The organism is Nocardioides plantarum (genome assembly GCF_006346395.1).
GTDB classification, from domain to species: domain Bacteria; phylum Actinomycetota; class Actinomycetes; order Propionibacteriales; family Nocardioidaceae; genus Nocardioides; species Nocardioides plantarum.
This window is the reverse complement of the sequence record NZ_VDMS01000006.1, coordinates 54,892-112,086: the sequence shown is the minus strand read 5'-3', so window position 1 is coordinate 112,086 and position 57,195 is coordinate 54,892. Positions and strand designations below refer to the sequence as shown.

52 protein-coding genes, 1 tRNA gene, 1 pseudogene and 1 other annotated feature (2 of these 55 cut by a window edge) are annotated in these 57,195 nt (G+C 68.9%); of the genes and pseudogenes, 23 read left to right on the top strand and 31 right to left on the bottom strand.

Going from position 1 to position 57,195, the window contains the following annotated elements:
* The 5 genes in view from FJQ56_RS21765 to FJQ56_RS21745 are tightly spaced (at most 13 nt apart) and all read right to left on the bottom strand, a layout consistent with a single transcriptional unit that may run on beyond the window.
* Positions 1-510 carry the 5' end (the start) of a LacI family DNA-binding transcriptional regulator gene (locus FJQ56_RS21765; RefSeq protein ID WP_140011779.1) on the bottom strand. 522 nt of this gene lie to the left of the window's left edge, so only the first 510 of its 1,032 coding nucleotides appear in the window; it begins with the start codon at positions 508-510; its stop codon lies off the left edge, out of view.
* A gap of 13 nt (positions 511-523) precedes the next feature.
* Positions 524-2,002 carry a glycoside hydrolase family 1 protein gene (locus FJQ56_RS21760; RefSeq protein ID WP_140011757.1) on the bottom strand — a complete coding sequence of 493 codons (1,479 nt, stop codon included), beginning with the start codon at positions 2,000-2,002 and terminating at the stop codon, positions 524-526.
* A complete protein-coding gene (locus tag FJQ56_RS21755) occupies positions 1,999-2,823 on the bottom strand; it encodes a carbohydrate ABC transporter permease (RefSeq protein WP_246084308.1) in 825 nt (274 codons plus the stop codon). The genes FJQ56_RS21760 and FJQ56_RS21755 overlap by 4 nt, the downstream gene beginning before the upstream one ends.
* On the bottom strand, positions 2,820-3,866 hold the full coding sequence (locus FJQ56_RS21750; protein WP_140011755.1) for a carbohydrate ABC transporter permease: 1,047 nt from the start codon (positions 3,864-3,866) through the stop codon (positions 2,820-2,822). The genes FJQ56_RS21755 and FJQ56_RS21750 overlap by 4 nt, the downstream gene beginning before the upstream one ends.
* Positions 3,863-5,167: an ABC transporter substrate-binding protein gene (locus FJQ56_RS21745; protein WP_170215499.1), complete on the bottom strand. Its 1,305-nt coding sequence runs from the start codon at positions 5,165-5,167 to the stop codon at positions 3,863-3,865. Before FJQ56_RS21745 ends, FJQ56_RS21750 begins: the two co-directional genes overlap by 4 nt.
* A gap of 212 nt (positions 5,168-5,379) precedes the next feature.
* On the opposite strand from FJQ56_RS21745, the gene FJQ56_RS21740 reads away from it, so the two are divergent.
* The 7 genes from FJQ56_RS21740 (at position 5,380) to FJQ56_RS21710 (ending at position 17,896) form a co-directional block, all read left to right on the top strand.
* Entirely contained in the window at positions 5,380-7,842 is a 2,463-nt protein-coding gene (locus FJQ56_RS21740) for a glycoside hydrolase family 3 C-terminal domain-containing protein (protein WP_140011753.1), read from the top strand.
* 636 nt (positions 7,843-8,478) lie between these two features.
* Positions 8,479-10,371, top strand: a complete 1,893-nt coding sequence (locus FJQ56_RS21735; RefSeq protein ID WP_140011752.1) for a DUF4209 domain-containing protein — start codon at positions 8,479-8,481, stop codon at positions 10,369-10,371.
* 185 nt (positions 10,372-10,556) lie between these two features.
* Positions 10,557-14,105, top strand: a complete 3,549-nt coding sequence (locus tag FJQ56_RS21730; protein ID WP_140011751.1) for an ATP-binding protein — start codon at positions 10,557-10,559, stop codon at positions 14,103-14,105.
* A 112-nt stretch (positions 14,106-14,217) separates the two neighbouring features.
* Complete coding sequence (locus FJQ56_RS21725; protein ID WP_140011750.1) at positions 14,218-14,523, top strand: transposase; 306 nt, start codon at positions 14,218-14,220, stop codon at positions 14,521-14,523.
* Positions 14,523-15,374, top strand: coding sequence for an IS3 family transposase (locus FJQ56_RS21720; RefSeq protein WP_140011749.1), 852 nt, complete (start codon positions 14,523-14,525; stop codon positions 15,372-15,374). The genes FJQ56_RS21725 and FJQ56_RS21720 overlap by 1 nt, the downstream gene beginning before the upstream one ends.
* Positions 15,375-15,942: 568 nt before the next feature.
* Positions 15,943-16,539: an SLATT domain-containing protein gene (locus FJQ56_RS21715; protein WP_170215498.1), complete on the top strand. Its 597-nt coding sequence runs from the start codon at positions 15,943-15,945 to the stop codon at positions 16,537-16,539.
* A gap of 58 nt (positions 16,540-16,597) precedes the next feature.
* Positions 16,598-17,896, top strand: a complete 1,299-nt coding sequence (locus tag FJQ56_RS21710) for an RNA-directed DNA polymerase (RefSeq protein WP_140011747.1) — start codon at positions 16,598-16,600, stop codon at positions 17,894-17,896.
* 411 nt (positions 17,897-18,307) lie between these two features.
* Here the strand turns inward: FJQ56_RS21710 and FJQ56_RS21705 are convergent, their stop codons facing one another.
* Both FJQ56_RS21705 and FJQ56_RS21700 read right to left on the bottom strand, forming a co-directional pair.
* Positions 18,308-18,574: a hypothetical protein gene (locus tag FJQ56_RS21705; RefSeq protein WP_140011746.1), complete on the bottom strand. Its 267-nt coding sequence runs from the start codon at positions 18,572-18,574 to the stop codon at positions 18,308-18,310.
* 340 nt (positions 18,575-18,914) lie between these two features.
* Positions 18,915-19,520 (bottom strand): NERD domain-containing protein, encoded by a 606-nt coding sequence (locus FJQ56_RS21700; RefSeq protein ID WP_140011745.1) that lies wholly within the window; start codon positions 19,518-19,520, stop codon positions 18,915-18,917.
* A gap of 260 nt (positions 19,521-19,780) precedes the next feature.
* On the opposite strand from FJQ56_RS21700, the gene FJQ56_RS21695 reads away from it, so the two are divergent.
* Complete coding sequence (locus tag FJQ56_RS21695; protein ID WP_140011744.1) at positions 19,781-20,146, top strand: DUF5997 family protein; 366 nt, start codon at positions 19,781-19,783, stop codon at positions 20,144-20,146.
* Positions 20,147-20,225: 79 nt separating this feature from the next.
* Here the strand turns inward: FJQ56_RS21695 and FJQ56_RS21690 are convergent, their stop codons facing one another.
* The 5 genes from FJQ56_RS21690 to FJQ56_RS21670 all read right to left on the bottom strand — a co-directional run bounded on the left by FJQ56_RS21690 (position 20,226) and on the right by FJQ56_RS21670 (position 24,854).
* Positions 20,226-21,116, bottom strand: a complete 891-nt coding sequence (locus tag FJQ56_RS21690; RefSeq protein WP_140011743.1) for a hypothetical protein — start codon at positions 21,114-21,116, stop codon at positions 20,226-20,228.
* A gap of 277 nt (positions 21,117-21,393) precedes the next feature.
* Positions 21,394-21,606, bottom strand: a complete 213-nt coding sequence (locus tag FJQ56_RS21685; protein WP_140011742.1) for a hypothetical protein — start codon at positions 21,604-21,606, stop codon at positions 21,394-21,396.
* Between the two features lie 164 nt (positions 21,607-21,770).
* The gene (locus FJQ56_RS21680) at positions 21,771-22,847 is read right to left on the bottom strand and encodes a tetratricopeptide repeat protein (RefSeq protein WP_140011741.1); all 1,077 of its coding nucleotides are present in this window, start codon (positions 22,845-22,847) and stop codon (positions 21,771-21,773) included.
* Positions 22,844-24,055 (bottom strand): ATP-binding protein, encoded by a 1,212-nt coding sequence (locus tag FJQ56_RS21675; protein ID WP_211351343.1) that lies wholly within the window; start codon positions 24,053-24,055, stop codon positions 22,844-22,846. Before FJQ56_RS21675 ends, FJQ56_RS21680 begins: the two co-directional genes overlap by 4 nt.
* A 127-nt stretch (positions 24,056-24,182) precedes the next feature.
* Positions 24,183-24,854, bottom strand: a complete 672-nt coding sequence (locus FJQ56_RS21670; RefSeq protein WP_140011739.1) for a hypothetical protein — start codon at positions 24,852-24,854, stop codon at positions 24,183-24,185.
* A gap of 209 nt (positions 24,855-25,063) precedes the next feature.
* Here FJQ56_RS21670 and FJQ56_RS21665 point away from each other — a divergent pair, with 209 nt between their 5' ends.
* Complete coding sequence (locus FJQ56_RS21665) at positions 25,064-25,468, top strand: hypothetical protein (RefSeq protein WP_140011738.1); 405 nt, start codon at positions 25,064-25,066, stop codon at positions 25,466-25,468.
* 260 nt (positions 25,469-25,728) lie between these two features.
* Here the strand turns inward: FJQ56_RS21665 and FJQ56_RS21660 are convergent, their stop codons facing one another.
* A complete protein-coding gene (locus FJQ56_RS21660; RefSeq protein WP_140011737.1) occupies positions 25,729-25,962 on the bottom strand; it encodes a hypothetical protein in 234 nt (77 codons plus the stop codon).
* A 143-nt stretch (positions 25,963-26,105) separates the two neighbouring features.
* On the opposite strand from FJQ56_RS21660, the gene FJQ56_RS21655 reads away from it, so the two are divergent.
* Together FJQ56_RS21655 and FJQ56_RS21650 are read left to right on the top strand one after the other, a co-directional pair.
* Complete coding sequence (locus FJQ56_RS21655) at positions 26,106-26,714, top strand: NYN domain-containing protein (RefSeq protein WP_140011736.1); 609 nt, start codon at positions 26,106-26,108, stop codon at positions 26,712-26,714.
* Between the two features lie 640 nt (positions 26,715-27,354).
* A pseudogene (locus tag FJQ56_RS21650) lies at positions 27,355-28,633 on the top strand (IS3 family transposase).
* Positions 27,633-27,776, top strand: a sequence feature (AL1L pseudoknot). (Overlaps the previous pseudogene by 144 nt.)
* 20 nt (positions 28,634-28,653) lie before the next feature.
* Here the strand turns inward: FJQ56_RS21650 and FJQ56_RS21645 are convergent.
* The 5 genes from FJQ56_RS21645 to FJQ56_RS21625 all read right to left on the bottom strand — a co-directional run bounded on the left by FJQ56_RS21645 (position 28,654) and on the right by FJQ56_RS21625 (position 31,901).
* On the bottom strand, positions 28,654-29,811 hold the full coding sequence (locus tag FJQ56_RS21645) for a DUF6461 domain-containing protein (RefSeq protein WP_140011735.1): 1,158 nt from the start codon (positions 29,809-29,811) through the stop codon (positions 28,654-28,656).
* A 73-nt stretch (positions 29,812-29,884) separates the two neighbouring features.
* Positions 29,885-30,124, bottom strand: a complete 240-nt coding sequence (locus FJQ56_RS21640) for a hypothetical protein (protein ID WP_140011734.1) — start codon at positions 30,122-30,124, stop codon at positions 29,885-29,887.
* A gap of 68 nt (positions 30,125-30,192) precedes the next feature.
* The gene (locus tag FJQ56_RS21635; protein WP_140011733.1) at positions 30,193-30,426 is read right to left on the bottom strand and encodes a helix-turn-helix domain-containing protein; all 234 of its coding nucleotides are present in this window, start codon (positions 30,424-30,426) and stop codon (positions 30,193-30,195) included.
* Between the two features lie 6 nt (positions 30,427-30,432).
* Positions 30,433-31,161, bottom strand: coding sequence for a DUF2975 domain-containing protein (locus tag FJQ56_RS21630; protein WP_140011732.1), 729 nt, complete (start codon positions 31,159-31,161; stop codon positions 30,433-30,435).
* Positions 31,162-31,586: 425 nt separating this feature from the next.
* Entirely contained in the window at positions 31,587-31,901 is a 315-nt protein-coding gene (locus tag FJQ56_RS21625) for a DNA gyrase subunit A (protein WP_140011731.1), read from the bottom strand.
* A gap of 1,483 nt (positions 31,902-33,384) precedes the next feature.
* Between FJQ56_RS21625 and FJQ56_RS21620 the strand changes: the two genes are divergently transcribed.
* From FJQ56_RS21620 to FJQ56_RS21610, 3 genes are all read left to right on the top strand, one after another.
* A complete protein-coding gene (locus tag FJQ56_RS21620; RefSeq protein WP_140011730.1) occupies positions 33,385-33,624 on the top strand; it encodes a hypothetical protein in 240 nt (79 codons plus the stop codon).
* A gap of 144 nt (positions 33,625-33,768) precedes the next feature.
* Positions 33,769-34,011, top strand: a complete 243-nt coding sequence (locus tag FJQ56_RS21615; protein WP_140011729.1) for a hypothetical protein — start codon at positions 33,769-33,771, stop codon at positions 34,009-34,011.
* A gap of 156 nt (positions 34,012-34,167) precedes the next feature.
* Positions 34,168-34,512 carry a hypothetical protein gene (locus tag FJQ56_RS21610; RefSeq protein ID WP_140011728.1) on the top strand — a complete coding sequence of 115 codons (345 nt, stop codon included), beginning with the start codon at positions 34,168-34,170 and terminating at the stop codon, positions 34,510-34,512.
* A 9-nt stretch (positions 34,513-34,521) separates the two neighbouring features.
* Here the strand turns inward: FJQ56_RS21610 and FJQ56_RS21605 are convergent, their stop codons facing one another.
* The 4 genes from FJQ56_RS21605 to FJQ56_RS21590 all read right to left on the bottom strand — a co-directional run bounded on the left by FJQ56_RS21605 (position 34,522) and on the right by FJQ56_RS21590 (position 38,439).
* The gene (locus FJQ56_RS21605) at positions 34,522-35,583 is read right to left on the bottom strand and encodes an ABC transporter permease (RefSeq protein ID WP_140011727.1); all 1,062 of its coding nucleotides are present in this window, start codon (positions 35,581-35,583) and stop codon (positions 34,522-34,524) included.
* On the bottom strand, positions 35,580-36,479 hold the full coding sequence (locus FJQ56_RS21600; protein WP_211351341.1) for an ABC transporter ATP-binding protein: 900 nt from the start codon (positions 36,477-36,479) through the stop codon (positions 35,580-35,582). The genes FJQ56_RS21605 and FJQ56_RS21600 overlap by 4 nt, the downstream gene beginning before the upstream one ends.
* 156 nt (positions 36,480-36,635) lie before the next feature.
* Entirely contained in the window at positions 36,636-37,649 is a 1,014-nt protein-coding gene (locus FJQ56_RS21595) for a hypothetical protein (protein WP_140011726.1), read from the bottom strand.
* Positions 37,650-37,845: 196 nt separating this feature from the next.
* On the bottom strand, positions 37,846-38,439 hold the full coding sequence (locus FJQ56_RS21590; RefSeq protein ID WP_140011725.1) for a helix-turn-helix domain-containing protein: 594 nt from the start codon (positions 38,437-38,439) through the stop codon (positions 37,846-37,848).
* 109 nt (positions 38,440-38,548) lie between these two features.
* Between FJQ56_RS21590 and FJQ56_RS21585 the strand changes: the two genes are divergently transcribed.
* The 4 genes from FJQ56_RS21585 to FJQ56_RS22985 all read left to right on the top strand — a co-directional run bounded on the left by FJQ56_RS21585 (position 38,549) and on the right by FJQ56_RS22985 (position 42,721).
* Positions 38,549-39,259 (top strand): class I SAM-dependent methyltransferase, encoded by a 711-nt coding sequence (locus tag FJQ56_RS21585; protein WP_140011724.1) that lies wholly within the window; start codon positions 38,549-38,551, stop codon positions 39,257-39,259.
* 94 nt (positions 39,260-39,353) lie between these two features.
* A complete protein-coding gene (locus tag FJQ56_RS21580; protein WP_246084307.1) occupies positions 39,354-40,916 on the top strand; it encodes an MFS transporter in 1,563 nt (520 codons plus the stop codon).
* Between the two features lie 67 nt (positions 40,917-40,983).
* A complete protein-coding gene (locus FJQ56_RS21575; protein ID WP_140011723.1) occupies positions 40,984-41,499 on the top strand; it encodes a hypothetical protein in 516 nt (171 codons plus the stop codon).
* A gap of 169 nt (positions 41,500-41,668) precedes the next feature.
* On the top strand, positions 41,669-42,721 hold the full coding sequence (locus FJQ56_RS22985) for a collagen-like domain-containing protein (protein ID WP_140011722.1): 1,053 nt from the start codon (positions 41,669-41,671) through the stop codon (positions 42,719-42,721).
* 58 nt (positions 42,722-42,779) lie between these two features.
* On the opposite strand, the gene FJQ56_RS21565 is transcribed toward FJQ56_RS22985, so the two are convergent.
* Positions 42,780-43,673, bottom strand: coding sequence for a sulfite exporter TauE/SafE family protein (locus FJQ56_RS21565; RefSeq protein ID WP_140011721.1), 894 nt, complete (start codon positions 43,671-43,673; stop codon positions 42,780-42,782).
* Between the two features lie 161 nt (positions 43,674-43,834).
* Positions 43,835-45,271: an APC family permease gene (locus tag FJQ56_RS21560; RefSeq protein WP_211351340.1), complete on the bottom strand. Its 1,437-nt coding sequence runs from the start codon at positions 45,269-45,271 to the stop codon at positions 43,835-43,837.
* Positions 45,272-45,384: 113 nt separating this feature from the next.
* On the opposite strand from FJQ56_RS21560, the gene FJQ56_RS21555 reads away from it, so the two are divergent.
* Entirely contained in the window at positions 45,385-47,115 is a 1,731-nt protein-coding gene (locus tag FJQ56_RS21555; protein ID WP_140011720.1) for a DEAD/DEAH box helicase, read from the top strand.
* A gap of 224 nt (positions 47,116-47,339) precedes the next feature.
* Positions 47,340-50,375 (top strand): hypothetical protein, encoded by a 3,036-nt coding sequence (locus tag FJQ56_RS21550; RefSeq protein WP_140011719.1) that lies wholly within the window; start codon positions 47,340-47,342, stop codon positions 50,373-50,375.
* 130 nt (positions 50,376-50,505) lie between these two features.
* On the opposite strand, the gene FJQ56_RS21545 is transcribed toward FJQ56_RS21550, so the two are convergent.
* Positions 50,506-51,723 (bottom strand): TerD family protein, encoded by a 1,218-nt coding sequence (locus FJQ56_RS21545; protein ID WP_140011718.1) that lies wholly within the window; start codon positions 51,721-51,723, stop codon positions 50,506-50,508.
* Between the two features lie 79 nt (positions 51,724-51,802).
* Between FJQ56_RS21545 and FJQ56_RS21540 the strand changes: the two genes are divergently transcribed.
* Positions 51,803-51,876 (top strand) — tRNA-Gly (locus FJQ56_RS21540).
* Between the two features lie 73 nt (positions 51,877-51,949).
* On the top strand, positions 51,950-52,663 hold the full coding sequence (locus tag FJQ56_RS21535; protein WP_140011717.1) for a GNAT family N-acetyltransferase: 714 nt from the start codon (positions 51,950-51,952) through the stop codon (positions 52,661-52,663).
* Positions 52,664-52,721: 58 nt separating this feature from the next.
* On the opposite strand, the gene FJQ56_RS21530 is transcribed toward FJQ56_RS21535, so the two are convergent.
* The gene (locus tag FJQ56_RS21530) at positions 52,722-53,264 is read right to left on the bottom strand and encodes a 4'-phosphopantetheinyl transferase family protein (protein ID WP_170215497.1); all 543 of its coding nucleotides are present in this window, start codon (positions 53,262-53,264) and stop codon (positions 52,722-52,724) included.
* A 19-nt stretch (positions 53,265-53,283) separates the two neighbouring features.
* Positions 53,284-54,552: a threonine ammonia-lyase IlvA gene (ilvA, locus tag FJQ56_RS21525; RefSeq protein ID WP_211351338.1), complete on the bottom strand. Its 1,269-nt coding sequence runs from the start codon at positions 54,550-54,552 to the stop codon at positions 53,284-53,286.
* Positions 54,553-54,652: 100 nt separating this feature from the next.
* Between ilvA and FJQ56_RS21520 the strand changes: the two genes are divergently transcribed.
* Entirely contained in the window at positions 54,653-55,303 is a 651-nt protein-coding gene (locus FJQ56_RS21520; protein ID WP_140011715.1) for an AMIN-like domain-containing (lipo)protein, read from the top strand.
* 36 nt (positions 55,304-55,339) lie between these two features.
* Here the strand turns inward: FJQ56_RS21520 and FJQ56_RS21515 are convergent, their stop codons facing one another.
* The 4 genes in view from FJQ56_RS21515 to FJQ56_RS21500 are tightly spaced (each overlapping or abutting the next) and all read right to left on the bottom strand, a layout consistent with a single transcriptional unit that may run on beyond the window.
* Complete coding sequence (locus FJQ56_RS21515) at positions 55,340-55,735, bottom strand: response regulator (protein ID WP_170215496.1); 396 nt, start codon at positions 55,733-55,735, stop codon at positions 55,340-55,342.
* On the bottom strand, positions 55,732-56,334 hold the full coding sequence (locus tag FJQ56_RS21510) for a hypothetical protein (protein WP_140011714.1): 603 nt from the start codon (positions 56,332-56,334) through the stop codon (positions 55,732-55,734). Before FJQ56_RS21510 ends, FJQ56_RS21515 begins: the two co-directional genes overlap by 4 nt.
* Positions 56,331-56,846: a pyruvoyl-dependent arginine decarboxylase gene (locus tag FJQ56_RS21505; protein WP_211351336.1), complete on the bottom strand. Its 516-nt coding sequence runs from the start codon at positions 56,844-56,846 to the stop codon at positions 56,331-56,333. Before FJQ56_RS21505 ends, FJQ56_RS21510 begins: the two co-directional genes overlap by 4 nt.
* On the bottom strand, positions 56,843-57,195 hold the final stretch of the coding sequence (locus tag FJQ56_RS21500) for an ATP-binding protein (protein ID WP_140011713.1). Its footprint extends 2,233 nt past the window's final position; the window shows 353 of its 2,586 coding nt (coding positions 2,234-2,586); its start codon lies beyond the right edge, outside the window; the stop codon is at positions 56,843-56,845. Before FJQ56_RS21500 ends, FJQ56_RS21505 begins: the two co-directional genes overlap by 4 nt.

The window sequence follows — 57,195 nt, the reverse complement described above, 5'->3', positions numbered from 1 at the left end:
GTAGGCGACCTTGGCGGCGCTGGTCCACGGGCGACCGACGAACACGCACGGCAGGCCCATCGCGGCGAGGTGGTCGCTGAGGTGGTCGTTGCGGTGGTGGGACACCACGATGGCCCCGTCGATGTGGCGGTTGCGGAGGTAGCGGAGCATCCGCTGCTCCTCCTCGCCGGGCCCGGTGAGGAGCAGCACCAGCTGGAGGTCGCGCGCTCCGAGGACCCGGCTGACGCCGCGCAGGGTGCGGGCGAAGAACGGGTCGGAGAAGACCCGGTCGTCGGGCTCGGGCACGACGAGCGCGACCGAGTCGGTACGCCGCGTCACCAGGCTGCGGGCGGCGAGGTTGGGTGCGTAGCCCAGGGACTGGACGGCGGCGTCGACCGCGGTGCGGGCCTTCAGGCTCACCTTGTCGCCGCCGTTGATGGCCCGCGACGCGGTCGCCCGCGAGACGCCGGCCAGCCGGGCCACCTCGTCGAGGGTGGGCAACGACGGCGATCGGGCGCTGTCCTCGTCCATCACGCCGGTCACGCTAGACCTCCCCGACGTGACCCGAGGCCGCGACGCGGGAGTACCAGTCGGCGCTGAGCTTGCGGGTGCGCTCCTGGGTGTCGAAGTCGACGTGGACGATGCCGAACCGCTGGCCGTAGCCGTAGGACCACTCGAAGTTGTCGAGCAGCGACCACGCGAAGTAGCCGCGGACGTCGACGCCCTGCTCGATAGCGGCGTGCAGGGCGCGCAGGTGGGCCTCGACGTAGTCGCGCCGCTCGTGGTCGTCGACGCGGCCGTCGACGACCTCGTCGGCGTAGGCGGCGCCGTTCTCGGTGATCCAGACCGGGGGCAGGTCGTAGTCGTCGTGCAACCGGGTCAACAGGCGGGTGAAGCCCTCGGGCTGCACCTCCCAGCCGATGCCGGTGCGCGGCAGGCCGCGGCTGACCTCGTGGATGTCGTCGCCGCCGGGGAACGGCGACCCGCTGGGCAGGTCGGGGTGGACCACGCCGCCGTCGTCGGGCGCCGGGTGCGGGTGCCCGGAGTGGGCGCCGCCGTTGTAGTAGTTGACGCCCAGCACGTCGAGCCGGCTGCTCACCGCGGCGAGGTCGCCGTCGTGGACGACGTCGGTCCACGGCTGTCCGGCGAAGGTCATCGCCGCGGTGTCGGCCAGCACGTCCTCGGGGTAGTGCCCTCGCAGCAGGGGGTCGAGGAAGACCCGGTTGAAGAGCCCGTCGACGCGGCGCGCGGCGTCACGGTCGACGGGGTCGTCGGCGTCGTGGGGGTCGGCGACGGTGAGGTTGAGCGTGATGCCGAGGTCGGCGGTGGCGCCGTCGGCGCGCAGGGCCTGGACCGCGAGCCCGTGCGCGAGCATCAGGTGGTGGGCGGCCACGAGCCCGGCGGCGCCCTCGCGTCGCCCGGGGGCGTGGCGCCCGGAGGTGTAGCCGAGGAACGCCGAGCACCACGGCTCGTTCATCGTGGTGATCGTCGGGACCCGGTCGCCCAGCGCGTCGTGCACGGTCTGCGCGTAGTCGACGAAGCGGTGGACGGTGTCGCGGTGGGTCCACCCGCCGGCGTCCTCGAGGGTCTGCGGCAGGTCCCAGTGATAGAGCGTCAGCCACGGCGTGATGCCGGCGTCGAGCAGCTCGTCGACCAGGCGGCGGTAGAAGTCGAGGCCGGCCTCGTTGACCGCGCCGCCGTCGGGGCGCACCCGCGGCCACGCGACCGAGAAGCGGTAGGAGCCCAGGTTGAGGTCGCGCATCAGGGCGACGTCGTCGCGGTAGCGGTGGTAGTGGTCGCAGGCCACGTCGCCGTTGTCGCCGGCGACCACGGCACCGGGCCGGGCGGCGTAGGTGTCCCAGATGGACGGCGTACGACCGTCGAGGGCGGCGGCGCCCTCGACCTGGTAGGACGCCGTCGCGGCGCCCCACCCGAAGCCGGCGGGGAACTGGATGGCGCGGCCCCGGTCCGAGGACGACAGGAGGTGCGTCGTGGTGGCGGAGGGGGTCTCGAGCTCGGTCATCCCTTGATGGCTCCTTGCATGATGCCGGACACCAGCTGGCGGCCGGACAGGACGAACAGGACGAGTAGGGGGACGGTGGCCATCGCCGTACCGGCCAGCACCAGGGCGTAGTCGGTGGTCTGGCCCTGCCCGGTGAGCGCGAGGCGGTCCAGGGCGATCTGGAGGGTCTCGGTCTTCTGCAGGGCCACGAGCGGCCACATGTAGTCGGTCCAGACCTGCATGAAGGTGAAGAGGAACAGGATCGCCATGGCGGGCCGGGCGGCGGGCACGGCGACGGTCCAGAACGTGCGGATCATCGAGCAGCCGTCCATCCGGGCGGCCTCGACGAGCTCGTCGGGGACGGCGTCGAGGAGGTACTGGCGCATGAAGAAGACGCCGAACGCCGTCACGAGGGTCGGTAGGGCGACCGCGGCGAGGGTGTCGAGCAGCCGGTAGTCGCGCATCAGGATGAACAGCGGGACGATCGCCAGCTGCGTCGGCACCGCCATCGTCATCACGACGAACCCCATCATCGACGAGCTCCCGCGGAACTTGAGCTTGGCGAAGCTGAAGCCGGCCAGCGTGGAGAAGACGACGACCGACGTCGCGCACACCGTCGCCACGACCAGGCTGTTGAGCAGCGCCTGCCAGAAGTCGATGGTGTCGAGCACCCGGCTGACGTTCTCGAAGAAGTGACCGCCGGGCAGCAGCGGGGGCGGGGTCTCCACGGCCCGCTCCCGGGTGTGGGAACCGATCATGAACGACCAGTAGAGGGGCAGGGCCGACCCGATCACGAACGCGGCGAGCAGGCCGTAGACCAGGGGGCCGGGACGTCTGGTCACAGTGCTCTCCGTCGGGTGAGCCATCGTGTGACGAGGTAGTTGACCAGCACGATGGCGATGATGAACATGAACAGCAGCCAGGCGGCGGCCGACGCGCGACCGTAGAACTGGTCCTCGATGCCCTTGACGTAGACGTAGAGCGTCATCGTCATGTACTGGTGGTCGGCACCGCCCTCGCGCTGCGCGGTGTCGTCGAACAGCCGGGGCTCGGTGAAGATCTGCAGGCCGCCGATGGTGGTCGTGACGATCACGAAGATCACCGTGGGCCGGATCATCGGCAGCGTGATGGCGAACAGCTGGCGCACCCGGCCGGCGCCGTCGAGGGCCGCCGACTCGTAGACGTCGCGGGGCACGGCCTGCATCGCGGCCAGGAAGATCAGCGCGTTGTAGCCGGTCCAGCGCCAGTTGACCATGCCGGAGATCGCGACGTGGCTCCACCAGCGCTCGACGTGCCACCGGATCGGCTCGAGGCCGAGGTTGCCGAGCACCTCGTTGATGACGCCGGAGCGGTCGGCGAACAGGCTGCCGAAGATGAGGACCGCCGCGGTGGGGGCGACGACGAACGGCAGCAGCACGCTGATCCGCCAGAAGGTGCTGCCGCGCAGCTGCTGGTCGAGCAGCGCGGCGACCGTCACGGCGATGATGACCTGGGGGATCGAGGACATCACGAAGATGCTGAGGGTGTTGACCACGGACTTCACGAAGACGGGGTCCTCGAGGACCCACCTGAAGTTGTCGAGGCCGGCGAACCCACCGCGGGCGTACTGGGTGCGGTCCCACTCGTAGAGGGAGAGGTAGCCGGTGTAGGCCAGCGGGAACATCCCGACCACGGCGAAGACGACGAAGAACGGCGACACGAACAGGTACGGCGCGATCTTGACGTCCCACCTGGCCCGCCGCTCGCGGCGCAGGAGTCGGCGATCGTCCTGCCGGCCCCCGCGCCCGCCCGGTGTGGGCTTCCCAGCGCCACCCGCACCGGCCTCCGGCCGGTGCGGGTGGTCGCCGGGCTGGAGGGGGGTGCCGGCGTCAGCCGGCGCCGTCACTGCAGGGACGCGACGTCGGAGAGGAAGGTCTTCCACGACTTGTCGGGCGACGCGGAGCCCTCGTCGACCCGGTCGATCGCGAGCTGGAACTTGCCGAGGATGTCGGAGTAGAGCGGGCCCTGGAAGGGCTGGACGTCGATGGCGGCGGCGCGGTTGGAGTAGATCTCACCGACCGGGGCGTTGTTGAAGTACTCGTCGGTCGCGCTCAGCAGGTCGGGGCTGTCGATCGCCTTGACCTGCGAGGGGAAGTTGCCGAGGTCGGCGAAGACCCGCAGCTGCTGCTCGGGAGCGGTCATCCACTCGAGGAACTTCTGGGCCTCGGTCTGGTGGGTGGAGGTCTTGGGCACGGCCAGGAACGACCCGCCCCAGTTGCCGCCGCCGCCGGGGAACACGTCGACGACGTCCCAGACGACGCCGTCCTTGAGCTTGCCCTGGTTGTCCTTGATGTTGCTGCGCATCCAGCCGGGGCACGGGATGGTGGCGAAGCCGTCCTTCTTGAACGACGCCGACCAGTCGTCGTTCCACAGCTTGTTGCGCGTCGAGAGCGTCTCGGCGTTGCCGGTGACCGTGTTCCACACGGCCTTCAGCCCGTCGTTCTCGACGTTGACGGTGCCGTCGCTCTCCTCGAAGGGGTTGGGCACCTGGTTGAGCATCGCCTGGGCGATCGTCCCGGAGGAGTCGTACCAGGCGGCGTCGGACTTGGCGGTGAACTTCTCGCCGAGGGCGTAGTAGTCGTCCCAGGTCGTCATCAGCTTGGCGACCTCGGCGCGGTCGCTCGGCAGCCCGGCCTCCTCGAACAGGTCGGCGCGGTAGCAGAACGCCTCGGGGCCGGCATCGGTCGGGTAGCCGAGCAGCTGGCCGTCGGAGGTGGTGGCGGCCTTCTCCTTGAAGTCGAGCCAGCGGCCCTCGACGTCCTTGTCGGACAGGTCGACCCAGCGGTCGGGAGCAGCGACCAGCGCCGGCATGAAGTCGCCCTCGATGGCCACGACGTCGGGGAGACCCGCGTTGGCCTGCAGGTTGGTGTTGAGCTCGTTCTTCCAGTCGTCCCACAGCGAGACCTTGGTCTGCTCGACCTGGATGCCGGGGTTGGCCTTGTTCCAGTCGGCGATGAGGGCGTCGTAGCCGAACTCGCCGAACGTCGTGATGGTGAGGGTCTCACCGGGCTCGAGCGTGTCCTGCTCGGCGGACTCGGCCGGGTCGCCGCCCCCGCCGCCGCAGGCCGCGAGGGTCAGGCCGAGCAGGAGCGTCGCGCAGACGCCCAGTCCGGGGCGGCTCACACCGCGAGAGGTCTTGATGGTCACGTCAGGTCTCCTGCCTGGAAGGTGGACCCGGTAGAAGTGAGAGCGCTTCCATTCGGGAGTGCGTGAACCATGGCACGGGCTGGCACATGTGTCAACGATCACATTCTGGTTTGGTTGGCTCGGCGGATTGTCGGGCTCCGACTCGCACGGCGAGTGTCTGGAAGCGCTCCCACCCACGTTGCGTCGTACGGCCGTCCGGGCTTCGATGAGGCATGCCGACACCACCGCGCGAGATCTCGGCCGGCGACCTGACCGTGCGTCAGCAGGTGAGTCTGCTGTCCGGCCAGGACTTCTGGCACACCCAGGGGCTGCCCGAGGTCGGGCTCGAGCCGATGATGATGAGCGACGGCCCCCACGGCCTGCGCGCCCAGCTCGCCGCCGCGGACCACCTGGGCCTGGGCGGCAGCGAGCCGGCCACCTGCTTCCCGCCGGCGGTCACGCTCGGCAGCACGTGGGACCCGACGATGGCCGCCGAGGTCGGGGTCGCGTTGGCCGAGGAGGCACGCGACCTGGGGGTGGGCGTCGTCCTGGGCCCGGGCGTCAACATCAAGCGCCACCCGCTGGGCGGGCGGTCCTTCGAGTACCTGTCCGAGGACCCGCTGCTCAGCGGTCGGATGGCGGCCGCGATGGTGGCGGCGATCCAGTCCCGCGGGGTCGGGGCGAGCCTCAAGCACTTCGCGGTCAACAGCCACGAGAGCCACCGGTTCACCTACTCCGCGGTCGTCGACGACCGCACCCTGCGCGAGATCTACCTGCGCGCCTTCGAGATCGTCGTGACCCAGGCGCGGCCGTGGACCGTCATGTGCGCCTACAACGCGGTCAACGGCACGCCTGCCTCGCAGCACCGGTGGCTGCTGGGCGACGTACTGCGCGACGAGTGGGGCTTCGACGGTGTCGTGGTCAGCGACTGGGGTGCGACGTACGACCGGGTGGCGGGGGTCGCGGCCGGGCTCGACCTCGAGATGCCCGGCGGCGCGTCGCTGTCCGACCGCGAGGTCGTCGCCGCGGTGCGCGACGGACGGCTCGACGCGGCGGTCGAGGCCAGTGCGCAGCGGGTGATCGACCTCGTCGCGCGCACCCGTACGACGACGTCGTCCGGCTCGGCGCCCGGCTCGTCGTCGGGGGCGGTCACGTCGGTGGACGAGCACGACGAGCTGTGCCGGCGGGTGGCCGCGGCCGGCACGGTGCTGCTGACCAACGACGGCCTGCTGCCGCTCGCGACCCCGTGGGTCGGCGAGGTGGCGCTGATCGGTGCCTTCGCCGAGAGCCCGCGATACCAGGGGGCGGGGTCGTCGTCGGTGGTGCCGACGAGGGTGACGAGCGCACGTGACGCCCTGGCCGCGGCGGGGCTGCCGGTCACCTACGCGCGTGGCTACGACCTCCCCGTCTCGCGACGTGACGACGACCTGGTCGCCGAGGCCGTCGAGGTGGCGCGCCGAGCCGATGTCGCGGTCGTGCTCGTCGGGCTGCCGCCCTCGAGGGAGAGCGAGGGCTTCGACCGCGACGACCTGGCCCTGCCCGAGCAGCACGACCGGCTCGTCCGGGCCGTCTGCGCGGCCAACCCGCGCACGGTCGTCGTCCTCTCGCACGGCGCCCCGGTGGCGCTGCCGTGGCGCGACCTGCCCGCCGCCATCGTCGAGACCTACCTGGGCGGGCAGGCCGGCGGGGCCGCTCTGGTCGACGTACTCATCGGTGCGGCGGAGCCGGGCGGGCGGCTCGCGGAGTCGTTCCCGGTGCAGCAGGAGGACGTGGCGGCCGACCCGTGGTTCCCCGGTCGGCCGCGCCAGGTCGACTACCGCGAGGGGATCTTCGTCGGCTACCGCCACCACACGACGTCGGGGATCCGGCCGGCGTTCCCGTTCGGCCACGGCCTGTCCTACGCCACGTTCGCCTGGACCGACGCTGCCGTCTCCGACACGGTGCTGAGCGTCGGCGAGGACGGGACGGTGCCGTCCGTCGTCGTCACCGTCACCGTGGCGAACACCGGTGACCGCGCCGGTAGCCAGGTCGTGCAGGTCTATCGCGCCGACCTGACCGGGGTGGTGCTCCGGCCGCGCCGCGAGCTGGTCGGCTTCGCCAAGGTGCACCTCGCCGCGGGTGAGCAGCGCCGGGTCGAGATCACGGTCGACTCGCGCGGCTTCGCCTTCTGGGACGTCACGCAGGACGGCTGGCGGATCCCGACGGGCGAGCTCGTCCTGGAGGTGGGTCGCTCCAGCGAGGACATCGTGTTCGAGCTCCCACTGTCGGTCGAGGGCGGCGTGACCACGTCGGGCGAGCCGGTCGACACCCCACCGGTCTCGGTGCTCGACGCCGACTTCGCCGCCCGGCTGGGCCGTCCGATCCCGGTGCCGGTGCCGCCCCGGCCGTTCTCGCGCGACTCCACGCTCGAGGAGCTCGCCCTCACCCCGGCCGGCCGCGCCCTGTCGCACGTCGCGGCCCGCGTCGTACGGTCGCGGGTCGGTGCGTCCGCCGACGCCGACACGGCGGGGGAGGCCGAGCTGGTGCTCCGGTCGCTGCGCGAGATCCCCCTGCGCTCGATGGCCTCCTTCGCCGGCGGCCGCGTGGGCTGGGGAGTGGTCGACAGCGTCGTGGACCTGCTCGAGGGCCGACCGCGGCCGGTGCTCGCGCGCGTCGGGTCCGTCGTACGACGGCGGCTGGGGCGGCGTCGGCCTTAGGTGTCGGTGGTGACCGAACGGGCGTGCTTCGGGGGCGTGGCCGCTGGTAGCGGTGCTCCGCCTTTGCCGTAGCAAGGTCCCCGGACGTACGTCGGCGCGCCGCTGCTTCTCAGGGGGCCTGCATGGATCCCGTCACGCCGACCGACCCGGACGACCATGCCACGGACCCGGCGGCCGCCGCACAACACGGTGGCTGTGGCTGTCGTCATCCCCAAGGCGCTCGTCGCCGAGACTGCGCTCACAGCCCGGACCGCACGCGCCTACGCCGCCCGAGGTGCGGGCACGGGCGATGTTCGCCTTCCCGATCGGCCCGGCCACCCTGCCCTGTGGTTGCTCGGGTGCAGCCCTTATCGCCGCGATCGAGCGCCCGCTGAGATCGCACCGTGGCCTGAGTCGCTGCGTCCACAGTCGCGCATCCGGATCGGGCCCCCGTCCCGGCAACATCACCGGACGGGCGTACTGGGGAACCACGCATCCCGGTTGCAAGCTCACGAGCACCGTCGCCGTTCGAGGTTGGGCTCGTGGAGCGCGCCAGTGGCCGATCGTCATGCTGCTCGCGCCAAGACCGTCCGGCACCTCGCGCATGGCCAGCCGGCCGCGCCGTGTTTCGTGCCGCGCCTTGCTTAGGGTCGACCCATGGCCAACGACGACGACTCGACGAACCCGTCAGACCCCATCACTTCCTCCCACTCCGACGAGGCGCCAGATGAGACGCCCAATGCTTCCTGGTGGGACGCACTGAGCCAGAGCGAGGATGTCGCCGACTTCGGGGCCGCGGAGTTGCTGCACTCTCGGCTCGCAGACCTGGCGCAACGCGCCCACGAGAGCGAGGGCAGCTCCTCGGCACGAGCCCGCACTCTGACGGCGATGGCGCGTGCCACCTCGGCGATGCTCAACCCGGACTCTTGGGACGAGCCGTTCTCACCGGCCAGGGAGTCGGGCGGATCGCGCACGGTTGTCCCCAGTGACCTCGACGCAGTCGAACTGACGCTCCTCGCACAGGCACTCCCTGCTATCGAGCCGGTGGTGCTGCGCGCCAGGATCGCTGACGTCGTGTGGACCTACCGGTTCCCTCGCGATCCAGCGGTGGCGCTCATGGCCACCGATGCGTACCTTGCCGTGCCGCTGACCTGGGATGCATGGGTGCGCTCTGGACGCGACAGCTACCGCCGGGTCGTGGAGTTGGCACGACGGCAAGGCAAGCCAGGCGCGGCTGTGCTGGAGAGGCTGACGTCGACGTTGGTGGCCTTCCTCGCCGGCGACCGGGGCACCAGCTACCTCCAGGCACAGGTGTCCGAGGTCCTTCGGGGTGCCGGCAAGACCACCACCGAAGAGGCGCTTGCCCTCGGGGAGCGGTTGGAGGAGCTTGCGACACACACAACACCAGGAAGCCGGGCAGAGCGTGCGCTCCTACGGGAAGCGTCAGCATGGTGGAACCGCGGCCAGCGTGATGAGGGCGCCTGCCGGTGCCAGGCCCTGGTTGCCGACTCGTACGCGACGGAAGCGGAGATGCGGATGACGAGCGACCGCCCCGCGCTAGGTGCAAGCGGGCCGCTGGAGAAGTCACTCGAGGCGCTGCGGCTGCTGCCGCGCAAGTACCGCACCGCGCATGGGCTTGAGGAGGTCATCAATCAGCGACAGCAACGGCTGCGGGAGCTGCGCGAAATCTCGCTCGAGGAGATGGCCCCGATCGAGCAGGAACCGATCGAGATCTACGAGTTCGTGAAGAAGGCGCAGGACCGAGTGTCGGGCTGGGAGCGTCCCGCGGCCCTGCTCGCCTTCTCCAGGATTGCGCCACTGTTCGACCTCGATGAGCAGACGGAGTCTGCACGAGAACACCTTGCGGGCAGCGTCATCCGGCTGTTGACCAGGTCCACGATGAGCGGGGACGGACGCAAGGTCAGCGTTGGGACGGGTGACGCCGCATCTGAGCCATCTGAACAGGAGATCATCGACGAGCTAGTGAGCCGCAACCATCATCGGATTGGACTGGTCGTCCAAGCCCTCATTGCGCCGGCGCTCGAGGTCATCAGCACCGAGCACCGATTCGATTTGGCGTTCGTGGAAACGGTGTGCCGGGAATCCCCGACGGTTCCCATTCGCCATGCCGGCCTGTGGGCACGAGGCATCTGGCACGGACTCAACGGCGACATGCCCTCGGCGCTGTCGCTCCTGGTTCCGCAGATCGAGCAGATGGTGCGACTGCGGCTCAAGGCTCAAGGTCTACACACGCTTTACATCGGCGACAACGGAGTGGAGACCGAGAAGGCGCTCGGCTCGCTTCTCGACATGCCTGAGTCGAAGGTGTTCTTGGGCGAAGACCTCGCCTTCGAGCTGCAGTCGGTGCTCCTCGAACAGGTCGGGCCCAACTTGCGCAACGAGATCGCCCACGGACTCGTGACCGATGCAGTCTTGTGGGGAGCCGCCAGCGTCTACATCTGGTGGTTGTGCCTCCACATGGTGCTCGCGCCGTACGAGCTCGAGGACATAGGCGAGGAGCCTGACGGGGGATCGTCACGCGGAGCGTGAACCAGACGGGCTGTGGCTCTGAATCGAACGTGCGCGCCAGACAGCACGGCGCTCACCAGCGATGTCGGAGTGCCCGTTCCCGTACGAGCAGAAGAGCAGCGATTCCAACCGCCTGAATCAGCCGATGCCATGGTGTCGGAGGTTGGTGCAACACTCCGTGTCCTGACTAGTTGAAGAGAGCAGCGATGGCGTACCTCGAGCGGATTCTTAGAGCCCTTAGCGCGGGCGACCTCGATCCGAAGCGGTTCGAGGAGACGGCTTGCGCGCTTCTTGGTGAGCTATATCCGGGATTGTCCCCGATCGAGGGTGGGACGGACTTCGGTCGAGACGCCGACGTGTACGAGGTCAACGCCGGCTTCGCCGTGCACGCTGGAGATGAGCCAGTGCCGGTGGGCACGGTCTCGGTCCGGCTGCTGGCTACCGTCGGCGATCCGATTGCGAACCTCACGAGATCGATCGCACGGTTGAAGGAGGAGTCCCTTGCTACGCGGCAATTAGTCATCGCCTGCACTTTGCCGGTTTCCGCGACCAAACGCCGTGCCCTCGAGGTGACGTGCATGAACAATGGTCTGGAGCTACCGGCGATCTATGGGCGCGACAAGCTCGCCGCGCTGCTACTCAAGGCGCCGACGTGGACTGAGTACTTCCTAGGGATCCGTGGTCGGGTCGGGGCACTCGAGGAGCGTCGGTTTGTTCGAGGCGATCACGTGTCCCTACCGCTGTTCGGTCGGGCGTTACAGCTCGAATCGCTTACGGGTGCTTTGGCTGGGGGTGGGGACGTGCTGCTGACCGGCATCGCGGGTATCGGGAAGTCGCGTCTGCTAGATGAGCTGGGCGAGGTTCATTTCTTGAATCCGATGGCGATTGACTCCCTCGTCGCGGACTTGTTCGTTGTTGATCCGGTGATCGTTGTCGTTGATGACGCCCACCTGCACCTGGATGCGCTGGAGCAGCTGTGCCGGGTCCGCGTGGTGGAGGGCATGACGTTTGCCGTTCTCGCTGTCACATGGCCGGCGCAGGCGGCAGCGGTGCGTCAGATTCTTCAGTCCCCCGCACTTGTCGAGGTGCGGGAGTTGCCGCGCGATGCCATGGATGAGCTGACTCGGGGTGTCGGTGTATCCGGGGTGAATGCCCGCCACTTCGTGCTTCACCACGCCGAAGGCCGGCCTGGATGGGCGGTGTCGATCGCCCAGACGTTGATTGCCGCTGACGGCGAGGCGGTCTTGACGGGGGACGTGCTGCTGCAGCAAGTCGATCGGTACTTCCGAGACCGCGCCGAGTCCCATCAGTTGATGGACGCGGTGGCCCACATCGCCGCCCTTCGATTCGTGGGAACCGACGACCTGCCAGACATTGCGACGGTCGTCGGTCTACCGGTGGCGGTGATGTCGGCAGCGCTGCGGCAGGTGGCGACTGACGGCCTGCTCGTGCATGAGGGCGAGCGCTGGTCGCTGCAACCGAGCCTGGGCGCGGCACTTGTTGCGCGCTGGTTTCTCTCGAGTGCGCGGACTCGCTCGTGGCGGAGCCTCACCGAGACGTTCCCTGAGAAAGAGCATGACCTCACCTCGTCGATGCTCGAGGCTGCTGCGTCCACCGGAGACGTCGCGGCCGTGATGCATTCACGGGAGTGGGCGGCGTCCCTCGGTGAGCCGACTACCTGGACGTTAGAGACGCTCGGGCTTGTACGAACCTACAGCGAGGTCGACCGCGAGGCGTCTGAGTTCGCCGCGTGCCGCGCCGCCCTGATCCTCGACATGCCGCGCTCGCCGAGGACTACCCCGTGGGGCCGCGCATACGACCCGATCGCGGACGCAGCCCGCGCTCAGTTGTTGTTCTCCGCGCGCCGCTGGTTCACCGGCGCCGCGGTCCGCAAACTTCTTGATCTCGCTGTGCCCGACGACCGCGAACGAGCACAGACACCGGACCATCCGATGCGGGTACTTGCCGAGGTTGCTCAGCACCTCGGTCCCGATGCCGAGCGAAACTTCGAGGTGAGACGACTCCTGCTCGACGAGGCCACAACCTGGCTCACCGACGGCCTTCTTGTGGGAGCCAGGGTCGCAGTGTGGAGCGAAGCGATCAAGGCTTGTTGCTGGCCGCGCATCTCGGGGTCATGGAAGGACCCCTCGTCCCTCACCACGTTCACCTGGTCGACGGGAACCGAGGGGCACCTGGCACTCGAATGGATCCTCGATAACTTATGGCACCAGGCGTCGGCGCAGCTTGCGCACCTCGCCCTGCCCGTAGAAGCCGTCGGGCATCTGCTGGACCTATGGGATGAGTGGCTTCACGTCGCTGCCGGGGTCGCGCAGGGCAACTACGAACTCAACGACGATCAACGCAACGCCGGCACCCAGGGCACGTGGCGAATCCTCGCCCCGCTGCGCATCCATGTCGATCATCATGCGGGCCTGGCGTACCGCGTCACCCAGCAGCTCGACCACTGTCATCGTTGGGGGATCGATATCCCCGACGGGGTTCAGTACCCGCCTATGGATCACGACCTCGCGCAACTGGTCGGCCGGCGCGACTTCTCCGAGGGCGACGTCGGCCTTTGGATGGAACGCCGCGACGAGGAGGTGCGCGATCTCGCCGAACGGCTATCTGTGATGAGCCCGTCGGACGCGATCGCGCGGATAACCGAGCTCGCCGAGGCAGCCGCCGTTGCCGGACGCGGTGAGGTAGGTGCGCTCGCATACCAATTGGCCGAGGCGGTCAATGCTCCCGCAGAGTGGTTGCGCGTTGCGCTCGAAAGAGATGCCCCCGACCTTATCGGGCCGCTGGTGGCTCGATGTCGAACCGCCGGAGACTCCAGTTGCGACGAACTCATCGGGCGTCACCTGAAGGCCAGTCCGTCAGCGCGGCGCCAGATCATCGCGGCAGTCCTACGATCCGGGCCGTGCGACGCCCTAGCGAAGACCGTGCTTGACTCGCTTGTCAGCGCCGACGCCGCCACCATCGAGTTCGCGCTCCCACGTCAGGCCACCGAGACGGTACTCGCGATGCTGACCCATTCGATGCCCGAGATCGCCGGACTCACCGCGCTCCAGTTCGACGTCGGAACAACGCACTCGATCAACATCCCCGACCACGCTCGCGACGCGTGGAGAACCGCCTTCCTCAACTCCGCGTCGTTGAGCGCACGCACCGCCGGCATCTCGAGCTACCGCATCTCATCGGCCCTCAAGGCGCTCGCGACGGACGACCCCGACCTGTGCGAAGCCTGGTTCCACCAGGCACTCGCCCACGACCGAAGGCCTCATGACCTCGAGCAGAGCGCCGAAGTGCTGTCTCGTCTCCACCGCGACGCCAGGAAGCGCCTTGCAACCAACCACCACGCCGCCTACTCCCTGACCGGCGACGTACTACTCCTCAACATGATCGGCCACGACCCAGACCTCGCTGCTGAGATGCTCGACGAAGGCCTGCTCAACATCGACACGATCCTGGCCGCCCTCACGGGAAACCTGAATCACTACGCCCATAATTTGTTACCGGTGACGCTCGCCTTTGGCGCACAGGTCGAAGACGTCGTATCTGCCCTGACATCCTCCCGGTCCTGGGAGGGCAACGAATCCGACGACCTCGCTCGGATGATCAAGTGGTTCAACGACGCTGCGACCCGGATACCGGCCATGAAGCCTGTCTCGGCCGAAGCGAACAAGCAGTTAGAACGGCAACGCGCCAAGGCGCTTGAGGAAGAACGACAGCAGGCCATCCGAGGGACCTTCTAGATCGGCGAATTCGAGCCATGAACCGCCCTGGGTTTCTTGGAGGCTCTGGTGTGTCCTGGGTTCCACGGCGTCTGGGTTTGTGGATTCTGGTGCCTGACACCAGGAGGAACAGATGGGACGACAGGGCTACTCAGCCGAGTTCAGGAGCAAGGTCCTCGATCTACTTGCAGCCGGGCGAAGCGTCGCGAGCGTTGCGCACGACCTCGACATCAGCGATCAGACGATCTACAACTGGCGACGCCAAGACCGCATCGACCGTGGCCTCGCGACGGGTCTGAGCACCGCAGAGGCTAGCGAGCTCGCGGCGGCGAAGAAGCGGATCCGTGAGCTCGAGATCGAGTTGGCTGTCAGCCGACGCTCCGTCGAGCTCCTTAAGGGAGAGACCAGCCCACAAGGCGGTACGCGGCCGTCGAAGTGATGGCCGCGGAGAACCTCCCCGTTCAGGTCGCCTGCCGTGTTCTCGGGGTCTCGGAGTCCGGGTACTACGAGCATCGCAAGCGGACCCCATCCGAGCGGTCGATCCGGCACGCGATGCTGAGGGACTTGATCACCCAGATTCACACGGAGGCTCACGGCATCTACGGCAGCCGGCGTATCCACGCCGAACTCACCTTGGGGCGCGGAGTCCTGGTCGGCCATAGCCAGGTCGAGCTGCTGATGCGCCGCGCTGGCCTGCAGGGCGTCACCGGCAGACGGCGTTGGAAGCGGATCAAGCCCGATGACATCGCGACTGATCGAGTCGAGCGGAACTTCAACCGCGCCGGCGAGAACCAGCTGTGGGTGACCGACATCACCGAGCACCCGACCCGAGAGGGCAAGGTCTACTGCTGCGTCATCCTCGACACCTACTCGCGCCGGGTCGTGGGCTGGTCGATCGACTCACCTCCGACCGGCGCGTTGGTGACCAACGCGCTCGGCATGGCCATCGACAGCCGGCTCGACAAACATCGCGAGCCGGGCACGATCATTCACTCCGACCAGGGCGTCCAGTTCGGATCATGGGCCTTCACCAAGCGCGCCAAGGACTCCGGTCTGCTCGCCTCGATGGGCAGCATCGGCGACTGCTACGACAACTCGATGATCGAGTCGTTCTGGTCGCGCATGCAGGTCGAACTCCTCGACCGAAAGAAGTGGAACACCCGACTCGAGCTGGCCAACGCGATCTTCGAGTACCTCGAGATCTGGCACAACCGCAAACGCCGTCACAGTCAACTCGGATGGCTCTCGCCCATAGAGTTCGAACGAAACCGCATCATCACCGTGGCATGAGATCCAAGCAATCTCGACTACGTGGAACCTGGGGCAGACCAGTTCTGCCGTCAACACCTGTCCGGTTCGCCAACGAGGCAATCTGGATCGGGTGGTTCACTCGGCACTCCCGCCGGGACCTGGTTGACGATGACCGTTCGGCTCCTCAGCGAAGTCAGTCGGGCCGTGGCCCCGGTCCAGGGGCGAACCGCTGCCGCCGGTACACCCAGCAACGCAGATGTCAGGCGAAGCTCCAGCGCCCAGGACAGATCCGACGGCGCGAGCCGACAGGATTGCTGCCGCCCTTGTTCCCTTCGATCCATGCCCGTCGTGAACTCGACTTGACTGAGGTCGGTGTTGACAGCTACCTCTCTGCGGTAGGCAATTAGGCCACATGAGTGCGCATGACTCGACGTCGCTGTAGGGTTTGGTGCGGGGCTGGGTCACTGGCTCGCAGGGAACACATTGCGAGCAGGACTGATAAACAGGCGAGCTTGCTCGCCTTCGCCGGATCCTCGGCGCAGGCTCACGCGGATGATTGCGGGGGTGTCGACTTGATGAATTCCAGCTCCGGGTCAGGAGGAGACTAGTGGCCCAGCCTCCCGCTGCTCCCAGGAGCCTGGACGAGTTGTTCGCGGCGCTGGAGAAGGACCGCTCGTTCACGAGTTACAAGTCCCGCCTGAAGGCGTGCGAGCGCATTCAGGCTCGTGGCCATGCCTGGAACGCGGCCCTGATTTCGCTCGCCACCGCCACCACCGTGGCGGCGGTCGGATTGCTGGTTGACGACACCATGTACGGCACTTCAGGCGAAGCATTCTTAGCAGCCTGTTCAATACTTGCGCTCGCGGTCTCGTTGGTCGTCTCTTCGCGGGACTACCCGTCCCGCGCTGTGCGCATGGAAGCCAACTACAAGCAGATCCAAGCCCTCTCCTTGCGTGTAGAGGCTGCCCGCAGCACGAGCGGCAATCCGACCTTCGAGAAGTACAATCAACTCGACGCTGAGTATGTCGACATGCTCACCCACTCGGAGAATCATTCCACGGCTGACTATCACGCCAGCCAGAACCAGAAATCTGCGGCGAGGGTCACCAGTTGGGCGCTGACCTTCTTGCCCTACTTGACACTGGTTTTGCCCGGCTGGTTGCTCTGGCAGTTCGGCGACTGGGTCATCAGCGGTGCCCGGTAGCGCGAGCAGCACGCCGTCGCGGACATTCCGGCGTATCACTTCCCTGCGCCACCTGAGCATGATTTTCCACGAGTATGTCGCCAAAGGCTCGGTTCGCGGTCGCGACGGTACGTCCATCAGCAATGTCGCGGACAACCTCCACGACGTCACTCGCGAGGTCTCTTCCCGCTGCCGGAGCGGCACCTACCGGTTCACGACCTACCGCCAGCGTCTCCTACTCAAGGGCGCAGGTAAGGCACCGCGCGAGCTCTCGATTCCCAGCGTTCGCGATCGCATTACACTGCGTGCCTACGCCGAGCTGCTCACCGCCACCTTTCCCGAGTCTGCAGGCAAGCTCCCTCAGACCGCCGTCGCCCAAGTCGCGGCCGAGGTCGCTACCGGAAAGTTGAATGCGTACGTCCGCATAGACGTGAAAAACTTCTATCCCACAGTTAACCACGACATCCTGCTTGCCGAACTCGGCACCAAAATCAAGAAGAAGGAGGTCTTGCGGGTCGTTCGTCGCGCCGTCGCGACACCTACCGCACCGGATCGCTCCCCACGCCCTCGCGCCCTCCTTACCTCGGGTGTGCCCCAAGGGTTGTCTATCTCCAACCCTTTGGCGGAGATCTATATGCGCCCCGTCGACAAGACGATGGGCGCAATCCCGGGCATCTCTTACCACCGGTTCGTCGACGACATCCTCATCCTGTGCGACCACGTGGACGCCCAGGTGGTCGACGAGGTTTGTCGAAAAGCCCTCAAAGCCGTACACCTTGACGCGCACCCTAAAGAGTCGTCCGGTAAATCCGAGGTTGGCAACGTCGCCGACGGGTTCGGCTACCTCGGCTACGTGTTCAGCTCCACAATTGTCAGCGTCCGACACGCAAGCGTTGTGCGCCTCGAGTCGCATTTGGCCAGCATTCACGCCACATGGCGGCAGGACCTCGCTCGGAACGTGCAACCCGAAATCGCCTTTCAACGGTTTTTGTGGAACCGCAATCTCGCAATCACCGGCTGCATTTTTCAAGGAACTGCCACCGGTTGGATCCAGTACTACCGCCAACTCGACGATTACTCGCTGCTAAAAAGGCTCGACGTGACCGTAAATCGGCTCGCCATGCGCTACGGTGTTCCCGAGCACCCGCGACCCAAGACCTTTATGCGCGCCTACTGGATTATTAGACACCCCCGGTCTCGAAGTACTCGCTACATCCCAAACTTCGACCGGTACGAACTGGCCCAGATGGCGGAGGAACTTAAGAACACCGGCACCAACCTCGTTGGCATGTCGGACCAGCAGGTTGAAGACGCGTTCTACCGGATGGTGAGCAGGGCCGTTCGCGACCTCGAACGCGACATTGGAGACGTGTCCTAGCCTCAATATTCCACCTGATTGGGTTGATGGACCTGAGGGTCTTAGTCGACGCAGTGGATGGTGGGTACTGCGAGCCAGCCGGTGTCGAAGTGGTCGTTCCAGGGCCATGCGTTCGGTAGGCGGCATTGCCGGTGCGAAGCGGCGGGCTACGATCCGCATGCCGGCGGCGAGCGCTCGGGCCAGTAGCGCGGGGTGAGCGGGTCGGCTTGATCGGGGTCGGGACCCTAGAGGTCACTGGCGCGCGTACTGACTTCACGCCGAGAAACCCAGATTTTGCTCATTTCGGCGCACGTCGCCTATGCGAAGCAACAACCAGCCCGCGCTCCCTGCGCCATGTCGCAATGACGAAGGCCCTTGATATTTGCCATGCGTCAGCGTTACAAGCGTTGTAGCTGATCTGCCGGTACGTTTTCACTCGCCTAAATGCGTCGTGACCAGGGCAATCGCGCCGGAAGAACGGTCATGCTTGAGCGCAAGCAGCCGGCGAGTGATTTCGCCGGATGGTTGTTCGAACTCAGCAGAAGCGGCGAACAAAGGTGTTCCGTCCGCCGCAAAGTGGAAGTCAAAATGTAGTTGTGCGGCAACTTTGACTTGATCACCGTGTCTGGGCAGATCGACGCGTCCGCATATGCCGGCGCGCGGGCTCTTGCCGCAGGTCTGCTGATGGCTCTGAAACACTCGGAGGCATGGCTTCGACCGACCATTTCTGGGCGGCACGCTCGTCGATCTGGCCTCGACCTAACGACGTGGTGTCGTTCGACCTGGCTAAGCGCCACTGCCACGGTCATATGCGGAATTCACTGAGGCCTGGGTCGTGGGCTGGCAACTACCAGGCTGACGTCGTGCTGTGGAGTGAGCCGTCGGATTCAAAGTTCGCTGCTCCTCGGTCTCGGTGGCCCTAGTGTCCTAGCGACCGGTCTTGCCGCGTCCCGTGCGCTATCGGAGGCGCGTCTTCCACCCCCTCCAGGACACGCGATACGCCCGGTCCCGTTCGGGGTTCGGCTGCGCGGCCTACGTATCAGCGTGAGGACCACCCGGACGGATCGTCGAGGCAGGTGTCCTCGCTCAGGCCGACAACCTCATCGAAGTCCGGCGTGGCGACGGCCTTCCACTCTCGCCTGGCGAAGTTGATGAGCATCACCAACCCGCTCACGTCGTCGCCGGTCATCCCGAGCGACGCCATCCCAGGGTTGTCGGGCTTGTTGAGCCACTCCAGCGTGAACTGATCCAGCTCCCCGCGGGACAATCGTGGCCAACCGCGTCTGCTGAGCGAGCCCTTGACCTCGACGACGAACACCGAGGACATGTCGGGTGCGAGGACAGCCAGATCGATCCCGTGCCCGCCGGATGCGGTCTGCGTGAACTGCTCGAGCACGTGCCATCCCGCCTCGACCAGCAGTGTGGCGGCCACGGACTCAGCGATGTGTCCGGTCACCGCGTTCATGCCGCCGTGGCGCTCATGGGCCTCCAGGCCCGCGATGCCGACGTCGAGTGCTCGAGCGAAGGCGATCTCGGCGGCCCGTGGCTCCTTCACCAGGTGTGAGCGGACCAGGTCCACGTCAAGCGGCCTGGTGGCGGCGCGCCGCGTCGCAAGGCGCACCTTGGACTCGAAAGTGTCGGCCATGCCGTGAGGGTCGCACGGAGAGTGGCTCGGAACCGTGAGAGCTGCAGCCGCGGTCGGCGATGCGCTCAAGCATGGTCCGGTACGTCACGCTGGACTGCCGCCGCGAAGAACTTCGGTCCGAGCTGCTCAGCAGAACGCAACCACGTTCGCTGGCAAAGGCAGGTCCAGCCCTCGGCGGTCGCCGTGCAGCAAACTGGACCCTCTCCGTGGAACAACTCCGAGGGATGTCCTGCAAGCGGCGCTGACTATCGTTGAGCGCGATGCTCACTCGACGCGACGCTGCACAACGCTTGGACATTCCGTTGGAGATGGCCGCCCGGCACGGCGTGCCCGCGACGCTGACCGAAGCCCAGCTGAGCGAGCTCGAGGACAACCCGCCGCCGTGGCTGGTCCAGTCCCGTGCCAACCGGACCGGCAAGAAGCCGGTGTGGGTCGATCTGGTGTGCGATGTGTGCGGGTTTGCCGAGAAGGCCAGGCCGAAGAAGTGGTGGCCGACCTTCACGTACGTCAGCTGCGACTCCCATCAGCCTTCCGACCTACCGCCCCCGCACCAGGGCGAGCATCGTCAGGAGATCCCGGGCGTCGGCAGCCGGTTCGTCGGCTGGGTCGACGCCGAGCTGGACTGAGCCGTCGTCATCTGCGGCGCGGGTTGGCGACTTTCGCTCCGCCTCGACCGACATGCCGCGGTGGGACACCCGGCCACGATTACCTGACTGGACGCAGCGCACTGTCCACGACGACGGCGCCCTTGCCGAACTGGCGGTCGACCGACGCCTGGAGCGAACCCTCGTCGTAGATCACTCCCACCTCGACACGGTCGTCTCCCACGCTGGAGTAGGTCATCCCGGGTAGGTCGTTCACCGCGTCCTGGATCCGCCCGAGCTCACGGTCGGTGAAGCGGGCCTCGCTGACGCAGAGCGCGCCGCCCCATACCTCGCGGATCGCAGCCTCCGCTTGGGCCACGTCGTCCGTGACGCGCACGTTGAGCACGAGCAGCAGCGGATCGTTCATCAGCTCCTCATCCTCCGGGCCCATGCTGGGGTTGTCGCTTGCGGGGTTGATGGACTGATCGATCCACAGCTCGCCGTAGGTCGGCAACGCCTCGGCCACGCGGACCGCCTGCTGCTGCGTCCGCTCCGTGGTGGTGGCTGGGTCGATCGGTCTCCAACCCCCCTCCGGTTCCGGGCACGGGCTGGCGAAGTCGCGGCTCGTCGACGTGGACGTGCCCGGGTCGTCCCAGTCGGTCGCTGCGACGACCTCTGTCGGCGTCATGTCAGTGCCGTCGAACGTGCCCGTGACGACGAACTCGCCCCATCGCGTGCCCGACACGTTCTCGAAGTCACCGGTGTGCTCGCTCCAGCTCCACCCGGGAAGCCGAGGCCCGCCGCACTGTGGGGGTAAGGACTCATCGACGCCGCTGAGGCACAGCTCGGCACCGTCTCCGTCGTCCAGCACGGTCACTGGGTACGTCGTCGTCAGCAGGTCAACAGCTGCAGCCGTCGTCGGCGAGGTGACCTGCGCCGGCGGCACGGGCTCCGAGGACGACGACGAGCTGGTCTCGGTGCCGCAGCCGCCCATCACGACCAGCGCCACCATCACTCCAGCAACCTCGAGTGTCTTCACGCTCCTGTGACGATCTGTCGCGGACGTCGGTTCCGGGTTGGGCGGGCCACGCAGAAGACTCTCGACGAACCCCCACCGCAGGTCAACAACCAGGCAGGACGGAACAGCTCGCCCACGGTAGGAGCCCAGATCCAGCCCGGCCGCCCCGCCCGATAGGCCCGCGCGACGTGCCGCAGCGCGTTGGAGCCCGCCTGGGGAACGGCGACCTCCTCACACCCGCGTGTCTCCGCCATCAGTCGGCGACTTGAGATCAGTGCTCGGACGATGCCTCGTCTGATGTCTTGGGTCCTGTGTAGCCGATCGCGGTGAGGTGCTGCTCGAGCACCTCGTACAGCGCATCGCCTTCACGTGTAATCAGGTGACGCGGCGAGCCGTCGGGCCGTCGCACCCGGTAATGGATCTTGCCTGTCTCGCCACGATGGCGCCATGCGACTTCGAGGAGGGGCTGTGGCAGCTTGGGCATGAGACGGATGATGCCACTCGAGAACGTCCGCGGGCTCAGCTCGCGGAATCGCCCGAGCCCGATACATGGGGATGCGTGTTCCCAGCGACATTTGCCCGCCTCTAGGGCACCCGACCAGCCCGGACACGCGCCCCGACCTGGTGCTGATAGCCCGGGTGGCGAGATCACATCTGGCGTCGTCCGGCGACACGGCCACGCCAGCGGGACGGGCCACTCCAGGCGGCCCACGCGGTGGCGAGCGCAGCCAGACCCAGGAAGCCGAGCACGACGGCAAGGATCATCGAGCCGCCTGCTGCCGGTGTTTCGACGGCGGCCCAGGCGGCGAGCGGCAGGCTGAGGACACCACCCCAGGCGAGCCACGTGAGACCGTAGTTGCGGTGCTCCCCGGTCAGGCCCTCGTGGACGTGAGCGGGGAGGTTGCGGGTGCCGAGGTAGCGACGTTGCGTGAGATACCCACCGACCGCGGCGATGAAGGTCCACAGGGCAATTGCCGCGACGACCGGCTGCAGGTAGGGCAGGACACGGACCACCTGCACGGACAGCAGGACCTTGAAGATCATGACGCCGCCCACCGCCACCACCGGCAGCCCCAAGCGGCCCAGCGAGCGACGGATCTCGTGGTTGGTCGGGTCTGCCCGCGCCGCGGCTAGCAACGCCTGGCCCGCCTCCTGACGGCGACCGGATTGCCGCAGCACCTCCGCCAGAGCCCTGGTGATGTCGGCGTCCTGCGGAGAGATCCTGAGCGCCTCGCGGAAGTGGCGCTCCGCGACGGCCCAGTCCTTGCTCCTGGTCGCCACGATCCCGGCGGTCTCGTGCGCGAGCGCGCTGTCGGGCCACTGTCGGAGCATGGTCGTCACGATCGCGCGGGCGTCCTTCTTCTTGCCGCGGTCGACCTGGCACAGGGCGAGGACGTGGAGGGTCTCGACGTGGTGCGGCGCGAGGCGCACCGCCTCCTCCGCCGCCGAGAGAGCCCGCTTGTGCCTACCTGCTTGCGCGTGGGCGACGGCCATCAGGCGGTGGGGCCACTCGTGGAGTGGGTCGAGCGCGATCGCCTCCCGGGCTGCCTTCACCGCAGCCCCACTCGCACCCTTCCCCAACAGCGCCTGGGCTCGCAGGCAGCTCGCCTCCGGTCGGGTCGACGCGTCGGCCGTCGCCGGGCCGAGGGCGGCCAGCGCCTCGTCGTAGCGGCGCAGCTCGATCAGGTGCCGCGCCTTCGCGAGCGCGGGTACGCCGTCCGTCATGCCAGTCGCCGCTGCTTGAGGTAGGCGAGCAAGTCGTCGTACTGGCCGCCGTCGTTGGCGAAGAGGACCACGTTGCGCGCGTCCTCGAGCCACCCTCTCGTCGAGGGACGCACGTCCTTGAGAGCGAGCTTGAAGTCCTTCATCGTGATCATCCGGACCACCCCGCTGCGCACCGAGTCGTCCATGGCGAGCTCGGCGGCGCTGTCGCAGAGGTGCGCGAGGTCGGCCCCCGAGAAGTCCTGGGTCGCCGACACCAGCTTCGCGATGTCGATCGAGTCGAGGGGCCGATCCCTCAGGTGGTAGGCGAGGACCGCAGCGCGTGCCTCGGCGTCGGGCGGTGAGACCAGGAGCATCCGGTCGAGCCGACCGGGTCGCAGCAACGCGGCGTCGACGTCCCACGGGTGGTTGGTCGCCGCCAGGACGAACACGCCGTCGTTGTTGCTGCGCACGGAGTCCATCTCGGACAGCAGCTGGTTGACGGTGCCGCGCATCGCCGGGTTGGACCGCAGGTGCGATCGCTTCTGCCCGATGGCGTCGATCTCGTCGAGGAAGAGCACGCACGGTGCGTTGGCCCGGGCGGTCTCGAAGATCTCACGCAGGTTGCGCTCGCTCGCGCCGATCCACATGTCGAGGACGTCGGCGAGAGACACGGAGTAGAACTTCGCCCCCAGCTCGCCCGCGACCGCACGAGCCAGGAAGGTCTTGCCGCAGCCCGGCGGCCCGTAGAGCATCAGCCCGCCGTGGAGGCTGCGGCCGTAGAGCCTGCGCAGCTCGGGGTTGTTCATCGGCGTGAGGAACGCGAGATCGAGGCGACGCTTGACCTCGGCCATCCCGCCCACGTCATCGAGGCGGACATCGGACTCGATGACGTCGGGGTCGCCTGCCGGGTCCGCGTCGGGCTCGCCCGCGCCACCGACGAACAGCGGTGGGGCGAGGTCGGCGACCTCCTCCTCGCGTACCGACCAGTCGAAGGTCTTCTCGGCTTCGGCCCCCCGCAGTACGTCGGTGGCACGGCCCAGCAGCGCGAGCGCCTCGACGTTGGTCACGTCGCGAGCGAGCACCTCCGAGCACTGCTGTGCCGTCTCGGCCGGGCGGTCGTGCTCCAGCAGCAGGGCGGCCAGGTGGAGCCGCAGCGGTACGTCGTCGGGGCTGCGCTCGAGCGCCGACCGCAGGCTGTGCACGACCGCAGGAAGGGCCTCATCTGTCACGGGTTCCTCATCTCGTCTGCGTTCGGCACCACGAGTATCGGTCATCGTGGCGACCGTCATGGGCAAACAGCGCCCGCCACCGGATCCGGTGACGGGCGCTGGTGGTCAGCGAGACGTCGGCCGGCTCCTAGGCGCCTGCCACCGCGTCCCTGACGATCCACGGACTGAGCCGCGGCGCGTCGCGGTCCACCCGGCCGGTGCGCAGGACGTCGTCCTCGACCTCCCGCATCACCGGGTTGCCGCCGTAGTAGAAGTCGGTCTGCACCCCGATGCGCACCCGGTAGGCGTTGGCGATGCAGTGCCGCGGGATCGTCGCGAGGTAACCCGCCGAGGTCGGGTGGATCGTCAGGTCGTCGCACTCGACCTCGCGGCCGTGGGGCGTCAGCAACATGGCAGTGTCCTCCCGGCTCGACTCGTAGGGCTCGTAGACGGCCGTGAACTTGCCGCCGCGGGACGTGACCACGGTGATCTTCAGGATGGGGATGGCGGCGTCCTCGCGGACGCTGACGGCCACTCTCAGCACGTCGGCTCGGTGCTGCGCCGTGACCTTCGTGAGGTCGCCGTGCCGTTCCTTGGAGTCGCGCATGGGGCCGCGGACGTCGCCCCCGCGGCCCCGGTCGGTGACCTGGGTGTCGCCGGATGCATCGGTATGGGTCCACGTGGCGGCTTGCGCCGCGGGTGCAGCCAGCAGGACGAGGGCGGTCAGGGGCGCGGCCAGTCGAGCCAGCGTGCCGAGCGGGCTCGTCGTCGAGACGGTGGTGAGGAGGGTGCGGGGGCGGAGGGCACGGGTGCCGGACATTCGGGTTCCTAGGTTGGGAGTGGGGCGATGCCGCGGAGGCCCGCGGTTGAGCGGAATCATGAGGCCACCCGTGCCCTTCTGGAAGCGAAAAATCGTGCGAGTTTCGGGCAACTTTCGCGGCTCCCAGCACGTCTGACTCGGTCGTCCTTCTCGACCCGCGATCGCGTCGATGCGCCCGGACCTGCCGAGGGTCGGGCACGATGCAAGCCATGACTGAGATGACGCCGGAGGACTACAAGTCGGTGACAGCCGCCGGTCAACTGCTTCAAGAGCAAGGCTGGCGAAAGGTCTTCACGGTGAACGAGATGATGGAAGCGTGGGAATCGCTCGTTGCCGAGGTCGAGACGGGCTACGACCAACTCGTTGACGAGTACACGAACGACCTCGCTTGTCGTGACTGGCTTGCGCTTGCATGGCCGCACCTCACGGAACGTGTGCAGGCGGCTCGCCGTGGAGCACTCGCATCCCTCGACGCTCGCTTCACTGCTGCGACCACGGAAGACACCGACCAGCGACTCAGTCGCTTCCATCGCGTCGACGCCGGGGACGGTTGGTGGTGGCGTCGCTTGCCAGCACAGCGGCTCGGCGCGTTCGCCAACGACATGAACGACTAGAACCGCCCGACCACGCCGCGCTGCGGGCGCTCGAGCTGCTGACGTCGCGGTAGGCGCAAATACGACCGTTTATGACCCTCCAGCCGGGATCAGCACCGCGCAGTGAGTACCCGCCCAGCGTTACTAGATGAGGCCAGCGGTCATCACCCACGCTGACCTGAGGCCCCGTCTACTTGGGCAGGGCACGTCGCGCAGCTTCACCTCGCCACGGCCCACAACCCATCTCCTGCGCCGGGACGCGTGCTTTCGTTCCCGAGCAGCTACCTGGCCCAGCGGGTGGTGTAGCCGTTCTGGAGGCCCGCCGCGCGGACCAGGGCTCGTACCGCGTCGTCGCGGAGATTCACTCTCACCTTGAGCAGCTGGCGCCCGTGGAGGTCGACGGCCTGCCAACCGAGGATGTGATCGTTCTCGATCCGGCCAAGATCGCGATGCCACCCATTCCCGTACGCGGTCGCGCACCCAAGCCCGTCAACCTCGACTCCGTAGCCATCCATGGCACTCCCTCTCCCGCAAGATCCCCCGCTGCGTTCTCTGCAGTTCAGCGTGCACCGCCACGCAAGAGTGTGTAAGGTCTACTCATTGCTCCCCACCTTCCCTCACGGGATTGGTGGGGCTTTTTCGTTGCGGGAGGTCCGTCATGGAACGTGTAGCAGTTTTCATCGACTACGAGAACGCACACCGTGGCGGACACGGTCGGTTCGGCGGCGTTGGTGAGCCGAAGTACGAGACCGTGATCGACCCCCTCAAGATCGCCAAGCGGATTCTCGAGAAGCGACGCTCCGGTGGAGACCTGGCCGGCGTCCATGTCTACCGGGGTCGGCCGCTGCCGATGTTCCAGCCTGAGGCAACGAGTGCCAACGATCTGCTCGCGGCCGCTTGGGAAGCCGACGGTGTGAACGTCGTGCGACGAGATCTCCGCTACGTCGTCGAGGACGACGGCTCGTGGCGCGCAGAGGAAAAGGGCATCGATGTGGCCCTGGCTATCGGGGCGGTCGAGTCGGCTATGAATGGCGACTTCGACACCGCGGTGGTTTTCAGCAACGACACCGACCAGCTCCCGACACTCGAGCTGCTGTTTCACAAGCTGCAACCCCGGGTGGAGATCGCATGTTGGTCAACCGCGAAGCCGCTCTGGTTTCCCGAGGGACTGCGGAGCACGCCACCACGACGACTTCCGTTCTGCCATTTCCTCGACGAGCAGGACTTCATTAGCTGCCGCGACACCCGAGGGACTGGCGGCCTCTGACGCAGGGGTGCCGCCACCCATCCTTGCCCTTAGGAGGGTTTGGACCGGTACCAGACGATATCGGCTGCGCCTGCCGTGAGACCGAAGGCCCCGCAACATGGTCCAGCCCTACGTTTCGAGGACGAGAACCGTTGGGAGTTGATATAGGTAGGCCATGCGGCCGAAGAACCCAGTAGGTGTCTTGCTTGCCGTCGTCTTCGGTGGCTTCATCGTCGCTGTGTGCTTCGGATTGGGCTGGGGCGAGACGACCCGCAAGGGCATCCCCGTGTGGTTGCTGGGTGTCGTCGGCATTGGGGGCTTCGTCGCCGTGGGTGTCCAGTCATGGCGGAAGCCTCGGAGACGACCGAGCGACGGTCGGTAGGCACGCAGCAGACCACTCCCCGCCCGCACAGGCCGCGCTCAGGGTGCAAAGCTGCCGGTGCCGACGAGGGTTCAAAACGACCGTTTTGAGCCTCGCCGCGCAGGCGCGATCCGCCCCTGATGTCAAGAGCCGGGTGCTGCCGGAAGGCAGCGTGGCGCAGCGCAGCCAGTCCGGCTGCCCGCTGCGGGCGCAACCTTGAACGGGGGGAACCCTTGCTCGTGCGAGGGTGTCGCGTGCCGGGTCTGATGGAGGCTCTCATTCCACGGAAGGATGAGAGTCATGGCAGCACCGAGGAAGTACCCCGAGGAGCTTCGGGAGCGAGCTATCCGGATGGCGGTCGATCTGCGGCGTGACCCGGTGACCAGGTCGGGTGCGCTCAAGCGGGTTGTTGAGCAGCTGGGGATCAATCCCGAGACGCTGCGCAACTGGGTCGGGCAGGCCGAGATCGACCAGGGCCACCGACCCGGCGTCACTACCGCGGAGGCGCAGCGGATCGCCGAGCTCGAACGCGAGAACCGCGAGCTGCGGCGGGCCAACGAGATCCTGCGAACGGCGTCAGCGTCTTTCGCCGCAGCGGAGCTCGACCGCAAGCTGAAGTGAGTACGGCGGTGCTGGTCGACTACATCGACCAGTACCGCGAGCGGTTCGGGGTCGAGCCGATCTGCACCGTCCTGCGACGGGCCGGGATGCAGATCGCCCCGAGCAGCTACCACGCCGCGAAGACCAGGCCCGTCTCGGCCCGGGCCGTGGCCGATCAGCGTCACCTCGAGGTGATGCGGCGCGTGCATGCGGAGAACTACGGCGTGTACGGGGTCCGCAAGATGCACGCCGAGCTGAACCGCACCGGCCACCAGATCGCCAGGTGCACCGTGCATCGGTTGATGCGCGCCGATGGGCTGCGCGGGATCAGCAGGGCGGGATCAGCAGGGCCAAGGGCCCGCGGACCACGATCGGGGGCCGCGGTCCTGACAGCCGTCTGGACCTGCTGGACCGCAACTTCGCAGCACCCGCACCGAACCGGGTCTGGGTTGCCGACATCACCTACTGCCGGACCTTCGCCGGCTGGGTCTACGCGGCGTTCGTCATCGACGTCTACTCACGCCGCGTGGTGGGCTGGCAGCTGTCGAAGAGCCTGCGCACCGACCTGGCGTTGGACGCCTTGGAGATGGGGCTATGGACCCGCGAGCACGCCGGGCACGACGTCACCGGAGTCATCGCACACTCCGACAAGGGTGTTCAGTACCTCGCCGTGCGGTACACCCAGCGACTCGCCGAGGCCGGCGCTGTTGCATCAGTCGGCTCGACCGGCGACTCGTATGACAACGCGTTGGCCGAGGCGTTCAACTCGCTCTTCAAGGCCGAGCTGGTCCGCAACAAGGGACCGTGGAAGAACATCGACGACCTCGAGCTCGCATTCGCTGAGTACATCGACTGGTTCAACCACCGCCGCCTTCATGGCGAGATCGGACTAGTCCCACCAGCCGAGTACGAGGACAACCACTACCGGCACAACAAAACCCCGACTACCGTCGAGGCGTCAGTTCAGAGCCTCCACTGAACCCGGCACGCGACAGGGGTCTAACGGTCGAAGCTGTCGAGGGTGCTCAGTGCTTCTTCGAAGAACGCGACATTGCCGGTTGTACGCCGAAGGCCCTGCCTCAAAGCGCTGGCGCGCCCGGCGAATTCGGTTGCTCCAAGTGCTGCTGTGGTTGTGTCGGCCACCAGGAGGTATCGGAGCGCCGACAACGCACAGTGGTTGAGCCGGTGTTCGAAGACGGCGGCGTCGTGCCGTTCCCCAGGGGGCATGGCATCACGGGCTTTGCCGGATCTGTCGTGCTCGGTGCTCATCCGTTCAAAGGCAGGGGTGCTTCGCGCTGACCCCGTTGTGTGGACCTGCTTGAGGATGGAGATGACGCCCGGAAGGGACTCCAACTGGGCCGCTGCCACGGCCTGTCGTGCTGACCATGTCGCCAGTTGCCGCCGCTGCTTGTCGGTGGCACCAGTAACCGCTCGCACGACCTCGGGGCTGGGCTTCTCGAGGCCGATGAGTTCTTCCGGTGTGATTGGTAAATCGTTGACAGGGGCCGTGATCGCAAACCGGCCCGGCCGTTGGTTTAGTAGCGCGTCGACTGCCGGCGCGGCACCGGTGAATTCCACGGCCATGGTTAGTGCCGCCAGGACGTCGTCGATGCCCCGGGTTTCGGCCTCACGGGCAAGCTTCGCGAGGGAGCGTGGGAGGTCCTCGGCATCGAACGGGTCATCTGTTTGACAAAGCACCTTGCCCTTGCGGGCGCAGGACAAGACAACGGTGTCGTCGACGTCCCAGTACACGCTCGCGGCCTTGCCGCGCTTCGAAAGGGCAGCGAGCACGGCTCGGCGCAGCCCGTGAGAACCCTGCGTTTCGGCCAGCACAGTGCCGAAGGCTTCTCCAACGATGAGGTCAAGTGCGACTACCGTGTCGAGGCCTTGCGCCTCCAAATCGGAGAGGTGAGCAGTGGAGCCGTCTAGGTCAGCGCCAACGGCCCGAAGGGCCTGTTCTCGATCGCTTCCCGCAACCAGCGTGACGCACCCACTGGTGGCGTAAGGACTGGGCTGAGTGACCACCCAAGCGAACTGACTGAAATCAACGTTCACAGCCGAAGGGTAGTCAGCCGTCAGACGATCGCGCACAAGGCGCGTCGCGCCCGACCTTGCCACCTTGAGGGCGCCTGAGATGACCGGGTCCAGCAGGCTCAAATACGAAGGTTTATGACCCTCGCCAGCGGCCGCCGATCCGCCGGATTCAGTCGTCAACGCCGCGCTGGGAGATCTAGCTCGCGGCGCCCTGGTGCTCCTCGAGACGGTCTTGCCAGATCAAGACGAGCAAGGGCCCGACGATCGGCACGAAGAACACCAGGAGAAACCCGAACACCCCGTACGGCGCAGTCGCCTTGCCCCGAAGCATCTTGATGACGACGAATGCAACGAGGGCGACGTGTATCAGCAGCGGGGAGAAGGTAAGGATTAACTCAGAGGGAGACGGTGCGATCGGGTCTAGTTCTTCGGTCATTACGCTCTGCTCATTTCGGTAGGTCTGCCGCGCCGCATGTGCGGGCAGGGTGATCGGGGTGGCGACTGTTAGGTCTTGACGCTTAAGAGGTCGCCTGGCTGGCAGTCCAGGGCGTGGCACAAGGCGGTGAGGGTGTTGAACCGCACCGCCTTGGCGCGTCCGTTCTTCAAGATCGAGAGGTTCACGACGGTGACGCCAACTTGTTGGGCAAGCTGGGTGAGGGTCATGCCGCGTTGGGCGAGGAGCTCGTCGAGGTGCAACACGACCGAGTGGTCTGCGTCATCGGCAGGATCGACACTCATCGCGACTCAGATCGTCGCATCGACGTCGTCTTGGAGGACCACTCCGCGGTCCAGCACCCGGGCGACGGTGATCACGCCGACGGCGGTGACCAACAGGGTCCAGGAGAACCCGACTCGGTCGAGGTCGGCGTACCAGGAGCGGTCTGGGATCGCGGCTCTCACGATGATCCCGTCAGCTGCTGCCTGAATGATTGGCACCAGCACCCCAATCCCAAGCAGCAGCCACCCGAGGCGGCGCACCCGAGTCACGGTTTCCGGAACGAACAGACCGCCCCGGCGTGCTGATCGCACGACTCCCAGGACGCTGAAACCGACAACGTAGAAGCCGGCGAGCCCTGCCAGCGGTCCCGTGAGCCCCGCGATCTGCTGCACTGTGGACGCGTCGGTCAAGCACACGCGGTAGGTGTCGGACGTGTAGTCCGCGGCCTCCTCGTCGAAGCCGCGGATCTCGGACGGCGGCAATTCCTGCCGGGCGTCTGTCTGGCTGTCACCGTAGGTAGCCCCGCTGGTTGAGGAGCTGCTGCCGCGAGCGTTGTACGTGGCGCACGCTCGGCCGTCACCCACGTCGTTGATGGTGAACCCGGCAGAACCGGTGAACACAAGCTGGGCGAGAGCGAGCAGGCCGAAGACGGCGAACGACGCAGAGACGAAGAACGCCGAGACTCGAATGACCGTCTCGACCGGCGCGAGTGGGTCGTTAGAAGCGGTAGATCGGCGGGCCATGACGGCCTCCATATCGTTTAGCGTTGGTATCGAGAAACGATATGTCAGACGGGCTCAGTTGTCACCTTCGACACCGTCACAGGCGACTTGGCCACATTCGGCAGGCGCGGTTCCGGCGCCAACACCCTCGCTGGCGGTCCTGGGTTCGGCGTGGCGGACAGTGCTTCTCTCGCGGCACGCTTCGGGTGTTGCGGCGAGGCTGCCGGACGCTAGGCGCGTCGCGAGGCGTGGCCGTCGCCCCGGCGCCAGATATGTAGCCGCCCGTATGAGGGCGCCGAAGTGCCAGCGCTAGCCGGCTCACAAACGAACGTTCTTGACCTGCCCACACACGAGTCTGCTTGCTCTAGTCGACAGTCGGGGCTGCGCGCTGCGCGATTGAGGCGAGCGCGGATTGAAGTTCCTCCCACCTGTGCGTCTAACCATGCCGCGCTGCGGCCTCAGGCCGCGCCATTCGCAAGCTCGGTGAGTTCGTCAACCGCAGCTTGGGTGTCGACAACCATCTGGGCCATTCGGTCACGGTCACGCCGAGACAGACGCCGAAACTGTGCGTCGAGGACCGCCTCTGCCTGCACCTCAGAGAAGCCGAACTCAGCTCGGACGCGGCTCGATGCATCACTGACGTCCACCGCATCGAACAGAACATCAACAAGGCGGTGTGGCTCCTCAGAGGCAAGCGCCATCGCCTGGACGATCTGCAATCGCTCGGTCGCGCGCTCCAATTCCTTCGCGTACGCCTTCTGCTGATCGGTCATGACCCGGCTCTCACACAAGCCGGCGGAGGTCCGCCGACCATGCCGCGCTGCGGGCTCCGCCCGACCAAGCCGCTTTCAGGGCACGTGAGCTGTTGGCGTCGGCGAAGGCGGCTCAGAAACGAACGTTTAGGAGCCTCATCGGACAGGCATCAGATCGGCCGTCGCCGAGCCATGGGCGTGCCTAGGGATTCTCACGTACGAGGGTCAGACCCATCCATCATGTCGCGAGTCAGACGTACTGCCGTGAGGCGATGAAGACCCAGGGAGAGAGACCTAAGAGTCCAAGGATGATGAGCGGCAATCCTGGGCCGCTCGTGAACAACAGTGGCACTCCTATCGCGATGAAGGCGATGGCCCATGGGATCCCCAGGAGGCTCAGCACGCGGAGCCACAACGGCGACGACGACCAGTTCTGCAACATCCCGCGATCCTAGGAGTCCGGCCGCCGAGCTTTACCTAGGTCGTGACAGCGGACGGCCCAAAGTCTGTATCCTCCTTTGCTTCACATCCGGGCGGCGGTTGGACCTTGCCTGCGGCGCGGTAGCAGCGATACGGCTAACACAGAGAACGTCCAGCCAGAACTCGACTCTGCTTGCAGTACGGGCAGGGGTCGAGTTGGCGACTACACAGGGGCCAGAGTCTTGATTGTTATTGGCGTTGTCATGCTGCTGTTTGCGGGTCTCATGTGGATGAGGGGCCCGATGGATGGCGACATCTACAGAGCGATGTTCGGGAAAGACACAGCGAGAAAAGCCGGTTTGGGATCGGAGAAGGGCGACCGTGGTCCCGTTGCCACGTTGCCAGCCATCGGACTCGGAGTCGCGGGGGTCGTTGTTCTCTGGATCGGCGTCCTTCAAGCTCTTCTTCGATAGTCCGTTCGGCGCACACCGCCAGGCCGTCACGCGCGGGTCCCCTCAGCTCTGTCGTCAGCCGTTCGTTGACCGTTGACCGCTGGTCGCTGGTCGCTGGTCGCTGGTCGCTCAATCAGGCTGTGCCTTGGACAGCGACTCAAATACGAAGGTTTATGAGCCGGTTCCGCGGACGTCGGTCCGTGTGGTGCCTAGCGTCGAAGGCAGAGATACTCACGAACGTGTCGCACTCGTTGCCTGACCCGGCCAGCGGACCCCTCCTGGAAACGGTTGGTTACTTCGACTACCCAGCACCTGGGCTAGCTGAGTGGCTTGCTGCTGATGTGAAGGGGACGCTGTCACGACCCGAGTGGGCGACCTTCCGTGACGTGTCGCAGGCGCTGCCGAGGAGTGTTCCTCTCACTCAGCGGGCGTGCGTTCCGATTGGGGCTTGGACGCTGCTAGTCACAGACGGCCCACTTGGTACTGACGTGGGCTTGCTTCCGATGCATGCGGCCCGTGACCTGGGGTGCACGGCAATCAGGGCAGTCTGGGCCGAAGGCGTACACCCGGCCGTAATTCTGGAAGTCAGCCACCCAGAGAGCCGGGACGACCTTCTCTTCAGGCGACACATCGTGGCCATGAACGACGGCGGCCGGTGGGTTTTCGAGGAGGGCGGGGAATCATACGACTTCGAGGAGACTGCCGCCTACAGCAACCGGCGCAAGCGGGACCGCTTCACCGGTCCAATGTTGCATCGCTACCTGGTGGCACTCGGTGCACCAGTCGACGTTGAACCCGACTGGGCCTCGACCGTTCTCGTCACCGAAGCCTGGCCCGCGAAGGCTGGCATCCGTCGAACCATCCTGAGCTGAGGATGCTGATTGCCGGGCCGATCCCAGGTGCAATAACGAAGGCTTATGAGCCTCAGCTCGAGCACCGATGCGCCCGGACCTGCCGAAGGTCGGGCGTCTAGCGGTTGTCATGCGAGGGACCTGATTGGCCTCTAACATTCGACCGTGGAAACGGACTGGGTACAGGTCGTTGTCTCTCTTGTTGTGGGGGTCGGCGTGGGGGCGCTTCTCATCTTCAACGCCGACGAGTTCTCAACCGCTGCACGCCGCCAGTCGGAGAGCATGCGCCAGCCTGAAGCGGCACGGCGCAGGATGACACCGGGGACTGCGCGCGCGGTTGGGGCTGTCTTCATCGTCATCGGCATCGTGGGCGCGGTTCTCGGGCTCTTCTTCGCAGACGAGATGTAGCGCGTTCGAACGACCGCCCGACCATGCCGCTAACAGCGCGCTCGCCGACACCGGTCCCGAGGGAGTCGTCTAGTAGCAGCCTCTAGGACAGGTGATGCGCCCGGCCCTGCCGAGATCGAGCGGTTGCAGCGGCGATGCGGGGCTTAGCGTGAAGCCATGAAGGTCGACCTGCGGGAGGTTCAGTTGCCTGAGCACACCGGCCGGGGCCAGATCACCGGTGCCGATGGGCGGGCGTACTCACGTCGAGGGACCAGAGCCACGCCCTCGGTCGCGGACGAGTTGATCGGGTCCGGCGCCGGGCTCGTCCTGGACATGTACAGCACCGGACAGTTCGAGTGGTTCTCCGAGAACGAGGCGCGGGTCCGTTGGGCTGACGTACGGCCGCACGTCATCTCCGGTCGGCCGACCACGAAGCAGCTGGGCAAGCACGAGATGTGGAACGCAGGCGTCTGGCAGGCCGACGACGGCACCACGCTCGTCTACCTCACTGGGCATTGCTGAGCCGGGCGTTCAGGCCGCGTCCCACCGGAACAACCGCGCGGCGATCAAGGTCACTACGATCGCGAACCCGGCCAGGATCCCGATCGCTGGCAAGGCAGCGGCCGGTCCCTCGCCGCGCACCATCACGTCGAGCATCCCCTCGTTGAGGTGCTTGAGCGGCAGCAGGTCGGAGACGGTGCGAAGCCAGGCGGGGGCGCCGTCGAGGGAGAAGAACGACCCCGACAGGAACGCCATCGGCAGCACCAGGAAGTTGGCCGCGTTGACCGCGCCCTCGGTGGTGGTGGTCAGCGCGCCGGCCAGCAGGCCGACGGCCATGAAGCACAGGGTGCCGACCACCAGCATCGGGACCACCATCAACCACGAGCCGGTCAGGGTCAGGCCGAACGCCGCCACGCCGAGCCCGAGGAAGACCGCGAGCTGCACCAGGGCGATCGCGACCGCGACGGTGATCCGGGCCGCGACGACGGTGCGCGTGGAGACCGGCGCGAGCTGGAGGCGCCGGATCAGCTTGCTCTGCCGCCAGCCCTGGATGGTCGCCGCCGCCCCGAACGCCGCGCTCATCGCCACCGCCCAGCCGAGCAGGCCGGGGGTGACGAACTGGATGGTCGACAGCGAGTCGTCCTCGACCCGGTCGGCGGTGAAGGAGTACGCCGGTGGGGCGCCGCTCGCTGCGACGTTGGCCCCGTCGACGAAGGACCGCAGCGTGCCCTGCGTGATGCCTGCCTTGACCTGGTCGGTCTGCGTGTAGTGCGCGACCAGGGTGTCGCCCCTCATCTCGATCGCGACGTCCGCGTCGCCCTTGCGCACCTCGTCGAGCGCGTCCGCGAGGCTGTCGGCCCGGGTGACGTCGAAGGTCTGGTCGAACGCCGCGCGGGCCTGCGCGGGCATCTCGTCGACCAGGGCGACGTCGCCGACCTGGACCATCTCGATCTCGGACTGCGACTGGTCGGCGAGGACGCCGCCGAACAGCACCAGGAACATCAGCGGGAAGACGAGCGAGAAGAACACCGCCGCCTTGTCGCGGGTGAAGCCCTTGAGGTTCGCCAGGCTCAGGGCGGTGAACGCGCTCATGCGCGGTACTCCCGCCCGGTGAGGTCGAGGAAGACGTCCTCGAGGGTGCCGGTCTGCACGCGTACGCCGTCGAGGCGGTCCTGCGCGGCGAGGCGGCCGAGCAGTGGGGCGGGGGTCCGGGTCGTGAGCACGGTGCCGTCGACCGACTCGGTGGCGTTGTCCACGCCCTCGATCGCCCGGGCCTCGTCGAGGGTGAGCTGGCCGGGTCCGACGGTGACCCTGGCCGGCGCGTCGAGCCCGCGCACCAGGGCGGCGGGGGTGTCGCACTGCAGGATCCGGCCACGGTCGATGATCGCGACGCGGTCGCAGAGGATCTCGGCCTCGTCCATGTAGTGGGTGGTGAGCACCACGGTGCGCCCCGACTCGGTGAGTCCGGACAGCAGGTCCCACAGGTTGCGGCGCGCCTGGGGGTCAAGTGCCGCGGTGGGCTCGTCGAGGAAGACCAGCTCGGGGTCGTGCACCAGCGCACAGGCGATCGAGAGCCGTTGCGCCTGGCCACCGGAGAGGTCCTCGACCCGGGCGCCGGCCTTGTCGACCAGACCGACCCGCTCGAGCCAATCGTCGGCGGCGGTCGCGGGGACGCCGTACAAGGAGGCGAAGGTGCGCAGCTGCTCGCGGGCGGTCAGCCGCTCGAAGAACGCCGAGGCCTGCAGCTGGACGCCGATGCGCGGGAGCAGGGCGGCGTTGCGTGGCCAGACCGGCTCGCCGAGCACACGCACGCTGCCGGAGTCGGGCCGGCGCAGACCCTCGATCATCTCCAGGGTCGTGGTCTTGCCGGCGCCGTTGGGTCCGAGCAGGCCGAAGAACTCACCTTCGGCGACCTCGAACGACACCCCGTCGACGGCGCGCAGGTCGCCGTAGCTGATGGCGAGGTCGCTCGCCTCGATGGCTGCCACCCCGCGACCATAAGCGATCGACAGCGACGGTCTCCCCTGACGAGCCTCCACATCCGGTGCGTACAGCTCAGCGCCCGCTGCTCCCGTCCCGTTCGAGACGGGACGGGAGTAGCGGGGATTGCCGGGTGGTCGGGACGCTGGGCCCGCAGGTCCTCCTCAGTAGGTCGGGACGTCGGCCAACGCCGTGGCGCGCACGCAGGTGCTGCCGGTGCACCGCACCGTGGCCGCCTTGTCGTGCCCGTAGGCGCCGAGCAGGAGCACCTTGTCCGACTCCCAGCTCTCCCCGGCGGAGTAGCCGCCGTCGACCTTGTACGACGCCAGCAGGTAGCCGTGGATGCTGCGGGTGTGGACCACGGCGGGCCCGAGGCTGTCGCTGAGGATGTAGAGGGTGGAGATCCGTCGGCCGTCGGGCGAGAAGGACCCGACCCGCTCGCTGCACGACCTCCACAGCGTCTTCGACGGCTGCGCGATGGTCGTCAGGATCGAGCATCCGCCGTCGTAGGGGTCCTTGTCGTAGGTCGCCAGCAGGCCGGTGCGCAGGTCGGCGGCCGAACCGGAGCGGCGGGTGAGCAGCGTGCTCCGGCCGGTGCTGAGGTTCCAGCTGTAGGTGCCGAGGACGCCGCTACCGCCGCTGGCGAGGATCGCACGGCTGCCGCGGATGTCGAGGACCGACTTGGCGCCGGAGAACGTGCGGCTGAGCACGGTGCGGCCCGTGCTGACCTTGATCACGTCGATCTTGGTGCGGGTGGCGTTGGCCGACCGAGTGACCGCGAGCAGACCGCCGTCGGAGGCCAGGCGGGGGCCGCCCACGCCGGCGTCCGCCGCGACGACGCGCTCGCTGCCACCGGGACCGACGCGCACGACGGAGGAGACCTGGCCGCGCACCACGTACACGACGTACGACGTGCCGGACTTGCCGAACAGGTGGACGTAGTCCCCCCGGACGGTGACCTTCACGTCGCCGTCGATGATCGTCTTGCTGCCCGCGGAGGCCAGGTGGGCGCCCCGGACCTCGGCCCCGCGGGGCAGGCTCTCGGGCCGGATCGTCACGCTCCCTGCGGCCTGGGCCGGGGCGGTGAGGAAGGCCGTGGTCATCGTGCAGATCGCCAGCAGAGCGGCGAGGAGGGCGGTGAGGGTCAGGCGGGTGCGGGGGTGGCGGATGCCGGTCATTCTGGGTCCTAGGTTGGGAGTGGGTCATGTCGCGGAGGCCCGCGGTTGAGCGAAAGCATGGGGCCGCGAGGGCCTTGAGGGAAGCGAATACTCATGCGAGTTCTGAGCAACTTTTTCGGCTCCCACCGCGTCTGAACTTCTTCGTCCTCGTAGGTGCGTCCAACGGGCTGACAACCATGCGGCCCACTCGGTCGGGTCAGTCCTGAAGCCGTCGCCTAGGGGCGGCACGCAGATGAGCTCGTTCGCCCTGTCTTCCGACGAGGCTCAAGAACTCGACGGGGCCAGCACTCGTGGCGCCGAACCAGTGCGGGGTGCGGGTGTCGAACTCCGCGGCTTCGCCGGGCTCGAGAACCAGGTCGTGCTTGCCGAGCACCAGCCGCAGGCGTCCGCTGAGGACGAAAGCCCAGTCGTAGCCCTCGTGCGTCCGCAGATCCGGCTCCTGGTCGTCCGCACTTGCGGGGAGGACGAACTTGTAGGCCTGGATCCCGCCAGGACGTCGGCTCAGGGGCAGGATGGTGCGGCCGTCGGTGGTGGGTAGCGGTCGGAGGTTGACCCGGGGGTCGCCCGTCGGCGGTGCGTCGACGAGCTCGTCGAGCGTCACACCGTAGGAGCGCGCCAGCGGCAGCAGCTGTTCCAAGGTCGGGCGTCGTAGGCCCGCTTCGAGCCTCGACAGGGTGCTGATCGAGATGCCGGTCTCGTCCGAGAGCTCGTGCAACGTGATCTCGCGTCGCTGACGGAGCTCCTTGAGTTGTGGCCCCACGGCATCGAGGGTGCGGTCGGTGTCGTCCATGACAGTAGTTTGCCATTTGGCAACTGTGTTTGCTCATTGGGCCGCCCGAGGTCATTCTCGGTGGGAGGGTCGCGCATGGCGGCCGACAGCAGCTAGCGAAGGGCACGGCGTGAACCACGCTTTCGACGAGCAGTACTGGGACGACGTCTGGTCGGGTGGGCGAGCGGGTGCGATGAGCACGAGTGCGCCGAACCCTCATCTCGTCCGCCAGGTCGGGGAGCTGGCACCGGGTGCCGCCATCGACGCCGGCTGCGGCGCCGGCGCCGAGGCGGTCTGGCTTGCCGCCGCCGGGTGGACCGTCACCGCGGCCGACGTCGCTGGCACTGCGCTCGCTTTCGGCGAACGCCGTGCAGCCGAGGCAGGGGTGGGCCAGCGGGTGCGGTGGGTGCAGGCCGATCTGTCGACCTGGGAGCCCGAGGAGCAGTACGACCTGGTCACGACCCACTACGCACACCCCGCGATCCCTCAGCTCGAGTTCTACCGGCGCATCGCCACCTGGGTCGGACCGCACGGCACCCTCCTCATCGTCGGCCACCTCCACCACGACGACGCCACGGCCACCGCCGGCGAGCACGAGCAGGGCCACGGGCACGGGCAGGGCCACGGGCAGGGCCACAGGCACAGTCACGGCGCCGATGCCCAGCACGAGAGCCAGCCGCCGGCAGAGGCGTCCGCGACTGCGGCGGCGATCACCGAGCTCCTCGACCCCGAGGTCTGGCAGGTCGTGACGGCCGAGGAGTCCCAGCGGACCGCGATGGGTCCGGCCGCGCGCAGGGTCACGATCAACGACGTCGTCGTCCGGGCCACCCGCCGCCACTAGCCGACCGCCACCCACCACCACACCCGACCGCGGCCCCTGTGCGCCTGCCGCTCCGGCACGGCGTGGACCACCCGCGCCTTCGAGAGGAACCATCGTGAGTCCCACCCCACCAACCGCTGAGCAGGCCGACCCGATCATCGACGATCCTCGCCAGCGGCGCGCGGTCCTGGTCGCTGTCTGCGTCGCCCTCATGGCCGTGATCGCCTCGGTCACCGGCCTCAACGTCGCCCAACCCGAACTGGCCGTGGACTTCGACGCCTCGCAGAGCGAGGTCCTGTGGTTCATCAACCTCTACACGCTCAGCCTGGCAGCACTCCTGCTCCCGCTCGGCGCACTTGGCGACAGGTGGGGTCGCAAACCCATGCTGCTGGCCGGGCTGACCCTCTTCGGCCTGGCGAACGCGAGCTCTGCGGTGGCCACCTCGACCGAGATGATGCTGGCATCCCGGTTCGTCGCCGGTGTCGGCGCCGCGATGATCATGCCGGTCACCCTGGCCGTGATCACCTCCACGTTCCCCGAGGAAGAACGCGCCAAGGGCATCGGGGCATGGACCGCTGTCGGCGGTGGCGGCGGACTACTCGGCATGTACCTCTCCGCGGTCCTGGTCGACGTCGCGTCCTGGCGGTGGTTGTTCGCTCTCCCCATCGTCCTCGTCGTGGTCGCTGCGGCCATGACGATCCGTTCGGTCCCCAGCACCCGCGAACCCAGCGAGCACCGGTTCGACACCCTGGGCTCAGTCGCGTCCATGCTCGCGGTCCTCGGCCTCGTCTACGCCCTCCATGAAGGCCCGGTCAACGGATGGGATGAGCCAGCGACCCTCGCTGCGCTCGTCATCGGCGCCGCCGCCACCCTCGGGTTCGCCCGTTGGGAGCTCCGCCAGCACGCGCCACTGCTGGACATCCGGCTGTTCCGGGACCGACGGCTCGCTACCGGGTCGCTGTCCATCCTGGTCGTCTTCGGGGTCCAAGCCGGCATCCTCGTCGTCCTGTTCCCCTTTCTCCAGGTGGTCCTGGGTTGGTCCGCTCTGCACGCCACCGCGGGAATGCTGCCCATGGCGGTCTTGATGATGGCCTCTTCGGTCCTTGCTCCGAGGGTTGCCCAACACGCCGGCAGCCGCCGGACCATGGCACTCGGCGTCGGGGTGGTCACCCTCGGTCTCGTCCTCATGGCGACCCTGGTCTCGGTCGATGGCGGATACCTGAGCGTGCTGCCCGGCATCCTGTCCCTCGGGTTCGGGATGGGGCTCGCCATGACCCCCTCCACCGAGGCGATCACCAGCTCGCTGTCACAGAACAGGCAAGGACTCGCCTCGGCTCTCAACGACGTCACCCGGGAGTTCGGGACCGCCATCGGCGTCGCCCTCCTCGGCGCAGTCCTCACCGCCGGCTATCGCAACGCGATCGAACCGCAACTGGTCGGAGCCCCGGACGACGTCGCCCGGCCGGCACGCGAGGGTCTCGCGAACGCGGTCGCCGCGGCCAGCGACCTCGACGACCCGTCAGATGCACTCATCAACGCAGCCCGACAGTCGTTCGTCGACGGCTGGCAGCACGCGATGTGGGCGGGTGTCGCGGCCATGGTCGCCCTGCTCCTGTTCATCGTCCTCCGCCCGGAGAGACCGGACCGGCCTGACCTGGACACCGCCGGCACCAGGTAGGACCGTCGTCCACGACAGCGCGTCACGTCACCGCGTCCAGGACGGGCGATGCGCCCGGACATGTCGGATGGCGGGTGTCGTCGACGAGGACGGCGACCTGATACGCGGATGCGATCAGGACGACCACGACCCGGAGTCATCATCCGACGATTGGAAGGTCGTCCATCCAGGCCTCCGGGACCCCGATACGCCCGTTCATGGCGAGACTCGGTTGGGTCTCGCCTGGTTCTGGGACGCTGGTGTTGTGCAGACTCACGCAGGCGCGAGCGTCCAGCGCACGGACGTCTGGAAGCAGGTCGTCCGTGGGCTCGCGTCCTTGGTGGTCGCCGGTGGACTTCTCGTCGTGTTTCTCAGTGCGGCCTACCTCGCGGGCAACCAGTGCGGGGACAGCTGTCCCGAGGACTACTCCGGCGACCGTCGGTACGCTGCCCAGTTCGTGATGGCGTGCGTGGGAGTGCTGCTCGGCCTGGGCGCAGTCGTCGAGGGATTCGGACGACGAGGCGTCCTCTACTACTCCACCGCTACCGGCTCGGCAGTCGTCCTGTTCGCCTGGTTCGTCTGGCTGACTGGTGGGACCTTCTAGCTGCGATGCCCAGGCACGCACGAGGACGAGCGACCGGTCATACCGGGTCCCGGGCGCTCCTGAGGTGCGTCGCCCGTCGACCCCCTCAGCCAAGCCACCCGTTCTCCTGCGGTCCGGGCGAGCGGGTGTCACGCTGAGCCGACACGTAGGGACATCCAAGGGGAGCAGCATGGCTCGGTTCACGGCGACACGGTCACGACTCGGCACCGTGGCGGCCGCCACGGTCGGCATCAGCCTGGCGGTGGGCGGGCTGTCGTACGCCGTCTCCTCCTCCAGCAGCTCGAGCACGGTCATCAAGGCGTGCGAGAACGTCTCGACGGGCGCGCTGCGGCTGCCGACGACGAAGAAGCCCTGCGCGACCAAGGCGAGCGGGACGAAGCGCGAGGTGGCCGTCAGCTGGAACAAGGCCGGCGTCCGCGGCGCCACCGGGGCGACCGGTGCGCGAGGAACGACCGGTGCCGCGGGTGCGACCGGTGCGAGCGGCCCCGCAGGCGGGGTCGGTCCCCAGGGGGACACCGGAGCCGCCGGAGCACAGGGCGCCACTGGCGCGCAGGGCGCCACCGGCGACACCGGACCGATCGGCCCCATGGGCCCGATCGGTCCCAGCGGGCCCACGGGTGACGTCGGGCCGCAAGGTGAGCGTGGAGCCACGGGAGCCACCGGCGCGCAGGGCGACACCGGGGACGCCGGCGCGAAGGGTGACACCGGCGCGAAGGGTGACACCGGAGCGGTCGGCCCGCAGGGCGAGACCGGCGCCACCGGTCCGGCCGGTCCGGTCCTGGAGAAGACGTGGAACTTCCGGGCGGTCCTGCCGTACTACGACACGGTCGACACCTCGGCCCCGGTCACGATCGGTCGCTGGACGGTCCGGGCCGAGTGCAGGTCCGACTGGAACTTCAACGACCGGCTGATCATCAACCTGGACGGCCAGCCCAACACGCCGGACGACTACTACACCGACGAACCGCCCGCCCAGACCAACTCGTGGTTCAACCTCGCCGCCATCCCCCCCTTCCAGGGCCAGTACCGCGCCGACCAGATGTTCGCCGCGCCCGACTACCGGGACCACCGCACGGGACTCGCCACGAGGACCATCCAGGCCGTCGCACGCGACGGCAGCACCGCGCTCACCCTCATCGCCAGTCGCTGGCGGCCCATCAACACGGGCCCGGAGGGGCTCGACGACGACTGCTGGTTCGTGCTCAACGCCTCCGTCAGCTGATACGGAGGGATCTCCCGTCAAGGGCATCGGGCAAGGACCTGACGCCCGAGTCCCAACCTCAGACGGGGTCGACGAGCACAGGCTCCCTGGAGATCGCTCGCTCGCGCTGCCACGCGCGCCACGCGACCCGGGCGACCACGCCGATCCAGCCCACGATCAGTGCCAGGTCGAGCCACACCGGTAGGTCGGCGACGGTTCCCAGCACGGCGGCGGCGTTGACCAGGATGATCAGGCCTCCGACCATCGCGCCCATCGGCGCGTGGGGCAGGCGGCCGGCCAGCCGGGCGGCGTACGGCGCCACGGCGACCCCGCCCAGGACCAGGCCGAGGACCGGGAGCCAGGGGATGTCCTGGTGGGTGGTGCCGGTGATCAGGAAGCCGAGGGAGACCGAGACGGCCACGGCGAACTCGGCGGCGTTGGTGGTGCCGACGATCTTGCGTGGCTCGTGCCGGGTGACGGTCATCAGGCTGGGGGTCACGACCGGGCCCCACCCGCCGCCTCCGGTCGCGTCGACGAAGCCCCCGAGCAGTCCGATCGGCGCGAGCCAGCGGGCTGTGTTCCCCGACCGGGGCACCGGGATGATCCGCAGCCCGAAGCCGAAGCGGACCAGGATGACCACACCGAAGAACAGCAGCAGGCCCGCCATCGTGCCCTTCGCCGCGGCCAGGCTGATCCAGGTCAGCACCATCGCGCCGAGGAAGCCGCCGACCGCCCCGGGAACGGCCACCCGCAGGAACACGGCGCGGTCGACGTTGCCCGCGCGCCAGTGGGACAGGCCCGAGACCAGTGTGGTGGGGAGCTTGGCGGCATGCGTGGCGGCGCTGGCGGTGGCGGGAGCGATGCCGAGGGCGAGCAGCACGGTCGCCGACGTGACGCCGAAGCCCATGCCGAGGGTGCCGTCGACGAGCTGTGCCAGACCGCCGGCGAGGGCGAAGGCCGCGATGAGCCACATGGACGTGTCCTGGGAACGGGAGCGAGTGGGTTAAGTCACCAGAATAGTCGACTAAGACGGCTTTGAGTCCTGGTGACCACACGGCGGATCAGGCGTGGACAGCCTGTCCCAGGACGCCGTGCGCTCGGTGTCGGAGAGCTCGTCGGCGAAGGCCGCGGCGGTCAGCGGGCCGCCGTACCGTCGGAGGTGGTGGTCGGGTCGGGGTCTCCCGCAGGCTCGGCCTTGCTGCCGAAGAGCTTCTCCGCGACGTAGAGCACCCCGCCGATGGCGAGCAGCGCGGCACACCACAGCAGCGCCTTCGGGTCGTCGTCGATCGTGTAGTAGAGGATCGCGAGGTTGCCCACCAGCCCCAGGACGAGCAGGGGGGTGTTGGCCCGGAACGCGCGGTCGTGCTCGTCGCGGCCGCGCAGCTTGAGGCACGTCACGATCACCAGCGCGTAGATCGCGAGCAGGAGGACCACCGTCACCAGGGCGAGACGCTCGACCAGGTCGAGCTTGCCTCCGGCCTCCAGGACCACGGTCCCGGCGACGAGCAGGGCGCCCACCACGAGGCCGCCGAAGAGCAGTCCGACCCACGGGCTGCGCCGGGTCGGGTGGATCTTGGCGAAGACCGCGGGGACGACGTCCTCGTTGGCCATGCCGTAGAGGATGCGCGGCTGGGTGACCATCGTGACCAGCGCGGTGTTGGTGATCGCGACGAGCGCGATCACGGTGAAGATGGTGGTCATCAGGTCGGTCGAGAACGGCAGGATGCCCTCCTTGACGACCTCGAGCAGCGCCACGTCGGACCCCGCGAGCCGATCGGTGGGCACCGTCAGCGCCGCCGCCATGGAGACCAGCACGTAGACGATGCCCGCCACGACCATGCCTCCGACGAGCGAGCGCGGGAAGGCCTTGCACGGGTCGATCGTCTCCTCGGCCACGTTGGCGGTGTTCTCGAAGCCGGTCATGGCGAAGAAGGAGAGCGAGACGCCGGCCAGGACGGCGAGCGCCGGGCTGCCGGCGACGCTGATGTCGGTGAGCGTCGCGAAGTCGGCGTCACCTCTCGCGACGTGCACGACCGCGATGACGATCACGATGATCAGGCCGCTGAGCTCGACGAAGGTCATCAGCATGTTGGCGACCACCGACTCGGTGATGCCGATGTAGTTGACCAGCACCAGGAGGGCGACGAAGACGAGCGACACCAGCAGCGCGGGCGGTGCGCCCCACAGCTGACCGAAGTACGACGAGAAGCCGGCGGCCAGCGAGCCGGTGGCCGCGAAGCTGGCCGCGAGGAACGAGACGGTGACCAGGAAGGTGATCGCCCGGTTGCCGAACGCCTTCTGCACGTAGAGCGAGGACCCGGCGGCCTGGGGGTACTTCGTCACCAGCTCGGCGTACGCCGATCCGGTGATCGCGGCGACCGCGATCCCGGCGGCGAACGCCAGCCAGAACGCCCCGCCCACCGCAGCGGCGACCAGGCCGATGAGGACGTAGATCCCCGAGCCCAGCACGTCGCCCAGGGTGTAGAAGAAGAGCTGCCCGCCGGTGATGGAGCGCTTGAGCCCACCCTCGTCGGTGGTGTCGTCGTCAACGGTCAGAGTGCTGTCAGCCACGGCCGTACCTCGAATCCGGGGAAGGGGGTGGTGAACGACCCCACCGTGTCGGGGCGGCGTTTGTCAACGAGTCCCGCTCGGCCGCGAGACGAGGGCCTCGGTAGCGTCCGGGGGTGGCCGGTCCCCGTCGAACCAGTGCCGGTCGGCGCAGCACGTCGCGCCGTTCCGGGTCGCGGACGACGCCGCGGGCGTTGCCGGTCGCCGGGCCGGGGGAGCGGCTGTGGGTGCTCGACGTCCCCTACGGCACGCAGGTCGAGGGCGCCACCTGGCACCCGGCGGTCCGGACCCACCTGTACGTCGGGCGCGCGCTGCCGGCCCACCTCGCGCCGTACGCCCCGGGGCCGCACACGCTCGGCCGGTTCGTCGAGAACACCCTCAACCCCGACGACCCGACGCCCGCGCCCGAGGCGACCGACGCACTCGAGCCGCGCCGGATCCAGTTCGAGGCGGCAGACGCGATCGCGGAGCGCGCCGCGGCGGGCGGCCGGCAGTTCCTGCTGGCCGACGAGCCCGGCGTGGGCAAGACGATCGCCGCGGTGCTCGGTGCGACGGCGGTCGGCGACCTGCGGGGTGCGCGGCGGGTGCTCGTCGTGGCCGACCGGCCGGCCGCGATCACCATCGGCCACTGGTGCCGCACGATCACGGCGCTGGGCGACGGCGGCCTGGAGTGGGTGGTCATCACGTGGGACCGGCTCGAGAAGGTCACGGGCCACGAGTGGGACGTGATCATCGCCGACGAGGCCCACGCGCTGCGTCGTACGACGACCAAGCGGTGGAAGCACTGGGTCAAGGTCTCGGGGCACGGGCGGGCCCACGACAAGGCGCCGTTCGTCATCGCGACGACCGCGACGCCAGGACACACGCCGCTCGAGCTGCCCTACCTCGCTCCCGCCTTCGCGCAGGCGCTCGGCGAGCCCGTGCGGGAGTGGACCTCCGCGACGCAGCCGGGGGCGACCTTCTCCACCGCACTCGAACGACACGGTGTCGGCGTGGAGCCGGGCCGTAACGGTGCGACCTGGACCACCGACCCGGCGCGCCGCGCCGCCGACCTCCAGCTGGTGCGGGGCTGGCTGGCCGACCAGCGGCCGCCGGCCATGCTGCACCGCGCCGCACCGTGGGGGCCGGTGCCGATCTCCGGCATGCCGGTGGCGCTGACGCCGGCCGAGCGGACGGCGTACGAGGCGGAGTGGGGCGCGTTCTGTCGGGAGATGGACATCGCCCGTCGCGGCCGCAGTACGGCGAAGGGGCGGGCCGCGCTGCTGCGCTTCCGGCAGAAGGCCGGGCTGATCCGGGTCGACGCGACGGTCGCGTGGATCGCCCAGCAGGTCGAGGCCGAGCGCCAGGTGGCGTGCTCGGTCGAGTTCGTCTCGACCGCCGCCGACCCCATCGCCGATCGGCTGCGCGACTCCGGCATCGAGGTGGCCACGATCTACGGCCGCGACCGGTTCGACGCCGAGGCCGAGCGGCTCAGGTTCCAGACAGGGCAGGCGAAAGTCTGTGTCTTCACCACGGTCGCCTCGATCAGCCTGCACGCCGGCGAGACCCTCGCCGAGGGTCGTCGGGCGAGCAGCGAGCCGCGGGTGGGTGTCTTCCACCAGGCCCGCTTCTCGGGCATCGCCGCCCGGCAGGTGACCGGACGCACCCACCGCGACCACCAGGTCTCGCCGTGGCACATCGCGTACGCCGAGGGCACGGTCGAGGAGCAGGTCGGCAAGGTGATGGTGGAGCGGATCGCCGCCGCCTCCGACACGGTGGGAAGCGACACCACCGGCCTGGCCGACCTCGCCCAGCTCCTCGGGGCCGACTGGCTGCCGCCGACGACGCTGACCGAGGACCCCGCCTGACCGGTGCGGCCACGAGCCGCCCACGGGCCGCCCACGAGGGCTCGGGGTGAGGTGAGTCGACCTACCACCCCAAGGGGTGACAGGTCAAATCACGCTCATGTCTGCCCGGGCGGCGGGTACGGAGTCGCGAAGTCCCCCCACACACTCCCCCCACACACTCCCCCCTCACCACCCTTGGAGAAGTTGTGCGTGCTCCCGCCTTCCATCCGTCGCCACGCTCCCTCGTGGCCGTCCTGACCTCCCTGGCGACCGTCTCGGCCGTCATGGCGGTGGGGCCGCCCGCCTCGGCCGCGCCAGCGGATCCCGGTCCGTACGCCGCGGCCGCCCACGGCGACATCGTCTCCCTCGACGCGCGTCTGCTCGGCGGTCAGCTGACCGGCGTCGCGATCGGTCACGGCCAGACGGCCGTCGACACCGCCACGTCTCCCGACGTGACGTCGACCAGCAGCAACGTCGACGTCGCGGTCGGCGGCACCAGCCTGCCGGCCGACCGGCTCGAGGCGACGGCCCCGCCGTCGAGCGACCCGCCGTCCCGCACGCTGCTCCCGGTGCCGCTCGCCCCGGTCGCCAGCCTCGACGCCATCGTGGGCGACGTCGCCGCGGCGTACGCCGACGACGCCTCGTGCCTGCCGTCCGCCGGCGGCCAGCGCCTCCTGGGCTCGGCCCGGACCCGGCTCGCCGGCCTCAGCGTGCTGGGCGTCCCTGGCATCGCCACCACGGCCCGGGTTGCCGCGTCGACCACGACCAGCACCACCAGGCTCGTCGACGTGGTCGGCGGTCCGCGCGACCGTCTGGTCTCCGAGACCCGCACCGAGGTCGGCGACGTGTCGCTGCTCGGTGGCGAGGCGGTCGTCGAGGTCGCCAGTCCCGCGGTCCTGACGGCGACGGCGGGCGGCGCCACCGGCACCACCGACTACTCCGCGCCGCGGGTCACGGTCCGGCTCGAGGACGGCCGTCGTCTCGACGTACCGAGGGACGGAGCCGCGCTCGAGGTGCCGATCGACCTCGGCGCCCTGACCGTCGACCTGACCGTCCGGACACCTCAGCCCGACGCCACGGTGACGGCCACCTCGGCCTCCGCCACGCTCGACTCGGTGATCGCGATCGACCTCGAGGTGACCGCGGCGATCGGCACCACCCTGGTCGACCTCGACCTCGGGGTCGGCTCCATGTCGACGTCCGCCACGGCGCCGGTGGGCGGCGTCGCGTGCGAGCAGGACACCGTCGTCGACACCGACGGTGACGGCCTGGGCGACCTCGCCGAGGGTCCTCTCGGCACCGACCCCGAGGACGCGGACACCGACGACGACGGCCTGAGCGACGGCGTCGAGGTCAACACCACCAAGACCGACCCGCTCGACGCCGACACCGACGACGGTGGGGTCAACGACGGGGCCGAGGTCGCAGCGGGCACCGACCCGCTCGTGGGCTCCGACGACCTGTCCTCGTCGCCGGACCCCGACGGTGACGGTCTCGACGCCGGCCAGGAGGCTGCGGCCGGTACCGACCCGGCCGATGCGGACTCCGACGACGACGGCCTGAGCGACGGCGTCGAGGTCAACACCACCAAGACCGACCCGCTCGACGCCGACACCGACAATGGCGGGGTCAAGGACGGAGCGGAAGTCGCAGCGGGCACCGACCCGCTCGTGGGCTCGGACGACGTGCCGGTGACCGACCCCGACGGTGACGGTCTCGACGCCGCGCAGGAGGCTGCGGCAGGCACCGACCCGGCCGATGCGGACTCCGACGACGACGGCCTGACCGACGGTGCGGAGGTCAACACCACCAAGACCGACCCGCTCGACGCCGACACCGACGACGGCGGCGTCAAGGACGGGGCCGAGGTCGCGGCGGGCACCGACCCGCTCGTGGGCTCCGACGACGTCCCGGTGACCGACCCCGACGGTGACGGTCTCGACGCCGGCCAGGAGGCTGCGGCGGGTACCGACCCGGCTGATGCGGACTCCGACGACGACGGCCTGACCGACGGCGTCGAGGTCAACACCACCAAGACCGACCCGCTCGACCCCGACACCGACGACGGCGGGGTCAGCGACGGCGTCGAGGTCTCGCTGGGGACCGACCCGCTCGACGGGTCCGACGACTCCGCCACCAGTGACTCCGACGGCGACGGACTCACCGACGAGGACGAGGACGAGGTCGGGTCCGACCCGCTCGACGTCGACACCGACGACGACAGCCTGACCGACGGCGACGAGGTCACCGGGTCGATCGTCTACAGCGGCTGCAGCTCCTCGCCCGTCAAGGTCGACACCGACGCCGACGGCATCGGCGACGGGACGGAGACCACCGGGTTCGTCGTGAGGCAGAAGGTCACGTCGTCCCGGGGCGTCCGGATGATCGGACTCGTCCGGACCAACGCCTGTGCCAAGGACACCGACAAGGACGACCTCACCGACCGCCAGGAGCTCAACGGGTTCGCGATCAACCAGGCGGTGCGGACCCCCACGGGCACGTTCCGGATCGGCACGCGCCGGACCGACCCGGTCCGCCGCGACACCGACGGGGACACGCTGCTCGACCGTCAGGAGGTCACCGGCAGCGCCAACACCAAGCACGGGCGCAAGAAGTCGGACCCCGCCGACCACGACACCGACAACGGACGGGTCGCGGACGGGACCGAGGTGCGCGTCGGAGGCGACCCGCTGCTGGGCACCGACGACAACGACATCGACCGGGACGGGCTGAGCAACACCCGGGAGGCCTCGCTGCACACCAACCCGCGCGACGCCGACACCGACAACGACGGCTTGCAGGACGGGCGCGAGGTGAACGGCTCGACCGGCTACTCGGGCTGCCGTACGTCGCCACGGCGGGCCGACACCGACGCCGACGGCCTCGCTGACGGCACCGAGATCCGTGGGGTCACGCTGACGCAGAAGGTCGTGCGAGGGGGCAGCTCCAGGGCGATCGGCCTGGTCAAGCCCAGCCCGTGCGCGAAGGACACCGACCGCGACGGGCTGACCGACACGAAGGAGGTCCGCGGGTCCACCCTCAACCAGCGGGTCGTGATCAAGGACGGCTCGTTCGTCATCGGCAAGCGTCGGTCCAACCCGGTCAGGAAGGACAGCGACGGCGACGGCCTGAACGACCGCCAGGAGGTCACCGGCAGCGCCAACACCCGCCACGGCCGGCACCGCACCGACCCCGTCGACTCCGACACCGACAACGGCACGGTCAACGACGGCACCGAGGTGCGCAAGGGGTCCGACCCGACCGACGTGCGCTCGGGGTAGGACGTCCGGGGCACGCCCGAGGCGGGGCCGGTGCGCCTCTGCTCGACACTCCTGGTGACGAGCAGGGCAGCGCCGGCCCCGCCTCGGTGTGCGGTGGCACCGTGCGCCCTCGGCCGTCCGCCGCGACGGGCTACTTGCGGGCCGGGCCGCCCCACGGTGCGCCGATCCCGTACGCCTCGTCCATGGCGCGCTGGTCGCGGTGGTAGGTGACCAGCCGCTCGGCCTTCATCTGACCGCCGCCGGTGTGGGTGAGCATGGCGACCGCACAGATCCGCAGCGGCTGGCTCTCGTCGAGCCGGACCTCGATCTCGGGGCCGCCCTGCTGGGTCACGCGGACGACGCCGTCGGCCTGCGACCAGTTGGCGACCCCCTCGTAGATCATCGCGTAGATGAGGATCCGGTCGAACTTGGCGGAGTGCTTCTCGTTGATCCGCATGGTCTCGCCCCCGGTGGCAGCGCCGCTGCGGTCGTCGCGGTCGAGCAGGATCCACGGCTCCTGGTCGTAGCTGCCGAACTTGTTGCCGAGCGCCTGGATACCGCTGATCTGGCCCGACGCGAGCACGTAGAGGCAAGCGAGGTCGAGGTCGATCCCCTGGCTCTTCGGTTGCAGGAAGCCGCGCTTCTGGCCCTTCTGCCCCTGCGGTGCCGCCTGGTTCCAGTCGAGGTTGACCACGAAGGCGCCGCCGCCACCCTTGGTGAGGTTGACCGACTCGCCGCGCTTGGTGAGCGTGATCTTGGTCAGTGACGGGGGTCTGCTCGCGGGCGGCGGTGGGGGGGTGGGTGTCGAGGCCGCCGGCGGCGGGGGCGGTGGAGGCGGTGTCGAGGCAGCGGGTGGCGGGGGCGGCGGCGGTGGTGGGGCCACGTCGCCCACCGAGATGCCGAAGTCGGTGGCGATCCCGGCCAGCCCGTCGGCGTACCCCTGGCCGACCGCGCGCACCTTCCACGCGCCCTGGCGCCGGTAGACCTCGACGCACAGCAGGGCGGTCTCGGTGGTGAGGCCGTCGGGGACGAACGTGGCGACCGCCGAGCCGCCGACCGAGACCGTCAGCGTCAGTGAGCCGAGCTGCGCGAAGGTCGCCGGACCGCTGCCGTCGAGACTCGCGGTCACCACGACGCGCTCGATGTCGGGCGGCACCTGGGCGGGGTCGACGTCGACCCCGTCCGCGCGGTGGCGCACGCCGCCAGCGGACGGCTGGTTGTAGAACACGAAGTCGTCGTCGCTGCGGACCTTGCCGGCCGCGGTGAGCAGCAACGCGGACACGTCGACCGACGCGCCCGCCTGCACGTGCACGGCGACCGGACCCGGCGGCAGCGCGAGGTTCTGGCCCTTGCCCAACGTCTGCGACATGCGCCGAGCCTACGGGCGCACCGTCGTCGGGACGGTGCGGCATACTTCGACCGTGCCGGTCTCGTGAGGGACCGGTCTCGCGGACGTGGTGTAACTGCAGCACGCTTCCCTTCCAGGGAAGGGGTCGAGGTTCGAATCCTCGCGTCCGCTCCATACGACGTGGCCACGGCGACGCGATCCGGAGGTGGCCGAGCCGGCGTCCGGGCGCCGTGCTGGACTTGGCTCCGTGACCGCGCGACCCGCCGCCCCCGACCTCACGGTCCTCGACGACCCCGTCGGCGAGGCGCTGCGCGGCCCGCACGCCCACCTGGCCCGTCGGCACGGCGGGGCCCTGGCCTACGCGCCGCAGGTCGCGTCGTTCGCCGCCGTACCGGCCACGCCGACGGCGGCCGACTGGGACGACCTCGGCCACCTCTACGGCGCCGGCAGCTTCGCCGAGGTGTTCACCGCGACGCAGACCCCGCCGCCGTCCTGGGTGTGCGAGCTCGACCTGGCGGGGTTCCAGATGGTCGCCACGCCCGCGACGCCGGTGGCTCCCACGGTCGGCACCGATCCCGACGTCGTCCTGCTCGGTCCGGCCGACGTCCCGGAGATGCTCGCCCTGGCGGCGCGCACCAGGCCCGGTCCGTTCTTCGCCAGGACCATCGAGATGGGCACCTACGTCGGCGTCCGCGACGGCGGCGCGCTCGTGGCCATGGCGGGGGAGCGGACGCACCCGCCCGGGGCGACCGAGATCAGCGCCGTGTGCACGGCTCCCGAGGCCCGCGGCCGCGGCCTGGCCTCCCGGCTCGTCCTCGACGTGGCCACCCGGATCTGCGCACGCGGCGAGCACCCGTTCCTGCACGTGGTGGACGGCAACCCGGCGATGCGCGTCTACGAGCAGCTCGGGTTCGAGGTACGCCGCCCGGTGCGGTTCCGGGGGTTCCGCGTCCCCGGATAGGTGGCGGCTCCGCAGCTGCGCGTACGGCGCCCGCCTGCGACCGGACCTGCCAGTTCCCCTACGAGCGAGCCACGCGTGAGTCGTCCTCGTCGGTGCCCCACGCGGCCACCGCGTCGTACGACGCAGCATCGAGCTCGACCAGGGTCCGGCCGAGCACGGCGTGTCCGGTCAGCGAGGCGAGCAGGTCGAGCCCGAGGGCCTCGTCGAGCGAGACGTCGCCCAGCTTGACCAGCACCTCCTTGCGCACCCAGAGACGGGCGAACGCGCGGACCCGGTCGTCCTGCGCGGCCACCCACGCCTGCTCGGCGGGCGGGAACAGGTCGAGCGGGAGGGGGCCGGCGCGCAGTACGGCGAGCGACTCGACGTCGATCGCGCACGGCACGTCGGCGACCACGGCCGCGACCAGCCCGGCGCTGCGCGCCCAGCCGACGTGGGCGCCGCCGCCGACCACCTGCGGCCGGCCGTGCTGGCCGCCGCACTCGGCGCAGGTCTGGGTGAGCCGCACCTCGGCACGGCCGGTGTGGGTGGCCACCAGGCGCTCGGCCAGGGGGCGGGCAGCGGCGGGGTCACCCGGTTGAACCACCGTCGTCACCTCGAGCACGACCCCATGGTGCCCGGCGTCAGAGCAGGAAGTGGAAGAGCGCGCTGCCGGACTCGACCGGCTCGACGCTGACCGGGCTGAGCTCGAGCCGCTCGCGGAGCCCGGCGAGGTCGTCACGGTCGACCAGCTCGATGCCGATCAGGGCCGGGCCCAGCTCGCGGTTGTTGCGCTTGACGTACTCGAACAGGGTGATGTCGTCGTCGGGTCCGAGGACCTCGTCGAGGAAGCGGCGCAGGGCACCGGGCTCCTGCGGGAAGCTGACCAGGAAGTAGTGCTTGAGGCCGCGGTGGACCAGCGAGCGCTCGAGGATCTCGCCGTAGCGGCTGACGTCGTTGTTGCCGCCGGAGACGACGCACACCACCGTCGATCCCGGCGGCAGCCCGAGGGTGTCCAGGGCGGCGGTGGCCAGGGCACCGGCGGGCTCGGCGATGATCCCGTCGCTCTGGTAGAGGTCGAGGATCTCGGTGCACAGCCGGCCCTCGTCGACCGTGACGACCTCGATCGCGTGGTCGCGGACCGGGCCGAAGGTGTGGACGCCGGCGCGACGCACCGCGGCCCCGTCGACGAACGAGTCGACGGTCGGCAGGTCGACGGGCTCGCCGGCCACGAGCGCCGCGGCCATGCAGGCGGCGCCGGCGGGCTCGACGCCGACGATCCGGGTCGGGTGGTCCCGCTCGCGGAGCCAGGTCGTCGTACCGGCGAGCAGACCGCCACCGCCGACCGGCACCAGCAGGGCGTCGGGGGCACCGCCCAGCTGGTCGACGACCTCGAGCGCGACGGTGCCCTGACCGCAGATGGTGCGGGGGTCGTCGAACGCCGGTACGAGGGTCGCGCCGGTGCGGGCGCTGTCGGCGTACGCCGCCTGGCTGGCCTCCTCGTAGGTGTCACCGGCGATGACGACCTCGACGCTGCCCTCGCCGAGGGTGGCGATCCGGTCGCGCTTCTGACGCGGGGTGGTCGTCGGCACGTAGATGCGACCGCGGGTCCGCAGGCGGCTGCTCGCCAGCGCGACGCCCTGTCCGTGGTTGCCGGCGCTGGAGCACACGACCCCCCGGGTCAGGGTGTCGGCATCGAGCTGGGCCATGAAGTTGTAGGCGCCGCGGATCTTGTAGGACCGGACCGGCTGCAGGTCCTCGCGCTTGAGCCAGACCTCGAGCCCGGTCAGCGTCGAGAGCCGCGCGCTGCGCTCGAGCGGGGTCCGCGTCGCGACCCCGGTGAGGCGTCGTGCCGCCTCCTCGACGGCCGTCGCCGACAGCGGAGTGGCGCCGGGGGCGTCGTGGTCCGTCACGCGTCGAAACTATCCGGGTCGCCCGGGGCGTCCGGAGGGGCCCGGGTCCGACGTGGAGCGGCGAGGACAACCGGGACCCGTGGCCGGGCGTCCTCCTTCGGTGACCACGACCGCGACCCCCCACGACCACCGGTGGTTCTCCCGTCACCGACGGACCGCCCTGCTCGGCACGCTCGCCGCCCTCGCGCTGACCGCGAGCGGATGCGCGAGCGAGCCCGGCGGAGGCGACGCCACGCCGGCCGCGCGACCCACCTCCGCTCCCGCCGCGTCGGCTGCCACTCCCAGCGAGCACGCAGCCGCCGTCCGGACGCCCGCGGCGAGCAGGTGGCGCCAGAGTGGCGAGGGATCGGGCGGGTCGGACCTCGTGCTCGTCGACGTGCGCGTGGGCGAGCACGAGAGGTTCGACCGGATCGTGCTGGAGTTCAGCGGCGCCGGGGCGCCGGGCTGGACCACCAGGTACGTCGACCACGGGGTCCAGGAGGGCAGCGGTGATGTCGTCGACCTCGACGGCGACGCCGTCCTGGAGGTCTTCGCCTCGGGCACGACCTGGCCGGCACCCGACTACTACGGCGGGCCGGGACGGATCCGGACGTCGGGCCACGACGGCCAGGTCGACGAGGTCTACGTCGGCGGCACGTTCGAGGGCTACACGCAGGTGCTCGCCGGGACTCGGGGCCGGGTGCCGGTCCGGGTCCTCACCCTCACGGGGCCTCCGCGCCTGGTCGTCGACGTCATGGACGAGGACGCCTGACCGTGCCCGGGACGACGGACGAGGGACACCGGACAGCTACGCGCTCGGCTCCCAGCCGAGCAGCTCGGCGATCTCGGTGGGCAGCAGGACGGGGTTGAACGGCTTGGAGATCACGCCGGCGACCGCCAGGTCGTCCCACGGCTGGTGACCGCCGATGCCGAGCTTGGCCGTGAGCAGGATGACGGGGATGTCGCGGGTGGCCTCGTCGGCCTGCAGTGCCAGGAAGGTCGCCCGGCCGTCCATCACCGGCATCATCAGGTCGAGCAGCACGGCGTCGGGGTGGTGCTGCCGGGCCAGCTCGACCGCGGCCGCGCCCCCGTCGGCGGCGATGACGTCCCACTCCGCGACGACCTCGAGGGTCAGCTGGGTGATCTCGCGGATGGAGTCGTCGTCGTCGACGATGAGGATCGTCGGCCTCGCGGGGGTGGTCACGGAGCCCCGGTACCCGATGCGGCGTCGGATCCCCCGAAGGTGCCGACGTAGTAGGTCTGCCGGTCGACGGGTGCGACGAGGACGTTGCCGGTACGGCCCAGGACGCGGCTGGCATGGACCCCGAACGACCGGTCGTCGTCGTTGAAGGCGCAGATGTCCCACCCGACGACCGCGTCGGCCTCGGCCAGGACCGCGCCGATCCGTTCGATCATCGCCGGGAAGGCACGGCTGCGTCGGTGGTCGCGGTGCACCAGCGTGAAGCCGACGTAGTAGACCGCGCCGCGGGCGACGTGGTCGGGGTAGTGGTGCGCGAAGTAGGCCGGGCTGATCCACGGGACGGTCTCGAGCTGGTTGGTCAGGGTGGACATGCCGACGGCGAGCCCGTCGCGCCTCGCGACGTACTTCTGGACCCGGGGATCGACCATCTCGGCCAGGAACTCGTCGCGGTGGAGCAGCTGGCGGGCGACGGCCCGGGTCTCCAGCTCGGCGAAGGTCTCGCGGTAGAGCGCGTAGTAGGACTCGGCGGTCTCGTCGTCGAGCTCGGCCTCCACCGTGACCTCGATCGCCGACGTCGGGCTCGCGGGGCTCTCGGCGCTCATGGCGTCGTCCAGCCGGCGACGGAGTAGGCGGCGATCGCGAGCGCGCACACCGGGGTCGTGGTGCAGTGCGCCGTCACGATGGCGGTGCTCACCTCGCCGTAGTCGATCCCGCGGCTGTGGGCCATGTCGGCCAGGCTGAGCCGGATCTGCTCGTCGACGGAGGCCTCACTGCCGCCGGTGTGCTCGACGAAGAGCCCCCCGAGCACGGGGTCGAAGACCCAGCCGAGCCCGGCCGAGACGACCTCGCCGGGGTGGTCGGCGTAGGCGACCGACTCGACGCAGTACAGCCGGTCGCCGTGGGTGCCGGCCACGGTCGTGGTGTCGCGGGTCAGGACGGTCCCGGGCGGGATGACCGACGACAGCACGATGAGGTTGAAGTTGGCGACACCCGCCTCGAGCAGTGCGGCGTCGAAGGCGGACAACAGGGTCCGTCCCCCGCCCACGGCCGTGCGGACCGTGATGTGGAGCGGAGCCGGGTCGGTCCGGGTCGGGGAGGTGTCGGGGGGGATCACGTCGCGTCTTTCGGTCTGGTGGAGTCGGTCTGCAGCAGCTGGAGCACGCGCTCCTCGACCCCGGCGAGGTCGACCCGGGCCTTGGTGAGGAACTCGGTCCGGCCGAGGGTGAGGCGGGGGCGGTCGTGGGGGAGGACCTCGTCGGCGCTGTAGACGATCACGTCGAGGTCGGCGGTCGCCGGGTCCGCCCTGAGTGCGTGCACGAGCTCGTAGCCGTCGCCCTCGGCGAGGACGACGTCGAGGATCACGAGGTCGAAGGTAGTGGTCTCGGCCGTCCGGAGGGCCTGGGCGGCGCCGGCGACGCAGGTCACGGCGACGGCGTGGCCGGCCAGCAGGGTGGTCAGGGCTG

What these genes read in the sequence shown, in the direction of transcription:
- FJQ56_RS21700 (WP_140011745.1), bottom strand. Translation starts at nt 19,520, where the DNA reads ATGGCCGACACTTTCGAGTCCAAGGTGCGCCTTGCGACGCGGCGCGCC.
- FJQ56_RS21635 (WP_140011733.1), bottom strand. Translation starts at nt 30,426, where the DNA reads ATGAGTGTCGATCCTGCCGATGACGCAGACCACTCGGTCGTGTTGCAC.
- FJQ56_RS21565 (WP_140011721.1), bottom strand. Translation starts at nt 43,673, where the DNA reads ATGTGGCTCATCGCGGCCTTCGCCCTCGCCGGCGGTCTGGCACAGCTC.
- FJQ56_RS21590 (WP_140011725.1), bottom strand. Translation starts at nt 38,439, where the DNA reads ATGGACGACACCGACCGCACCCTCGATGCCGTGGGGCCACAACTCAAG.
- FJQ56_RS21605 (WP_140011727.1), bottom strand. Translation starts at nt 35,583, where the DNA reads ATGAGCGCGTTCACCGCCCTGAGCCTGGCGAACCTCAAGGGCTTCACC.
- FJQ56_RS21695 (WP_140011744.1), top strand. Translation starts at nt 19,781, where the DNA reads ATGCTCACTCGACGCGACGCTGCACAACGCTTGGACATTCCGTTGGAG.
- FJQ56_RS21760 (WP_140011757.1), bottom strand. Translation starts at nt 2,002, where the DNA reads ATGACCGAGCTCGAGACCCCCTCCGCCACCACGACGCACCTCCTGTCG.
- FJQ56_RS21660 (WP_140011737.1), bottom strand. Translation starts at nt 25,962, where the DNA reads ATGGATGGCTACGGAGTCGAGGTTGACGGGCTTGGGTGCGCGACCGCG.
- FJQ56_RS21730 (WP_140011751.1), top strand. Translation starts at nt 10,557, where the DNA reads ATGGCGTACCTCGAGCGGATTCTTAGAGCCCTTAGCGCGGGCGACCTC.
- FJQ56_RS21720 (WP_140011749.1), top strand. Translation starts at nt 14,523, where the DNA reads ATGGCCGCGGAGAACCTCCCCGTTCAGGTCGCCTGCCGTGTTCTCGGG.
- FJQ56_RS21735 (WP_140011752.1), top strand. Translation starts at nt 8,479, where the DNA reads ATGGCCAACGACGACGACTCGACGAACCCGTCAGACCCCATCACTTCC.
- FJQ56_RS21575 (WP_140011723.1), top strand. Translation starts at nt 40,984, where the DNA reads ATGGCGGGTGTCGTCGACGAGGACGGCGACCTGATACGCGGATGCGAT.
- FJQ56_RS21625 (WP_140011731.1), bottom strand. Translation starts at nt 31,901, where the DNA reads ATGACCGATCAGCAGAAGGCGTACGCGAAGGAATTGGAGCGCGCGACC.
- FJQ56_RS21725 (WP_140011750.1), top strand. Translation starts at nt 14,218, where the DNA reads ATGGGACGACAGGGCTACTCAGCCGAGTTCAGGAGCAAGGTCCTCGAT.
- FJQ56_RS21545 (WP_140011718.1), bottom strand. Translation starts at nt 51,723, where the DNA reads ATGTCGCAGACGTTGGGCAAGGGCCAGAACCTCGCGCTGCCGCCGGGT.
- FJQ56_RS21510 (WP_140011714.1), bottom strand. Translation starts at nt 56,334, where the DNA reads ATGAGCGCCGAGAGCCCCGCGAGCCCGACGTCGGCGATCGAGGTCACG.
- FJQ56_RS21610 (WP_140011728.1), top strand. Translation starts at nt 34,168, where the DNA reads ATGAAGGTCGACCTGCGGGAGGTTCAGTTGCCTGAGCACACCGGCCGG.
- FJQ56_RS21655 (WP_140011736.1), top strand. Translation starts at nt 26,106, where the DNA reads ATGGAACGTGTAGCAGTTTTCATCGACTACGAGAACGCACACCGTGGC.
- FJQ56_RS21670 (WP_140011739.1), bottom strand. Translation starts at nt 24,854, where the DNA reads ATGTCCGGCACCCGTGCCCTCCGCCCCCGCACCCTCCTCACCACCGTC.
- FJQ56_RS21740 (WP_140011753.1), top strand. Translation starts at nt 5,380, where the DNA reads ATGCCGACACCACCGCGCGAGATCTCGGCCGGCGACCTGACCGTGCGT.
- FJQ56_RS21680 (WP_140011741.1), bottom strand. Translation starts at nt 22,847, where the DNA reads ATGACGGACGGCGTACCCGCGCTCGCGAAGGCGCGGCACCTGATCGAG.
- FJQ56_RS21665 (WP_140011738.1), top strand. Translation starts at nt 25,064, where the DNA reads ATGACTGAGATGACGCCGGAGGACTACAAGTCGGTGACAGCCGCCGGT.
- FJQ56_RS21710 (WP_140011747.1), top strand. Translation starts at nt 16,598, where the DNA reads ATGATTTTCCACGAGTATGTCGCCAAAGGCTCGGTTCGCGGTCGCGAC.
- FJQ56_RS22985 (WP_140011722.1), top strand. Translation starts at nt 41,669, where the DNA reads ATGGCTCGGTTCACGGCGACACGGTCACGACTCGGCACCGTGGCGGCC.
- FJQ56_RS21595 (WP_140011726.1), bottom strand. Translation starts at nt 37,649, where the DNA reads ATGACCGGCATCCGCCACCCCCGCACCCGCCTGACCCTCACCGCCCTC.
- FJQ56_RS21690 (WP_140011743.1), bottom strand. Translation starts at nt 21,116, where the DNA reads ATGGTGGCGCTGGTCGTGATGGGCGGCTGCGGCACCGAGACCAGCTCG.
- FJQ56_RS21630 (WP_140011732.1), bottom strand. Translation starts at nt 31,161, where the DNA reads ATGGAGGCCGTCATGGCCCGCCGATCTACCGCTTCTAACGACCCACTC.
- FJQ56_RS21685 (WP_140011742.1), bottom strand. Translation starts at nt 21,606, where the DNA reads ATGCCCAAGCTGCCACAGCCCCTCCTCGAAGTCGCATGGCGCCATCGT.
- FJQ56_RS21640 (WP_140011734.1), bottom strand. Translation starts at nt 30,124, where the DNA reads ATGACCGAAGAACTAGACCCGATCGCACCGTCTCCCTCTGAGTTAATC.